General features: G+C 38.1%; 39 protein-coding genes and 1 pseudogene. All 40 read left to right on the forward strand.

The window, feature by feature from the left end:
• Positions 1-199, forward strand: a pseudogene (locus tag RCJ95_RS22730) (amino acid degradation protein); the annotation flags it as partial.
• A 171-nt stretch (positions 200-370) separates the two neighbouring features.
• A complete protein-coding gene (locus RCJ95_RS22735; protein ID WP_221683423.1) occupies positions 371-1,576 on the forward strand; it encodes a GGDEF domain-containing protein in 1,206 nt (401 codons plus the stop codon).
• Positions 1,577-1,684: 108 nt separating this feature from the next.
• Positions 1,685-2,044, forward strand: a complete 360-nt coding sequence (locus RCJ95_RS22740) for an Asp23/Gls24 family envelope stress response protein (RefSeq protein ID WP_004269431.1) — start codon at positions 1,685-1,687, stop codon at positions 2,042-2,044.
• An 18-nt stretch (positions 2,045-2,062) separates the two neighbouring features.
• Positions 2,063-3,712, forward strand: a complete 1,650-nt coding sequence (locus RCJ95_RS22745; protein ID WP_446722807.1) for a DAK2 domain-containing protein — start codon at positions 2,063-2,065, stop codon at positions 3,710-3,712.
• Positions 3,713-4,063: 351 nt separating this feature from the next.
• Positions 4,064-4,726: an L-serine ammonia-lyase, iron-sulfur-dependent subunit beta gene (gene sdaAB, locus RCJ95_RS22750; RefSeq protein WP_004269429.1), complete on the forward strand. Its 663-nt coding sequence runs from the start codon at positions 4,064-4,066 to the stop codon at positions 4,724-4,726.
• Positions 4,727-4,740: 14 nt separating this feature from the next.
• Positions 4,741-5,649, forward strand: a complete 909-nt coding sequence (gene sdaAA / locus RCJ95_RS22755) for an L-serine ammonia-lyase, iron-sulfur-dependent, subunit alpha (protein WP_202341671.1) — start codon at positions 4,741-4,743, stop codon at positions 5,647-5,649.
• Between the two features lie 162 nt (positions 5,650-5,811).
• On the forward strand, positions 5,812-6,672 hold the full coding sequence (locus tag RCJ95_RS22760; RefSeq protein ID WP_221683425.1) for a LysR family transcriptional regulator: 861 nt from the start codon (positions 5,812-5,814) through the stop codon (positions 6,670-6,672).
• A gap of 287 nt (positions 6,673-6,959) precedes the next feature.
• A complete protein-coding gene (locus tag RCJ95_RS22765) occupies positions 6,960-8,363 on the forward strand; it encodes a YfcC family protein (protein ID WP_446722808.1) in 1,404 nt (467 codons plus the stop codon).
• A 12-nt stretch (positions 8,364-8,375) separates the two neighbouring features.
• Complete coding sequence (locus tag RCJ95_RS22770; RefSeq protein WP_221683427.1) at positions 8,376-9,527, forward strand: M20 metallopeptidase family protein; 1,152 nt, start codon at positions 8,376-8,378, stop codon at positions 9,525-9,527.
• A gap of 33 nt (positions 9,528-9,560) precedes the next feature.
• Complete coding sequence (locus RCJ95_RS22775; protein ID WP_257521294.1) at positions 9,561-10,664, forward strand: mandelate racemase/muconate lactonizing enzyme family protein; 1,104 nt, start codon at positions 9,561-9,563, stop codon at positions 10,662-10,664.
• Between the two features lie 133 nt (positions 10,665-10,797).
• Positions 10,798-12,843: an ATP-dependent DNA helicase RecG gene (gene recG / locus RCJ95_RS22780; RefSeq protein ID WP_446722809.1), complete on the forward strand. Its 2,046-nt coding sequence runs from the start codon at positions 10,798-10,800 to the stop codon at positions 12,841-12,843.
• Positions 12,844-12,975: 132 nt separating this feature from the next.
• Positions 12,976-13,548: a transcription factor FapR gene (gene fapR, locus RCJ95_RS22785; protein ID WP_202341667.1), complete on the forward strand. Its 573-nt coding sequence runs from the start codon at positions 12,976-12,978 to the stop codon at positions 13,546-13,548.
• Positions 13,549-13,550: 2 nt separating this feature from the next.
• A complete protein-coding gene (gene plsX / locus RCJ95_RS22790) occupies positions 13,551-14,543 on the forward strand; it encodes a phosphate acyltransferase PlsX (protein ID WP_257521296.1) in 993 nt (330 codons plus the stop codon).
• Positions 14,544-14,561: 18 nt separating this feature from the next.
• Positions 14,562-15,515, forward strand: a complete 954-nt coding sequence (gene fabD / locus RCJ95_RS22795; RefSeq protein ID WP_221683431.1) for an ACP S-malonyltransferase — start codon at positions 14,562-14,564, stop codon at positions 15,513-15,515.
• Complete coding sequence (gene fabG / locus RCJ95_RS22800) at positions 15,508-16,254, forward strand: 3-oxoacyl-[acyl-carrier-protein] reductase (protein ID WP_221683432.1); 747 nt, start codon at positions 15,508-15,510, stop codon at positions 16,252-16,254. Before fabD ends, fabG begins: the two co-directional genes overlap by 8 nt.
• A 58-nt stretch (positions 16,255-16,312) precedes the next feature.
• Positions 16,313-16,549 (forward strand): acyl carrier protein, encoded by a 237-nt coding sequence (acpP, locus tag RCJ95_RS22805; protein WP_009371143.1) that lies wholly within the window; start codon positions 16,313-16,315, stop codon positions 16,547-16,549.
• 386 nt (positions 16,550-16,935) lie between these two features.
• Entirely contained in the window at positions 16,936-17,700 is a 765-nt protein-coding gene (gene rnc, locus RCJ95_RS22810; protein WP_012293239.1) for a ribonuclease III, read from the forward strand.
• A 3-nt stretch (positions 17,701-17,703) separates the two neighbouring features.
• Positions 17,704-21,285, forward strand: a complete 3,582-nt coding sequence (gene smc, locus RCJ95_RS22815; protein WP_313150384.1) for a chromosome segregation protein SMC — start codon at positions 17,704-17,706, stop codon at positions 21,283-21,285.
• Positions 21,282-22,550 carry a signal recognition particle-docking protein FtsY gene (gene ftsY / locus RCJ95_RS22820; protein ID WP_221683434.1) on the forward strand — a complete coding sequence of 423 codons (1,269 nt, stop codon included), beginning with the start codon at positions 21,282-21,284 and terminating at the stop codon, positions 22,548-22,550. Before smc ends, ftsY begins: the two co-directional genes overlap by 4 nt.
• A gap of 295 nt (positions 22,551-22,845) precedes the next feature.
• Positions 22,846-23,181 carry a putative DNA-binding protein gene (locus RCJ95_RS22825; RefSeq protein ID WP_054550507.1) on the forward strand — a complete coding sequence of 112 codons (336 nt, stop codon included), beginning with the start codon at positions 22,846-22,848 and terminating at the stop codon, positions 23,179-23,181.
• 12 nt (positions 23,182-23,193) lie between these two features.
• On the forward strand, positions 23,194-24,552 hold the full coding sequence (gene ffh, locus RCJ95_RS22830) for a signal recognition particle protein (protein WP_048391641.1): 1,359 nt from the start codon (positions 23,194-23,196) through the stop codon (positions 24,550-24,552).
• 94 nt (positions 24,553-24,646) lie between these two features.
• Positions 24,647-24,919: a 30S ribosomal protein S16 gene (gene rpsP, locus RCJ95_RS22835; protein ID WP_004269411.1), complete on the forward strand. Its 273-nt coding sequence runs from the start codon at positions 24,647-24,649 to the stop codon at positions 24,917-24,919.
• 15 nt (positions 24,920-24,934) lie between these two features.
• Positions 24,935-25,168, forward strand: a complete 234-nt coding sequence (locus RCJ95_RS22840; protein ID WP_134018983.1) for a KH domain-containing protein — start codon at positions 24,935-24,937, stop codon at positions 25,166-25,168.
• A 371-nt stretch (positions 25,169-25,539) separates the two neighbouring features.
• On the forward strand, positions 25,540-26,055 hold the full coding sequence (gene rimM, locus RCJ95_RS22845) for a ribosome maturation factor RimM (RefSeq protein WP_221683436.1): 516 nt from the start codon (positions 25,540-25,542) through the stop codon (positions 26,053-26,055).
• Positions 26,055-26,792: a tRNA (guanosine(37)-N1)-methyltransferase TrmD gene (gene trmD, locus RCJ95_RS22850; protein WP_221683449.1), complete on the forward strand. Its 738-nt coding sequence runs from the start codon at positions 26,055-26,057 to the stop codon at positions 26,790-26,792. The genes rimM and trmD overlap by 1 nt, the downstream gene beginning before the upstream one ends.
• 116 nt (positions 26,793-26,908) lie before the next feature.
• The gene (gene rplS / locus RCJ95_RS22855) at positions 26,909-27,253 is read left to right on the forward strand and encodes a 50S ribosomal protein L19 (protein ID WP_004269407.1); all 345 of its coding nucleotides are present in this window, start codon (positions 26,909-26,911) and stop codon (positions 27,251-27,253) included.
• Positions 27,254-27,358: 105 nt separating this feature from the next.
• A complete protein-coding gene (gene lepB / locus RCJ95_RS22860) occupies positions 27,359-27,928 on the forward strand; it encodes a signal peptidase I (protein WP_221683437.1) in 570 nt (189 codons plus the stop codon).
• A 55-nt stretch (positions 27,929-27,983) separates the two neighbouring features.
• A complete protein-coding gene (ylqF, locus tag RCJ95_RS22865; protein ID WP_004269405.1) occupies positions 27,984-28,859 on the forward strand; it encodes a ribosome biogenesis GTPase YlqF in 876 nt (291 codons plus the stop codon).
• Positions 28,860-29,023: 164 nt separating this feature from the next.
• The gene (locus RCJ95_RS22870) at positions 29,024-29,785 is read left to right on the forward strand and encodes a ribonuclease HII (protein ID WP_221683438.1); all 762 of its coding nucleotides are present in this window, start codon (positions 29,024-29,026) and stop codon (positions 29,783-29,785) included.
• 56 nt (positions 29,786-29,841) lie between these two features.
• On the forward strand, positions 29,842-31,728 hold the full coding sequence (locus RCJ95_RS22875) for a hypothetical protein (RefSeq protein WP_312130641.1): 1,887 nt from the start codon (positions 29,842-29,844) through the stop codon (positions 31,726-31,728).
• Complete coding sequence (locus RCJ95_RS22880) at positions 31,725-32,027, forward strand: EscU/YscU/HrcU family type III secretion system export apparatus switch protein (protein ID WP_048391628.1); 303 nt, start codon at positions 31,725-31,727, stop codon at positions 32,025-32,027. The genes RCJ95_RS22875 and RCJ95_RS22880 overlap by 4 nt, the downstream gene beginning before the upstream one ends.
• Before the next feature lie 162 nt (positions 32,028-32,189).
• Positions 32,190-33,350, forward strand: a complete 1,161-nt coding sequence (gene sucC, locus RCJ95_RS22885) for an ADP-forming succinate--CoA ligase subunit beta (RefSeq protein ID WP_221683440.1) — start codon at positions 32,190-32,192, stop codon at positions 33,348-33,350.
• Between the two features lie 17 nt (positions 33,351-33,367).
• Positions 33,368-34,270 carry a succinate--CoA ligase subunit alpha gene (gene sucD / locus RCJ95_RS22890; RefSeq protein WP_004229280.1) on the forward strand — a complete coding sequence of 301 codons (903 nt, stop codon included), beginning with the start codon at positions 33,368-33,370 and terminating at the stop codon, positions 34,268-34,270.
• A 198-nt stretch (positions 34,271-34,468) separates the two neighbouring features.
• Entirely contained in the window at positions 34,469-35,365 is an 897-nt protein-coding gene (gene dprA / locus RCJ95_RS22895) for a DNA-processing protein DprA (RefSeq protein WP_221683441.1), read from the forward strand.
• Positions 35,366-35,456: 91 nt separating this feature from the next.
• A complete protein-coding gene (gene topA / locus RCJ95_RS22900) occupies positions 35,457-37,535 on the forward strand; it encodes a type I DNA topoisomerase (protein ID WP_221683442.1) in 2,079 nt (692 codons plus the stop codon).
• Between the two features lie 19 nt (positions 37,536-37,554).
• Positions 37,555-38,868: an FADH(2)-oxidizing methylenetetrahydrofolate--tRNA-(uracil(54)-C(5))-methyltransferase TrmFO gene (trmFO, locus tag RCJ95_RS22905; RefSeq protein WP_221683444.1), complete on the forward strand. Its 1,314-nt coding sequence runs from the start codon at positions 37,555-37,557 to the stop codon at positions 38,866-38,868.
• Between the two features lie 287 nt (positions 38,869-39,155).
• The gene (xerC, locus tag RCJ95_RS22910; RefSeq protein ID WP_004229272.1) at positions 39,156-40,055 is read left to right on the forward strand and encodes a tyrosine recombinase XerC; all 900 of its coding nucleotides are present in this window, start codon (positions 39,156-39,158) and stop codon (positions 40,053-40,055) included.
• Between the two features lie 21 nt (positions 40,056-40,076).
• The gene (hslV, locus tag RCJ95_RS22915; protein ID WP_004229270.1) at positions 40,077-40,622 is read left to right on the forward strand and encodes an ATP-dependent protease subunit HslV; all 546 of its coding nucleotides are present in this window, start codon (positions 40,077-40,079) and stop codon (positions 40,620-40,622) included.
• Positions 40,622-42,022 carry an ATP-dependent protease ATPase subunit HslU gene (gene hslU, locus RCJ95_RS22920; RefSeq protein ID WP_221683447.1) on the forward strand — a complete coding sequence of 467 codons (1,401 nt, stop codon included), beginning with the start codon at positions 40,622-40,624 and terminating at the stop codon, positions 42,020-42,022. Before hslV ends, hslU begins: the two co-directional genes overlap by 1 nt.
• 87 nt (positions 42,023-42,109) lie before the next feature.
• Positions 42,110-42,889 (forward strand): GTP-sensing pleiotropic transcriptional regulator CodY, encoded by a 780-nt coding sequence (gene codY, locus RCJ95_RS22925; protein ID WP_004229266.1) that lies wholly within the window; start codon positions 42,110-42,112, stop codon positions 42,887-42,889.
• The last annotated feature ends 265 nt before the right edge of the window (positions 42,890-43,154 follow it).

Below are 43,154 nucleotides of genomic sequence, written 5' to 3' on the forward strand. Positions count from 1 at the left end.
AGCATTTGAGCGGAACACACCCGTATGGGGCGATACGTATCATATTCCATTCAAAGAGATGGCGGCATTACAAGGTCCTGTCTTAAATGTCGGCCCATTTGGTAAGGATGCCCATCAAAAAACAGAGAGATTGCATGTGGATAGTGCGTTTAAAGAGATGCCTGTTATGCTTGACACGCTTATTAAAAGCTTATTTTAGCCATATAAATTTTTCGATATTTAATTGAATACAATGTAAAAAGTTGATGCTATAAAGGTATCAACTTTTTTATTTATCAGAAAAATTTAGAATGACTTGTATTTTTCGTTATCATGACGATACATATAGGACATTATAATTATTTGAAAGTGGGCATGAGGAGAGAGCATGATGGAAAATCAAGAAAAATTAGCTTTTTCTATTCGCGAAGAAATGGTTCAGTCGAATTTAAAAGGGATGAGAATAGTTGCTTGGACACTCATGTATGTATCAGCCATTATTTCGTTAATACATTATGGAGAGGTATTTTTTGTGAAGGCGGAAAGAGCCATGGTTCCCGTCTATATTGCCATTCATATTGCCATGTTTTATATAAATGTTGCAGTATTATTATTTATCCGAGAAAAGCGAATTCATATTACTCCTGTTAATATACAGAAGTATGAACGGTTGGTTGTTGTTTATATTTACACAATAATGCTATTGATTACTGCGATATCGGTATTAGATGTTTACTTTTTCCGTCATGCAGCACTGTATGAGGTTATTTTAATCATTATTTGTACGGTATTCGCATTACCTTTACGAAAAATTGTCTGGATTATTTTGCTTTCTGCATCAGCCATTATTGTGAGTGCATATATGAGTGCTGGAATATCGAGTGAAAATATAAAAATTATATTACCCATGTCATTATTAATACCTATTGGTGTAATGATTCAATATCAGACCTATAAGGTTCGTAAACAAATCCATACCCAGCATATTTTATTGAATGAGGAAATGACCAAAACGAAGCGACTATCAGAATTGTTGGCTATTAAAAATAATGAATTGGCAGAGCAAGCATTAAAAGATTCTTTAACGAATCTACCTAATCGACGTGCATTTAATCAAAAATTGAATAAGATAGGACAGCAACTTTATCAAACACAACCTTTAACAGTCATAATGATTGATATTGATTGCTTTAAAAAATTTAATGATTATTATGGACATTTGCAGGGAGATGCTGCAATTGTCAAAGTCGCATCTCTATTGGAGGAAATTGCAGGGAAGTATAATGCATTTGTTGCCCGTTGGGGTGGCGAGGAATTTGTTATGATAAGCCAGCATACTCATAAGGTTGCTGAACCTGTATGTGAAGAAATTTTAGAAGAAATTCGACAACTTAATATCCCGCATTTACAATCTACTATTGCCCAACAAGTTACTGTTAGTATTGGAATGTGTCAAGCTAAAATCGCAAAATATGAGCATTTACAAACATGTTGTGAATTAGCTGACCAAGCGCTATATTTGGCAAAGCAAAACGGACGAAATAACTATTTCTGCAAAATGGCAATTTTTGATGAAGAAGCAAATGCGTCTATTTGAAGTCATAAAACGTTGCTACGAAGCCCTTCAATACCCCCTTAGGTTGCTTAAATTATAACGAAAGTGTTACAATATAGTTTAGTCAAAAAGAGCCAAGGAGGCATTTCTATGTCAATTGAATTAAACAATGAATTCGGCCAAATTGATATTTCAACAGATGTACTTGCACAAATTGCTGGTGGAGCTGCTGTAGAATGCTACGGTATTGTTGGCATGGCATCTAAACATCAAATTCGTGATGGTCTAACTGATATTTTACGTAAAGAAAACTTCGCAAAAGGTGTTGTAATTCGACAACAGGACGACGATTTACATATAGATATGTACATTATTGTTAGTTACGGAACAAAAATTTCGGAAGTGGCTTATCAAGTACAATCGAAAGTGAAATATACAGTAGATAAAACATTAGGTATGAGCGTAAAATCTGTCAATATCTTTGTACAGGGCGTTCGTGTAGCGAATTAAGAGGAGGAACTAAATCGAATGCAGTCTTTAGACGGTATAAAGTTTGCTGAAATGGTACAAATGGGGGCGCATCACCTATACCAAAATGCAAATTATGTAGATTCATTAAATGTTTTCCCTGTTCCAGATGGTGATACAGGTACAAATATGAACTTATCGATGACATCTGGTGCAAAGGAAACAGAGCATGCTGCTTCAGAGCATATTGGTAAAACAGCACAGGCATTATCAAAAGGCTTGTTAATGGGAGCGCGTGGGAATTCAGGCGTTATTCTATCTCAGTTATTCCGTGGTTTTGGGAAGTTTATTGAGAAGGAGTCAATAATTGATGCAAAGGGCTTTGCTGGAGCATTCCAAGCGGGTGTTGATACGGCATATAAAGCTGTTATGAAGCCAGTAGAAGGAACGATATTAACGGTGGCACGTGAAGCTGCGAAAAAAGGTCTAGAAGTAGCAGAAACTGAAAACGATATCATTGCCGTAATGGAAGCTTTTACAGCAGAGGCAAAGGCATCGTTGGATCGTACACCTGACCTACTGCCTGTTTTAAAAGAAGTGGGTGTGGTAGATAGTGGTGGTCAAGGCTTACTATTTGTGTATGAAGGATTTTTAGCTTCCTTGAAGGGGGAGGCTCTTCCGGAGAAAAATGATGCGACGCTAGATGATTTAATCAATGCAGAACATCATAGAGCCCAAGATTTCATGAACACTGCTGATATTGAATTTGGTTACTGTACAGAGATAATGGTACGCTTAGAAGAAGGAAAAGAACCTTTTAATGAAGAACAATTCCGTAATGAATTAAATCCTTTAGGTGATTCTTTACTTGTTATTTCAGATGAGGAAATTGCGAAGGTTCATATCCATTCCGAGCAACCAGGTTCTGTTCTATCGATTGGCCAAAAATACGGTAGTCTTATAAAAATTAAAGTTGATAATATGCGTGAGCAGCATTCAGCAATCGTGGGTGAAGAACATAAAGCGCCCACGCCTACCAAAAAAGTAGAAAAGCATCCGTATGCTATTGTCACGATTGCTATGGGTGAGGGTGTAGCAGATTTACTGCGCTCTATCGGTGCTTCCTATGTCATTGAAGGCGGTCAAACAATGAATCCTTCAACTGAAGATATCGTGAAAGCTGTACAAGAAATCGGGGCAGAAAAAGTATTAATCTTACCGAATAATAAAAATATAGTGATGGCAGCAGAGCAAGCGGTTGAACTATTAGAAATTGATGCAGCAGTTGTTCCTACTAAGACGATACCTCAAGGAATGGCAGCGATTTTAGCGTTTAACCCAGAGGCGGCTGTTGATATAAATAAAAAAACAATGTCAGAAGCATTTGCAAATGTGAAGACAGGTCAAGTTACCTATGCAGTGCGTGATACATCTATTGATGGTGTTGAAATTCGCAAAGATGATTTTATGGCATTGGCAGAAGGTAAAATTGTCCTTTCTACACCAGCACTAAAGGATGCAGCTGAAAAAGTAATTAAGGATTTAGTCGATGAAGATGCTGAGATTGTTACAGTGATCTATGGTGAAGATACAACTGAACAAGCTGCCTCTGAGTTGGTAGCTTTCATAGAAGAGAACTATCCAGATGTAGAAGTTGAATTATTTAATGGCAAACAAGGGTTATATCCATATATTATTTCAGTAGAATAATTACATGCTACTTTGCTATTCCGTAAAGAAAGCAGTGCACAAAACGTGTACTGCTTTTGTTTATGCTACAAAGAGAATGTTGGATTAAATTTATTAAAAACGTACTAAATATGAATCATTCAATGTACGTACCCACAGGATATAAAATTTGGAAATATTGGATTATCAACGCTTTCATAGTTGTGTATATATGGTGCGGACAATAAATGAGCATAAATATTTACTATAAATTATAGTAGTGGTAATTTTCTGAAAGTTGATAAATTAAATGCTTTACTTTTATAGTACCTATCAAGCATGATATAAATAAAAATAAATATTATTATACGGATAGAATAGAGGGGTGTTTGTATGAAGTTTACTTCAGTATTTGATATTATTGGACCAGTCATGATTGGGCCTTCCTCCTCTCATACGGCAGGAGCAGCTCGCATTGGGCGTGTTGCAAGGGATTTATTTGGTAGACAACCTAAATGGGCAAAAATTCATTTATATGGATCATTTGCAGAAACGTATAGAGGGCATGGTACAGATGTTGCAATTGTAGGAGGCTTATTAAATTACGATACATTTGATGATCGCATTAAAACGGCATTTGAAGATGCCAAAAAAGCAGGATTAGAATACGAATTCATTCCTGAAACAGCTAATACTGAGCATCCAAATACGGCTCGACTTGTCATTGGAGACGATGAAGGGGAAATGTCAGTAGTCGGTATTTCAATTGGTGGCGGAAAAATTGAAGTCAGTGAAGTCAATGGCTTTAAGTTACGTTTAACTGGTGGTATGCCAGCTATTCTTGTTGTTCATGATGATCGTGCTGGCTGTATTGCCAATGTAGCCAATTGTTTGGCGATGCATGAAGTCAACATTGGGCATATGGAGGTATCACGTATCGAACGTGGTTTAACTGCTTTAATGGTAATTGAAGTTGATCAAAACATTGAGGATAAGGTGCTACAGCAAATATCTTTAATTCCATATATTACAAAGGTCTCAAAAATTAATAACTAAGGAGGTGTCCCGTGATGGACGTTTTATTTCATAATGTTCGTGAACTTGTTGAACGAGCAGAGAAAGAAGATAAATTAATATCAGAAATTATGATTGAACAGGAAATATTGATAACTGGTAGAACACGTGAAGAAATCATCCAGCAAATGGATCGAAATCTAACAGTGATGGAAGAAGCAATTGAACGTGGATTACAAGGTGTGCAATCAGTAACAGGTTTAACTGGTGGGGATGCCGTATTACTTCAAAATTATATTGCACAAGGAAAGTCACTTTCAGGTGATTTATTATTAGATGCAGTAAGTAAAGCGGTTGCAACTAATGAAGTAAATGCTGCAATGGGAACAATCTGTGCAACACCAACAGCAGGTTCAGCAGGTGTAGTACCAGGAACACTGTTTGCAGTAAAAAACAAACTAAATCCAACTCGTGATCAAATGATTCGTTATCTATTTACGTCAGGAGCATTTGGATTTGTGGTAGCCAATAACGCTTCCATTTCTGGGGCTGCTGGCGGTTGTCAGGCAGAGGTTGGTTCAGCTGCAGGTATGGCTGCCGCTGCTATTGTCGAAATGGCTGGAGGTACACCACAGCAATGTTCCGAAGCGTTTGCCATTACACTAAAAAACATGCTAGGTCTTGTCTGTGACCCAGTGGCTGGCTTGGTTGAAGTCCCTTGTGTTAAACGTAATGCTATGGGAGCATCTAACTCCCTAGTAGCGGCCGATATGGCACTTGCTGGTGTAACAAGTCGTATTCCATGTGATGAAGTAATTGGTGCTATGTATCGCATTGGACAATCTATGAGTCCTAATCTTAAAGAGACGGCACGAGGCGGTCTAGCAGCAACACCAACAGGTAAGGCGATCAGTAAAGCCATTCTTGAAAATGGTGGCTTACAAAGCATTAAAGCCCTTCAATAAAAAATAAGAAACATGCTATCTAAATAGGTAGCATGTTTTTTGTGTTGATGGATAGCTTACTGGAAAGAAAAACCCTCTTACGTACATAGTCGATTTAAGTATAATTAAATTTTAATAAGGGAATGTATTTATCTTAATTATATAGCAGGGACGTGAATAGAGATGGATTTGCGTAATTTGAAAACATTTCATGTTGTTTCAACTTACCTCAACTTTACAAAAGCGGCTGAAATTTTAAATTATAGCCAGCCTACAATTAGCCAACAGATTAAAGCGTTAGAGGAAGAGTTAGGGCATATCTTAATTAATCGAATGGGCAAGAAAATGTTTCTTTCTCAAGTAGGAAAAATAGTAAAGGAACATACAGATCAATTATTTGGGATTATTGAAGAAATGGAACAGGATTTGAAGAATTTCGAAAAGCCATTTGGTCATTTGACAATCGCTGCACCAGAGTTTTATTGTGGCTATTATTTATCGCATATTATCGGCTCGTTTTTAAAACAGTACCCTCAGGTAAACCTAAAACTTCTTTGTGCCAATAGTAAAGAAACAGCCAAACTTGTGAGTTCAAATCAAGCAGATATAGGTTTTGTAGCTGGACACCCTAGTTACGCTGGTGTAGAGGGGATTTTATTGGAGGAAGAGGATTTAGTATTGGTTGGAAATCCGCTTATTATAAAGGATCGTAATGTGCAGGAAATATTCGATGATTATCCCTTTATAACCTATGGAATGGATGACTGTATTGTCAGCTGCCTGCAAGAAATTAAGTGTAAGCCACAAACAGTAGTGGAATTTGGAAGCGAGGAAGCAATTAAGAGAGCAGTATTGGAACAAGTGGGTCTAGCCTTGTTGAGTGATATTATTATACAAAAAGAGGTAACCAAAGGGAGTCTTCAAGTTCTGTACCGATTCCCTAAAAAGTTACCTACCTATTTAATTTTTCCACAAAATGCTAAAACATTTAGTAATGTAAGCACATTTATTGATTTAGTTAAAGATACTTGGAAAACAATTTAATTAGTTTGTATATCGAAAAATGAAAAGAATGTTGCAGCCTGGTGAAACCGCAGGGATGTAACGTTCTTTTTCATTTTTGGATGTATCCCGATGAATTTATATGTAAATTTATCAATAGTAACTATTTAAAATAGTAATTTTTTATTTATTTTTTTATCAATTACAATGAATAAGACGGAAATTTCAAAAAAAGGGGATGGCTTTTTATGTTGGAGAGATATGTTACGCATTGATAGTGGTCATGAAAATTTGTTTTTAATCAATGATTCAACTAAGGAGGATGGCGAATGAGTAAATTTATAGCTAATAAAGAAATAGAGCAACAAAAAGGAATTAATGTTTATGTGTTAATCTTTTGCCTTATTGTTGTATCATCCATTTTAACGTATTTTATTCCAGCTGGTTCATTTCAACGGGAAGAAGTTAATGGACGTCAAGTGATTCAACCTGGGACATTTAGTTTTACAGATATGAACCCCATTGGCTTTTTAGATATTTTTAGCAGTGTACATTCTGGCATGATGCAAGGAGCAAGTATTATTTTCTTCGTATTGATAGTAGGAGGTACCTTTGGAATACTATCAGCCACAGGAGCATTAGAATCCTTTATCGCCATGCTATCTGTAAAAATGGCTAAACGCGAAATGTTAATAATACCAGTATTAATGTTGTTTTTCGCCTGTGCTGGGTCATTAATGGGGATGTCTGATGAAACGATTGTATATGTAGGGATTCTTGCACCGCTTGCTGTTGCCCTAGGGTTTGATGCAATTACAGGTTTTGCTATTGTTATTCTTGGTGCATCTGTCGGATTTTCGGCAGCTGTTATGAATCCGTTTACAGTAGGAATAGCACAAGAGATTGCGGGCTTGCCTTTATTTTCGGGAGTTGCTTTTCGAATTGTCATTTTTATTGTCTTATACACAGTAGCAACAATATATGTTTATCGCTATGCAAAAAAAGTGAAAAACAATCCTGAACTTGGATTTTATGGAAATTCCCGCAATGATGAGGGTGATTTCGTACAGGGGAATTCGAAAATGGAAATCAGACATAAGCTTGTTATGGCTACATTTCTTTTGAATTTTATCGTATTGATGTACGGGGTTGTAAAACTAGGTTGGTACATTACTGAAATAGCTGGTTTATTTTTATTGTTTGGTATTTTAATGGGTATTATTGGCAAATTATCACCTTCGCATATTGCTAATTCATTTATGAAGGGTGCAGGGGATTTAGTTGGTGGCGCTCTTATCATTGGGTTAGCTCAGTCTATTTTAGTGATTTTCAATAACTCAGGATTGATTGATACAATTCTCTTTTACACATCTGCATTACTTGATTCAGTTCCACCTGTACTAAATGCAGTAGGGATGTTTATTTTTCAGTTATTTTTAAATTTTTTAGTACCATCAGGAAGTGGACAGGCTGCCTTAACGATGCCAATTATGGCGCCTTTATCAGATATGATTGGTGTTACAAGACAAACAGCCGTACTTGCCTATCAATTTGGAGATGGTATGTCGAATATTATTTTCCCAACAGTAGGTTTTTTAATGGCGGGATTATCAATTGCGGGTATCCCTTGGGGTAAATGGATAAAGTGGATTTTTCCGTTTATGCTTATTCAAGTAACAGTTGCGGTAATATCGCTCATCATTGCACAAGTCATACAATACGGACCTTTCTAAAGGAGTTTAACAATGGAAATAATGAATATAAAAAAATTAACAGAAAAGGCAATAGAGGATCGCCGTCATCTGCACCAATACCCAGAGCTTTCTGGGGAAGAATACGAAACAAGTGCGTTTATTCGCAAAAGACTAGAGGAGTTAGATATAGAAATTCTAGATTATGAGCCTCCAGGTGTAGTGGCATTTATAAAAGGGACAAAGGGAACAAAAACTATTGCATTACGTGCCGATATAGATGCCTTACCTATAAAAGAAGAGGGAGACAAACCGTACATTTCAGACAGGCAAGGTGTTGCTCATATGTGTGGCCATGATGGTCATACTGCGATTTTATTAGCAGTTGCAACATGGGTAAGCTTAAATAGAGAGAAAATCGAGCCGAATATCAAGCTTATATTTCAATCGGCAGAGGAAATCACCCCAAGTGGTGCTGATTTATTAATTCAAAAAGGTGTGTTGGAAGATGTAGATGCTATTTTTGGCATTCACTTATGGCAAGGTTTAGAGAAAGGAAAGATAGGTTTAACACATGGGCCGATGATGGCTTCTATTGATGATTTTGAAATTATAATTCAAGGGTATGGTGGCCATGGATCAATGCCACATGAAACAATTGATCCTATTTATATAGCCAGCCATTTAATGCAAGCTTTTCAAAGTATCATAAGTAGAAATGTCAATCCTATCGATGCGGGTGTCATTACAGTTGGTAATATACAAGCGGGAACCACTTATAATATTATTCCTGATACAGCAAAATTAACTGGAACGATCAGAGCATTGACACCGAACACTGTAAAAATCATTAAAACGAAAATGGTAAGTTTAACAGAAGGAATTTGCCGAGCATTTGGAGCAGAAGGAAAAATCGATTTTATTTTAGGAACACCTCCGCTCGTCAATGATCCAACACAATCGCGATTTATTGAATCGATTGTACGGGAACAATTTGGAGATACCGCATTTAAGGTAGTCGAACCAGTCATGGGTGGAGAAGATTTTTCTTATTATTTACAACATAAGCCTGGAGCATTTGTTTTTGTAGGTATGGGTGGTGACAAAAGCCAATATCCACACCATCATCCACGATTTGATCTAGATGAAGATGTTTTCCCTGATGCGATTCAACTATTTATAAATATTATCTTGCAACATAAATAATCAGACTATTTATACGAAAAGGAGTTTTACATCGTGATAAAAAAGATTGAAGTGTTTGCAGCACGTTTACAATTAAAGGAACCATTCGTTATTTCTTATGTTCATTTAGATGATATGCCAACTATTCTTACCAGAATAGAGACGGATGAGGGTGTAGTTGGCTGGGGCGAAGCTGTGCCTGATCAAAATGTGACGGGTGAAACTTGGGAGAGCACGTATCACGTTATTAAACATGAATTAGCACCATTATTGATTAATGAAGATCCATTTGCAGTAGATCGTATTCATAAAAAGTTTAATGAAAAAATTGATGGAGTCCCTTCAGCAAAAGCCGCATTGGACATTGCGCTCTATGATTTAATGGGGAAAATGACTGGTCAACCAGTTTATCAATTAATTGGTGGAAAAGCACATGAGGAATTACAGGTGCCAAGAGTAATTAGTATTAAGAGTCCAGAGGAAATGGCTCAAGATGCAAGTGAATTTGTAAAATCGGGTTTCCGTAATATTAAAATTAAGGTTGGTACAAATGCTGATTTAGATATTGCTCGTATTCGTGCGGTAAGAGAAGCAATAGGTGATGAGGTGCAACTGCGGGTAGATGCCAATCAAGGTTGGAATAGGATGGAGACACTAAAAGTAATTAGAGAAACTACAACTTGTCATGTAGATTGGTACGAGCAACCAGTAAAAGCACATGATTTAAGAGCGTTAAAAGAAATTAGAGCCCTTTCACCTTGTAGTATTATGGTAGACGAGGGTGTTCATACTATTTATGATTTAGTCGATGTCATAGAAATGCGTGCTGCGGATATGCTAAATATAAAATTGATGAAATCAGGTGGAATCTATCCAGCTCTAGCTCTTGCAAGTCTTGCGGAGGCTGCAGAGATGCCTTGTCAAGTAGGCTCTATGGTTGAATCAGCAATCGGAACAATGGCTGGGGCACACCTAGCCATCAGTAAGTCGATAATCCATACAAACGAGATGGTCGGACCATTAATGTTTGTAAAAGATGTGGCAAATGTTACATACTATAAAGACATCCTGCAGTTAAGCGATAAAGCTGGATTAGGAATAGAAGTTGATGAGCAATATGTGAAAGAAATTACATGTTTCTCCTGTGAAATTAAATAATCAAAAGCTTAACCCTATCAATCATTGGTAGGGTTTTTGCTTATGTGTAGGGTTAGTGAAATAATTTATGGTAAATTAGATAGAGAGAGTATAACACTACATAAACAATCAATGAAGGGAGTTGTGGGATAAGATGACTGAATTATATGGACCCGTCAATGAATTAAAAGGCGTCGGGAAAGAAACAGCAGCCCATCTTGAATCACTAGGAATCAATACAATAGCTGATTTATTATGGACGTTCCCACATCGACATGAAGATTTTCGTTTAAAAGATTTAGCACAAACACCACATAACGAACGGGTTACAGTTGAGTGTAAGGTGGAGCGGGAGCCTACGATTTTATTTTTAGGTCGCAATAAGTCAAGACTCCAAGTAACTGTTTTAGCAGGAAGACATTTAGTGAAAGTCGTATTTTTCAATCAGGGCTATTTAAAGCAAAAGCTTGTACCTGGTTCCATTATTACGGTGACTGGTAAATGGGATCGTGGTAGACAAGTAATCAATGGCACTTCAGTTACATTTGGTCCTAAAACAGATCAAGTTGACTTTGAGCCTGTCTATAGTCTGAAAGGTTTGATCCCCCAAAAAAGATTTCGAAAATATATGCGACAAGTGTTAGACGATTGTGGGGAAGTACTGCCAGAGACCATTCCATATTATTTACAAGAGTCGTATAAGCTTGTTTCAATAAGAGAGGGCTTGGAGGGTATTCATTTTCCACTGAATGCTGAACATGCTAAACAAGCAAGGAGACGCTTTGCCTATGAGGAGCTATTAAATTTCCAATTGCGTATTCAAGCTTTACGGAAAATAAGGAAGGATAGTGAACACGGTACAGTTATTCAATTTAATGTGCATAAGTTACGAGATTTTATCGCTTCCTTACCCTATGAATTAACGAATGCTCAAAAGCGCGTGGTGAATGAAATTTGTAAGGATTTGAAGGAACCACATCGAATGAATCGCTTGCTACAAGGGGATGTAGGTTCAGGTAAAACCGTCGTAGCAGCAATAGGGCTATATGCGGCCGTAACAGCAGGTTTTCAAGGCGCCTTAATGGCACCAACTGAAATATTAGCGGAACAGCACTTAGAGAATTTGAAAGAATGGTTCCAACCATTTGGCGTTCGTGTTGCACTCTTATCCGGATCCACTAAAACAAAAGAGCGACGTGCGATATTAGCTGATTTGGCAAATGGAGATCTTGATATTGTTATTGGTACACATGCACTAATCCAGCCAGATGTTATTTTTCATAAACTTGGCTTTATCATCACGGATGAACAGCATCGCTTTGGTGTGGAGCAACGACGTATTTTGCGTGATAAAGGGGAGAATCCCGATGTGCTTTTTATGACAGCTACCCCGATACCACGAACATTAGCTATTACTGCATTTGGGGAAATGGACGTATCGATGATTGATGAAATGCCAGCAGGGCGTAAGCAGATTGAAACGCATTGGATGAAGAAAGAACAATTCGGCTCCGTTTTATCTAAGCTAGAAATAGAGTTAGCGGCTGGAAGACAAGCCTATGCGATTTGTCCGCTTATTGAGGAATCTGATAAGCTTGATGTTCAGAATGCTGTGGAAATTTATGAGCAGCTAGCGACTTATTTTAAAGAACGTTATCATGTCGGTTTAATGCATGGGCGTTTATCAGCTGATGAAAAAGATGCGGTTATGCGTGCTTTTAGTGAAGGGACTATTCAAGTTTTAGTTTCTACAACCGTTGTAGAGGTAGGAGTAAATGTACCAAACGCTACCTTTATGATTGTCTATGATGCTGAACGCTTTGGCTTAGCACAGTTGCATCAGCTTCGAGGTCGCGTTGGTCGTGGTGAGCACCAATCATACTGTATCTTACTTGCAGATCCTAAGTCTGATGAGGGGAAAGAACGTATGCAATCGATGACAGAAACAAATGATGGTTTCCGTTTAGCTGAAAAAGATCTTGAATTAAGGGGGCCAGGAGACTTTTTTGGTAGAAAGCAAAGTGGTTTACCTGATTTTAAAGTAGCTGATTTAGTACATGATTATCGTATATTGGAGACCGCTAGAAAAGATGCCTCAGAAATGCTTGAAACAAAAGCGTTTTGGCAGGATGACGACTATCAATACTTGCGTAAAATGCTAGAAGATACTGGTGTTTTACAAGGAGAGCGCTTCGATTAATGTGGGAAGCTTGTTAGCAAAGAAAGAGTGTAAGTACTTGATTTCAAAACAAGTCTTGCATTCTTTTTTTATACTCTATATACTGATATTAGTACCAAGTGCTAATAACAACTCAAAAGGTGGCGAATGAAGTTGAGACGAACGAAAAAAGAGCGACAGCGACTACTATCTGAAACGATAGCTGAAAATCCATTCGTCACAGATGAACAGCTAGCAACACAGTTTCAGGTAAGTGTCCAAACAATTCGTTTAGACCGTATGGAATTATCAATACCAGAATTACGCGAGCGAATTAAAGACGTTGCTTCAAAAAGCTATGAAAATGAAGTGAAATCTCTCCCGATTGATGAGGTCATTGGGGAGATAGTAGATATTGAATTAGATCATCGAGCACTCTCGATTTTTGATGTACAAGAAGAGCATGTTTTTCAGCGTAATGGCATCGCACGTGGGCATCATTTGTTTGCGCAAGCAAATTCATTAGCGGTTGCAGTAATTGATGACGAACTAGCATTAACCGTACATTCCAATATTACGTTTGTGAAACCTGTACGAGCTGGAAATCGTGTTATTACAAAAGCGATTGTTATCGGACGAGATGAACAAACACATCGAACAAAAGTTGAGGTAACATCTACCGTTAATGGTGAAACCGTTTTTGTTGGTGAGTTTGATATGTACCGCACGAAAGGTAAAGGTGAGTAACAATGAAATTAGCGCTTGATGGAATGGGTGGAGACAATGCACCAAAATCAGTTGTTGAAGGTGCACTTTTAGCATTAGAGCAAATTCCAAACTTAGAAATTCAACTATATGGTCATCAAGATAAGCTGGAACCATTTTTAAAACAACATGATCGATTAAAGGTTATACATTGTGAGGAAGTAGTAGAAGGAACTGATGATCCTGCCCGTGCTGTTCGTAGAAAAAAAGATTCTTCAATGGCGCGTATGATGGATGCTGTTGAAGAGGGTAAAGCAGATGCTTGCCTTTCTGCAGGCAATACAGGGGCCCTGATGGCGGGTGGCCTATTTAAAGTAGGTCGCATTGAGGGAATAGCCAGACCAGCATTAGCTACAACGCTACCAACATTAGACGGTAAAGGGTTTTTAATGCTTGATTTAGGGGCGAATGCAGATGCTCGCCCAGAGCATTTAGTGCAATATGCCATTATGGGAGATATTTATGCTAAAAAGGTTGGAGGTTTACAAAAACCTCGAATTGGCTTATTAAATATCGGTACCGAGGATAAAAAAGGGAATGAATTAACAAAAGCTACCTTCGAATTATTGAAGGAAGCAGATTTTAATTTTATTGGAAATGTAGAAGCACGTGATTTACTTGAAGGAGTAGCTGATGTTGTTGTAACAGATGGCTTTACAGGAAATATGGTGTTGAAGTCTATTGAAGGGACAGCAGGTGCTTTATTTTCTATGTTAAAAGAGGCCTTTATGTCTTCAACGAAAACGAAAATTTCAGCAGCGCTCATGAAAAATAATTTACGTGACTTAAAAAATAAAATGGACTATACAGAATATGGTGGCGCAGGATTGTTTGGCTTACAAGCACCTGTTATTAAGGCACATGGATCATCAAATGCAAAAGCGATTTTCAGTGCCATTCGACAAGCCAATACGATGGTAGAGCATACGGTTATTTCGACGATTACCGAGACAGTACGCCACATAGAAATTGATTAAGCAAAGGGGATTATTCAAATGACAAAAATAGCATTTATTTTTCCAGGACAGGGTTCACAAGTAGTTGGAATGGGTCAAGAATTTGTTGAGAATGCTGCAGAAAGTAAAGCATTTTATGATCGCGCAGATCAAGCTCTTCAATTTGAATTATCTAAATTAATGTTAGAAGGTCCAGCAGAAGAGTTAACACTGACATATCATGCACAGCCAGCACTACTTACTACTGGTGTAATGGTGGCTGAAAAGTTACGCGCAGCAGGTATAAAACCACACTACGCAGCGGGCCATTCACTTGGAGAATATGGTGCATTGGTGTTAGCAGGTGTTATGTCATTTGATGATGCCGTGTCAATCGTGCATAAACGAGGTCTTTATATGAATGAAGCTGTGCCAGCAGGACAAGGCGCAATGGCGGCAATTTTAGGAATGGAACTAGAGGCATTGAACGAGGTAACAGAGCAGGTATCAGCATCAGGTGACTCTGTTCAGGTGGCTAATGTGAATTGTCCAGGACAAATTGTTATTTCGGGCACTAAAGAAGGTGTGGATAAAGCAAGCGTTGCTGCTAAAGAAGCTGGAGCAAAACGAGCAATACCTTTAGTTGTAAGTGGTCCCTTCCACTCTGATTTAATGCGTCCATCTTCAGAGAAACTGCAAGCAGCATTGGCAGAGATCTCTTTATCTGCACCTGAAATTCCTGTAATTGGCAATGTGATGGCGAAGGAATTAAAAGATGTAGCAGCAATACAACAAGAGCTAGTTGAACAGGTATACAGTGCTGTTCAATGGGAAGCTTCTATGCGTGAAATGCTTGCGCAAGGTGTTGACGTTTTTATCGAATGTGGACCTGGTAAAGTATTAAGCGGTCTCTTGAAAAAAATTGATCGCTCTGTTGCAGCTTATTGTGTGTATGATGAAGCTTCGTTAGAAGCAGTTTTAGAAGCGTCGAAGGAGTGGTCAATCAATGCGTAAATTAGAAGGAAAAGTAGCCGTTGTAACAGGAGCTTCAAGAGGGATTGGACGTGCTATTGCTTTAAAGCTTGCAGATGAAGGTGCTAAGGTTGTTGTGAACTATAGTGGCTCTCAGGCAAAAGCAGAAGAAGTAGTAGCGATGATTCAAGAAAATGGTGGCGAAGCAATTGCTGTACAAGCTAGCATCTCTCAAACAGAAGAAGTGACAGCATTAATGGATGCTGCTGTGAAAACATACGGCTCCCTTGATATTTTAGTGAATAATGCTGGTATTACAAGAGATAACTTGATCATGCGTATGAAAGAAGACGAATGGGATGATGTATTAAATACAAACCTTAAAGGTGTTTTCCTTTGTACGAAAGCGGTCACACGTCAAATGATGAAGCAACGTGCAGGTCGCATTATTAATATTTCTTCCATCGTTGGTGTAGCAGGTAATGCTGGTCAAGCGAACTATGTTGCGGCTAAAGCAGGTGTAATTGGACTAACGAAAACGACGGCAAAGGAATTAGCTTCTCGTAATATTTTAGTTAATGCTATTGCACCAGGTTTTATCGAAACAGAAATGACAGAACAATTGCCAGAGGATATCAAACAAGGTATGCTAACACAGATTCCTCTTGCGAAACTTGGTCAGCCAGAGGATATTGCAAAAGCAGTAGCTTTCTTAGCATCGGATGACGCAAATTATATGACTGGACAAACGCTTCATATTGATGGCGGTATGGTCATGTAATTTCAATTAGGCATATACGCTGATTTTTTGTATAATCATTTGAGGGGAGGTGAATCATTTGTCTACAGTATTAGAACGCGTAACAAAAGTAATCGTGGACCGTTTAGGTGTGGAAGAAAGCGAAGTAACGCTTGAAGCTTCTTTCCGTGATGATTTAGGTGCTGACTCATTAGACGTAGTTGAGCTTGTAATGGAGCTTGAAGACGAATTCGATATGGAAATTTCTGATGAAGATGCTGAAAAAATCTCAACAGTAGGTACTGCAATCTCATACATCGAAAGTAAATTAAACTAATTTCGTTTAAACTTTATTTAGTGAAAATAGATCACCTCTAATGGTGTAATGGTCATCGTAATCATACAATGGTTTTATGGTAGCTTGAATAAAGTAGAAATTACTTTTTCTGCATTCCTTGTTTGAAGGAACAGATTCAATGAATGAAGATGTATTTAAAGGGACGAAATGGATCGGTTTTCGATCTATTAACGTCCCTTTTTTATGTTAAAAATCTAATGACAGTCAGCTTCAAAATGCTCTCTAATGGGAGATGCATGCTGAATTAAGAGGGATTTTCGGAAAAATTTCCAAAACATTGTGTTTAAGCCGAAATACTTTTGCATAAACGCCCTGAAAAAGGTACACTAAAACGGTAGAAACTATTAGGAAGGCAGATTTGTTCAATGGCTATGAAAAGAAAAGGAACTATGCAGAAATCTGGCGTACTTCCTGAAAAAGTACGCAACCAATTTGAGCTGTTACAGCATGAATTAAATATCACATTTATTAATAAAAATTTATTGTACCAAGCATTCACGCATTCATCTTATGTGAATGAGCATCGCCGTAAATTATTTACGGATAATGAGCGTCTGGAATTTTTAGGAGACGCAGTACTTGAACTGTCTGTTTCTAAATATCTTTTTGAGAAATACCCAAATATGAGCGAGGGTGAGTTAACAAAGCTAAGAGCTTCCATTGTATGTGAGCCATCACTAGTGATTTTTGCTAACGAGCTAGGCTTTGGACGCTTTGTATTACTTGGAAAAGGTGAGGAATTAACAGGTGGTCGGGAACGTCCAGCGCTGCTTGCAGATGTCTTTGAGTCATTTGTAGGTGCACTCTATTTAGATCAAGATTTACAAACGGTCGTGTCATTTTTAGAACGAATCGTGTTCCCAAAAGTAGAAGTCGGTGCTTTTTCGCATGTGATGGATTTTAAAAGTCAATTGCAAGAAATGGTACAGCAAACGAATAATGGACTTCTTCATTATGAGATTATCGATGAAAAAGGCCCAGCACATAATCGTACCTTTGTATCAAGCGTATTATTAAATGGACAAGAGCTTGGTATTGGTCGTGGAAAATCAAAAAAAGAAGCCGAGCAGCAAGCTGCACAATGTGCAATGCGGATGATGCGTGAAGAAGCTGCAAAAGAGGAGGCTTAATAGATGTTCCTAAAACGACTAGAAGTGATTGGCTTTAAATCTTTTGCGGAACGCATTGGAATTGATTTTGTACCTGGTGTTACAGCCGTTGTTGGACCAAATGGCAGTGGAAAAAGTAATGTCACAGATGCGATTCGTTGGGTACTTGGGGAGCAATCGGCAAAGTCGTTACGTGGAGCAAAGATGGAAGATGTTATTTTCGCTGGGAGTGACTCTCGTAAGCCACTCAACTTTGCAGAGGTAACACTTATTTTAGATAATACTGACGAGCAACTTGCTTTTTCTTATACAGAAGTCAGTGTAACAAGACGCGTATACCGTTCAGGTGATAGTGAATATTTATTAAATAACCAACAGTGTCGCCTGAAGGATATTACGGACTTGTTTATGGATTCAGGACTTGGGAAAGAGGCATTTTCAATTATATCTCAAGGTCGTGTTGATGAGATTTTAAATAGTCGACCTGATGACCGACGTTCTATTTTTGAAGAGGCTGCTGGCGTTTTAAAGTATAAAATAAGAAAGAAAAAAGCGGAGCATAAGCTTGTTGAGACAGATGAAAATTTGTATCGTGTATTAGACATTCTCCATGAATTAGACAACCGATTAGAGCCGCTTGAAATGCAGGCATCTAGTGCAAGAGATTATGTACAAATGTCTTCTGAGCTAAAGGATTTTGATATTGCCATTCTTGTGCATGATTTTAAAAATTGTGCACAATCTTTGCATGCGCTTAAAGAGGAATTTTCGAAGCTTTCTGCAACAGAGTTAGAACAAGCTCAAAGTATTTCAATGATTGATCAAAAGACCGCCAACATACGTAAGCTATTAAAAGATCTAGATGATTATTTGGATGTGTCGCAGGCTGAGCTTGTCAATGCCACTATGGAGGTAGAGCGTTGGGATGGTCGTAAGGCATTGATGGCTGAAAAACGCCAAAATGCATCGAATCAACTATTACAACTGAATACAACATTACAAGAGGCTAAGGCGGAAGTAGAATTACTCCTGGTTCAAGAACAGGAGAAAAAAGAAGTGTTTTCCGAGAAGCAACAAGCCGTATCAGTGTTAAAGCAGAGCATCAAGCAGTTAGAACAATCATTAAATCGGTCTGTGACAGAAATCGAGGAAGAAATAGAAAACTATAAAAATCGATATATTGATTCATTAAATGAAGAAGCAACAGTGAAGAATGAATTGAAAAATATCGATCAGCAATTAGCTCAACAAAAGGCAATGGCGGCAAAAATGTCCGATCAAACAGATGAAATTGGACAAGAGCTTATGCAAATCATTGCTGAAAAAGAAAAGTTAGTGGTGGAACATGCCTCGACAACCAATGATTTACAGAAAAAATTAGAGCAATATGAAACCTTACAAATACAGTTGAAAAATGTCAATATTTCTTTTAGCGAAAAACAGGATATGTTGTACAAAGCGTATCAACACCAACAACAACTAAAGGCTAGAAAAGATACATTAGCTGAACTCGAAGCTGATTTTTCTGGGTTCTTCCAAGGTGTTAAAGAGGTCTTGCTTGCTCGAGATAAAGGTGATTTACAAGGTATTGAGGGTGCTGTAGCAGAGTTAATCCAAGTTGAAGGAAAGTATTCACAAGCGATTGAAACAGCTTTAGGTGCTGCCTCTCAACATATTGTCACAACCAATGAGCGCCATGCGCAACAGGCTATTCACTGGTTAAAACAAAAACGGGCTGGACGTGCTACTTTTTTACCGAAAACAGTCATGAAATCACGCAAAATTAATCCAGGAACTATTCAGCTAGCAACTGAACATCCTGCCTTTGTTCAAATGGCAGATGCACTTGTCACTTTTAATGAAGACAATCGAACAATTGTTGAAAATCTATTAGGGAATGTGATCGTGGCATCAAATTTAGAAGGTGCAAGTCAAATTGCCCGATTATGTGGTTTCCGATACCGAGTTGTCACACTTGAAGGAGATATTGTTAATGCAGGGGGTTCCTTAACAGGTGGTGCACTGAAACAGCAATCCTCACTCTTTACAAGAAAAGCAGAGTTAGATGATTTAATCATTAAGCTAGAATCGTTACAGGCTTCCATTTATAGTGCTGAACAGGCTGTTGCAGCCGAAAAAGAGAAGCTTGCAGTACTGCGAGATCAAGTAGAGCAATTAAAGCTTGAAGGAGAGCAATTACGAAAAGATGAGATGCAACAGTCAAGTCGTATTCGTGAGCTAGAAGTCGTAGAAAAAAGCTTATCGGCTAGAGTAACCTTTGCTTCAACTGAAACAAAAGATGTAAAAACACGTGAGGAAGCATTGTTAACACAAAAGCAAGCAGCAGAGGAGCGCTTAAATACCCTTGCTGTAGAACTTGTCGAAATCAATGAAACTGTCGAACAATTAAGTAAGGTAAAGTTACAGGGGGAGACAGAGAAAGATGTCTTACGAGAACAGCTTGCCGAAAAACGTTCACAGCTAGCGGTTATGCAAGAACAAATGTCACAAGTTCAAATTACGACTGCTGAACTGGCACTGCAATTAAACAAAGCACAACAAAAAGTTAAAAATATTTCTCAGGAAATAATGTGGCTTCAATCTGATGAATCGACAAATCATTTAAGTGATGAAGAGGTCGAGGAACAGGTTGTGACATGGAAAGCAAGAAGAGATGCCTTACAAGAGACTATTTCTGAAAAGAAAGAACAGAAAATAGGACAACAACAAGAACTCTCTACATTAGAAGAACAACTCAAGGAACTACAGCGTATTCATAAAGGATACCTTGAAGCAATTCGTGCCAATGAGTTAAAACGTAATCGTGTAGAATTTGAAATGGATAATTTTATCGAACAACTCGAAGAAAATTATCAGTTAACATTCGAAGAGGCTGAGAAAGAAGCTCTGGCAATAGAAGATGAAGAGTTTGTGCGAAGACGTGTTAAATTGTTAAAAAGATCCATTGAAGAGCTAGGACCTGTTAATTTAAGTGCGATTGAGGAATATGATAGAGTACTAGAACGTCATACTTTCTTAACTGAACAACGAGAGGACTTGCTTGCTGCACAGGAAACATTACATGAAGCAATCAAAGAAATGGATGAAGAAATGACGTTGCGCTTTAGTGAAACGTTTTACGCTATTAGAGAGCAATTTAAACGTGTTTTCCGTGAATTGTTTGGCGGGGGGCAAGCTGATTTGGTTTTAATTGACCCACAAAATTTATTGGAAACAGGCATTGAAATTGTAGCACAGCCTCCAGGGAAAAAATTACAGAATTTAAGTTTACTTTCTGGTGGGGAGCGTGCACTTACGGCCATTGCTTTACTATTCTCCATCTTAAATATTCGACCTGTACCATTTTGTATTCTGGATGAGGTAGAGGCGGCTTTAGATGAGGCGAACGTTGTGCGTTATAGCCAATATTTGAAAAAGTTTAGTCTCGACACACAATTCATTGTAATTACTCATCGTAAAGGAACAATGGAGGGAGCTGATGTCTTGTATGGTATAACAATGCAAGAATCAGGTGTGTCGAAACTTGTATCAGTAAAACTAGAAGATGAACCCGTACTTGCGGAGCAAAGGAGCGAACAAGCATGAGTTTTTTTAAACGTTTAAAAGATAAATTAATGGGTAATCCAGCAGAGGAAGAGAGGCTAGACCCAACAGACAAAGAACAGGAATCCGACCATTTGGAGCCGGAGCTTGAAGAATCAAACGCCATTGAGACCGTTGATCTAAAAGTGTCTGAACAAGATGAAGCATCACCTGAAATGGCGATTGTGAAAGAAGCCGAAGTGGAAGCTGAGCCCTCACCTGAAATAGAAGAAGCACAGCTAGATGTTCAAGAGCTAGCAGTAGTAGAGGATGAACCACTGGAAGAGAAAAAGCCTTCTGCTTGGTCAATAACACAAAAATTCAAGGCTGGTCTTGAAAAAACACGTAATTCCTTTACATCAAAAGTGAATGACCTTGTTGCACGCTATCGTAAAGTGGATGAGGATTTCTTTGAAGAATTAGAGGACTTACTATTACAGGCTGATGTTGGATTTGAAACTGTCATGGAACTCATGGATAAACTGCGTTATGAGGTGCAACGTAAAAATATTAAAGATACAAATGGCATCCAAGCAGTGATTTCTGAGAAGCTTGTAGAAATTTATGAGCAAGGTGAAGAAGATTTAATTGAACTAACTATGCAGCCAGATGGTGAACTAACTGTTATTCTATTTGTTGGCGTAAATGGTGTTGGGAAAACAACAACGATAGGTAAGCTAGCGCACCGTTTAAAATCTCAAGGGAAAACGGTTGTATTAGCTGCGGGTGATACGTTCCGTGCAGGTGCTATAGATCAATTGCAAGTATGGGGAGATCGTGTTGGTTGTGAGGTTATTAAACAATCAGAGGGCTCTGACCCAGCGGCAGTCATGTATGATGCGATTCGTGCAGCAAAAAACAGAAAAGCGGATGTGTTGATTTGTGATACAGCTGGACGCTTGCAGAACAAAGTGAACCTAATGAATGAGCTTGAAAAAGTTCATCGTGTTATTTCACGTGAAATTCCAAATGCTCCACATGAAGTATTATTAGCATTAGATGCTACAACTGGCCAAAATGCGCTTGTTCAAGCACAAACATTTAAAGAGGCAACGAATGTGACAGGAATTGTTTTAACAAAGCTAGACGGTACTGCTAAAGGGGGTATTGTTCTTGCTATTCGTAACAAGCTGCACATTCCTGTGAAATTTGTGGGTCTTGGTGAGAAAATGGATGATTTACAGCCATTTGATGCCGAACGATATGTCTATGGACTATTTGCTGATGGTTTGGATAAGGAACTACAAAATAATGATGAGAACAGCTAACAGTGGCTGAATAGTTTTATATTGATTGCCATTTATTTCTTCTCTATTGAGAAAGCTGGATGCTTAGTTTGCTTCAGTTTTTGAACAAAATTGGATAAAGTGACACTGACACGTAATAGATAAAGACGCTCGATTGTGTAGAGGTGAATTGACTTGTTTAAAAGAGTAATACTAGCCAAAGGCAAAAAACGCCTGAAAGCTGCAATTTAGGCTTTTAGACAAGGAGATTACCTTGACACAGACGGGCGCTTTTCGTTATGATACAAATGACTAATAGCGGGAGGAGAAACATTCGATGCTACTTGAAAAAACAACACGCATGAACTTTCTCTTCGACTTTTATCAAGCATTATTAACAGATAAGCAAAGAAGTTATATGGAGCTATACTATTTGGATGATAACTCTCTAGGAGAAATCGCTGAATCGTATGGTGTTTCACGCCAAGCTGTTTATGATAACATTCGTCGAACTGAAGCGATGCTTGAGGAATATGAAGAAAAATTATGTTTACTTGAAAAATTTCAACAACGTACCCAAATGCTGTTACAGCTAACACAGGGGATTACAGAAAAAAGTATGACAGCTGAAGAGCAGCTAGCACTTATTGAGCAGCTGAAAGAATGGGATTAGGAGGCGAAAGCAATGGCTTTTGAAGGATTAGCGGAACGACTCCAAGGAACGATCCAAAAGATTAAAGGCAAAGGAAAAGTATCTGAGCAAGACGTTAAAGAAATGATGCGAGAAGTCCGATTTGCTTTAATCGAGGCGGATGTTAACTTAAAAGTAGTCAAAGAATTCGTGAAAAAGGTAAGTGAACGTGCTGTTGGTGTTGATGTTATGCAAAGTTTAACACCAGGTCAGCAAGTTATTAAAATTGTACAGGATGAACTAACAGAATTAATGGGGGGCGAACAAAGTCCCATTAAGTTTAATACGAAGCCACCCACTGTCATTATGATGGTTGGTCTACAAGGTGCGGGTAAAACGACCACTACAGGTAAATTGGCAAATGTTCTACGAAAAAAATATAATCGTAAACCATTATTAGTTGCCGCTGACGTTTATCGTCCAGCAGCTGTCCAACAATTACAGACATTAGGAAAACAGTTATCACTACCTGTTTTTGCGTTAGGTACTGAGGTATCTCCTGTAGAAATTGCACGTCAGGCAATTGAATTGGCAAAGGAAGAGCATCATGATGTAGTGATTATCGATACAGCTGGTCGACTTCATATCGATGAAGACCTAATGCAAGAGTTAAAGGATATTCGTGCATTAAAAGAGCCAGATGAGGTTTTCCTAGTTGTTGATGCCATGACGGGTCAAGATGCAGTCAATGTAGCAGAAAGCTTTAATGAAGCAATCGGTATTACTGGGGTTGTTTTAACAAAACTTGACGGTGATACGCGTGGTGGTGCTGCATTATCTATCCGTTCTGTGACGCAAAAACCAATTAAATTTGTCGGGATGGGCGAAAAAATGGATGCGCTTGAACCATTCCATCCAGAGCGTATGGCATCTCGTATATTAGGTATGGGCGATGTTCTGTCACTTATCGAGAAGGCTCAGGCAAATGTAGATGAAGCCAAGGCAAAAGAATTAGAAGAAAAGTTTAAATCTCAAACATTCACTTTTGATGATTTTGTTGAGCAATTACAGCAAGTCAAGAAAATGGGCCCTCTTGATGAAATTTTAAAAATGCTACCAGGTGCTAACAAAATCAAAGGCTTAGATAATGTAAAAGTTGATGATAAGCAAATGGGGCGTGTAGAGGCCATTATTTACTCGATGACGCCTGCTGAAAAGACCAACCCAGAAATCATTAATGGTAGCCGTAAAAAGCGTATTGCGAAAGGCTCTGGGACATCTATTCAAGAGGTGAATCGTCTCATTAAACAATTCGATGAAATGAAAAAAATGATGAAGCAAATGACTGGAATGGCAAGTGGTAAAGGGAAGAAAAAAATGAAATTACCAGGCTTTGATTCATTGTTTAAATAATAATTTTTAGGTGTTAAGAAAAAACACTTTACAAACAACCTAAACATTGATAATATACTATCTTGTGTGAAACTTATTCGGAGGTGCTATTAAAATGGCAGTTAAAATTCGCTTAAAACGTATGGGAGCTAAAAAATCTCCTTTCTATCGTATCGTAGTTGCAGACGCTCGTTCACCACGTGACGGTCGTCAAATCGAAACAGTTGGTACTTACAACCCACTAACTCAACCAGCTACTGTAAACATTGATGAAGAGAAAGCTCTTAAATGGTTAGCTGACGGTGCAAAACCATCAGATACAGTACGTAACCTGTTCTCAGAACAAGGTATCATGGAAAAATTCCATAACCAAAAATTCAGTAAATAATCGGGGGCGACGTCTTTGAAGCAGCTGATTGAAGCAATCGTTTTACCGTTAGTCGATTATCCAAAAGAAGTTCGTATTGAGACGGATGAAAATGCAAATCGAATTGTTTATAAACTTTTTGTTCATCCAGAGGATAGAGGGAAAGTCATAGGCAAGCAAGGGCGAGTAGCAAAAGCGATTCGTACAATTGTTTATTCAGCGGCAGGTAGTCACCATCAAAAGAAGACCTACGTCGATATATTGGATTAATAGAAAAGATTTTCACGCTCTTGCAACAAGTACTAGTGAGTCCTGATAGGTGTGTTTACATGTCGCTTAGGAGTTCGAAGTGGCCTTTAGTATAAAGCGTAAAATCTGGACGAAAAAGGAGGGAGCTTGTAGGTTCCTTCCTTTTTTTATCTTTTTTTAACATCAGCATATCGCTATGATTTCTGTTTAAGTGGAAATTAAAGCTTAAAGAAGGAGTATAGCTAAAGGATATTGCTTATATTATTGTTGACAAGACAAATGAGTCTTAGCTAAAACTACATTCTTCCAAATCACATCTGCAAGAACGGAACCTTTTTTGGATGAGCCAGATGCATTGTGAAGATAAGCATGTTTTTACGAGGTGAAATAGAATGGAATGGTTTAATGTAGGTCGAATTGTCAATACGCACGGTATTCGTGGTGAGGTACGTGTATTATCGACAACAGACTTTGAAGAAGAACGTTTTGCGGTAGGAAATAAGCTTGCTGCCTTTAAAAAAGACGATAAGAAGCCAACCTGGGTAACGATTGACTCTATGCGTCGTCATAAAAACTTTATTTTATTAACTTTTGAAGGCATGAACAATATCAACTTGGTTGAGCCATTTAAAGAAGGCATGCTGAAAGTGACAAAAGATCAAATGACTAATGATCTTCTTGAAGAAAATGAGTTCTTTTTCCATGAAATAATAGGCTGTACAGTTATTTCTGAAGAGGGCGAAACAATCGGTGTTGTAGCAGATATCCTGCAAACAGGGGCAAACGATGTATGGGTAGTGAAAGGGACTAAGAAAGAACACTATATCCCTTATATAGAAGATATCGTGAAAGATATTGATGTTATGGACAAAAAAATAGTCATTCATGTTATGGAAGGCTTATTATGATGAATATTCATGTATTGAGCCTGTTCCCTGATATGTTTTCAGGCGTTTTTGGTGCATCTATTTTAAAGAAGGCCCAAGAAAAGGGAGCTGTAAATTTAGAGGTAACGGATATTCGTACTTTTTCAGGGAACAAGCATAATCAAGTTGACGACTATCCATATGGTGGTGGTGCAGGTATGGTATTAAAGCCTGAACCAATGTTTAGTGCAGTAGAGGCTATTACTGCAGGTAAACAGCCACGTATCATATTAATGTGTCCCCAGGGTGAACGATTTACGCAGAAAAAAGCAGAGGAGCTAGCGCAGGAAACAGAGTTAGTGTTCTTATGTGGTCATTATGAAGGCTATGATGAGCGTATACGTCAGCATCTCGTGACAGACGAGATTTCCATTGGCGATTTTGTCTTAACAGGTGGGGAATTAGGCGCTATGACTGTTATTGATAGCGTAGTTAGATTGTTACCTGGAGTCTTAGGACAAGAGGATTCTCATATCCAGGATTCTTTTTCAACGGGTCTCCTTGAGCATCCACATTATACACGTCCTGCGGAGTTCCGTGGCATGAAGGTACCTGATGTTTTATTATCGGGGAATCATGCTAAAATCGAGCAATGGCGAGAGGAACAGTCGCTGAAAAGAACTTTTGAGCGCCGTCCTGACTTACTTGAGCAATACCCATTAACAGACAAGCAAAAATTGTATCTAGAAAAACTAAAAAACAATCGTCAAGATGCTTGATTGCTAAATCTATTTATGATAACATCTAATCTGTACTTCTATGTGGAGTACTGAATTACGGTGTTCCGCTGTGGCATAGATTGCGTGCAAGAGCATCTGTCTAAGGAGAGAAAACAATGTCAAACATTATTGCAGAAATTACAAAATCTCAGCTTCGCTCTGATCTACCAACTTTCCGTCCTGGTGATACTGTTAAGGTACACGTGAAAGTAGTAGAGGGTACTCGTGAACGTATCCAAATTTTCGAAGGTGTAGTAATTAAACGTCGTGGTGGCGGAATTAGCGAAACTTTCACAGTTCGTAAAATTTCTTACGGTGTAGGTGTTGAGCGTACATTCCCTGTACACACACCAAAAATCGCTAACTTAGAAGTTGTACGTCGTGGTAAAGTACGTCGTGCTAAACTTTACTACCTACGTAACCTACGTGGTAAAGCTGCTCGTATTAAAGAAATTCGATAATTATGACTTAAAAGTGAGGGGCTTGTGTTCAAGCCTCTTTTCTTTTTGCTTGTCATCTTTATTCACTATCATCTAAAATGGTGTTAGACAAGGGGGCAATTCTCAATGGAAAAACAAGTGAAAGAAAAAAATGAATTATGGGAATGGACAAAAGCACTATTAATTGCATTTGCGATTGCTGCAGTTATTCGATATTTTTTATTTACACCCATTGCAGTTGATGGAGAGTCCATGATGCCAACCCTTGAAGATGGCGACCGAATGATTGTGAATAAAATTGGTTATAAAATAGGTGAGCCTAAACGTTTTGATATCGTTGTATTTCATGCACCTGAACAAAAAAATTACATAAAGCGTGTAATTGGATTGCCAGGAGATACACTAGAGTATAAGGATGATCAATTGTATATAAATGGTGAGCCAATTGATGAACCCTATTTAGATGCCTATAAAGCACAAATCACAGAGGGAACTTTAACAGAAGATTTCACCTTAAATGATATTGATCTTTCCTTGGATAGCAATACTATTCCTGAGGGGTATATCTTTGTTATGGGAGATAATCGTCGATATAGTAAAGACAGTCGACATATTGGCCTTGTGAACCAAAAAGAAATTATTGGTAATACCAGTCTGATTTTCTGGCCATTTAGTGACATAAAAATTGTAAAGTAATGTATGAAAGGGAGAGCAAATTACTCCCTTTTCTTTTAGTTTAGGAGGTATAGCTGTGACGATACAATGGTTTCCAGGGCATATGGCTAAAGCCCGACGTGAAGTAACTGAAAAATTAAAGCTTGTCGATATTATCTTTGAATTAATAGATGCACGTTTACCGCTATCCTCACGTAATCCGATGATTGACGAAGTCATTAACCAAAAACCTCGTCTTTTGATCTTAAATAAAGCGGATATGGCAGATGAACAAGAAACACGGAAATGGGTAGAGTATTTTGCAAAGCGTGGCCATAAAGCAGTAGCCATTAACTCACTTGAGGGCAAGGGCTTACAGCAAGTCACAAAAGCGGCACAAGAGATTTTAAAAGAAAAATTTGATCGCATGAAAGCAAGAGGAATGAAGCCTAGAGCTATTCGTGCCATGATTGTGGGTATTCCAAACGTGGGAAAATCCACATTGATTAATCGATTAGCGAAAAAAAATATCGCTAAAACGGGCAATACACCAGGTGTGACAAAGGCACAGCAATGGATCAAAGTTGGTAAAGAGCTTGAACTATTGGATACACCAGGTATTTTATGGCCAAAGTTTGAGGATCAAGAAGTAGGCTTTAAATTAGCTTTAACTGGAGCTATTAAGGATACTATTACAAATATGGAAGACCTAGCTGTCTATGGGTTGCGATTCTTATCTAATCATTATCCAAAGCGTATGGATGAGCGTTACGGTCTCGAGTTTATCCATGAGGAGTTAGTGGATACTTTTGACCATATTGGTAAGCTACGTCGTGTATTTGGTCCTGGTGGAGAAATAGATTATGACCAAGTAGCTCAACTAATTGTTCGAGATATCCGAGGATTACAATTAGGTAAACTTACCTTTGATTTTGTGGATGAGCAGTTAGAAAAAGAAACTGAACAATTATAAGTATTTAAAACTGTCACACGTTCTTTTGTGACAGTTTTTCTTTTAGGAATACATTTTTTAACCGATAATGACTATAGAGAGGAAAATAGTTTTCGAGTTAAAGAGACTACATAAGAACTGAACATGCTATAGTTTGAATGAATAGAAGCAAGAAGGAGTACACAATGAAAACCATTAAGGAAATTACAACTGCATTGAAAGCTGCTGAGGAATGGCAAGATTGGATGAAAGAAATTACAGCGGATGAAAGAGCAGGTGTACAAAAGGCATGGCTAACTTGGCAAAAGAGACAAGATAAAAAACATCAATTACTGCAAGAGCATCAAAAAAAAGTTGCATTCGATTTAAGCTATGGGAAAACAGATACATTTATTGCAGGTGTAGATGAAGCAGGACGGGGACCGCTAGCAGGGCCAGTCGTAACGGCAGCAGTAATTTTACCGACAAATTGTGAGGCACTTGTTGGTCTGAACGACTCAAAGCAATTATCGAAGGACAAACGAAATGGCTTTGCAACATTAGTTAAAGAGCATGCCGTAAGCTATTTTATTCATTTTCAATCTGCCCAACAAATTGATGAACTGAATATATATGAAGCAACAAAACAATCTATGAAGGTAAGTGTTGAATCATTGTCGACAAAGCCTGATGTTGTTTTAGTAGATGCTATGACATTACCTATTACAATTCCTCAAGATTCGATTATAAAAGGAGATGCTAAGAGCTTAGCGATAGCAGCTGCATCCATTTTAGCTAAAACAGCACGGGATGAGTATATGGAGCAATTAGACGAGGAATTTCCAATGTATGGATTTGGGCAACATGCGGGGTATGGGACAAAGCAACATTTAAAAGCGTTAGAGGAATTTGGACCGACTATTCACCATCGTAAATCATTTGAACCAATAAAATCTATGTTTTCATAAAGCTAAAAAACGGTAGACAATTACACGAAGGAGTAATTGATGAAAGGAGTATGTATATGACAGCCACATCATTTAATCCAATTCAACTGCAGCAAAATGCAATGACTTCGACAAATCAACCACTTGCTTTAAAACAAGGACAAGTATTTCACGGAACAATTAAGCAATTATATCCAGATCAAATGGCAGAAATCCAAGTAGGTAATCAAAAATTTATAGCTAAACTCGAAGTGCCGTTAAAAGCTGGGGATGCCCATTTCTTTCAGGTAACAGGGACAAATCCACAAACGGAATTGAAAATAGTGACTGGACCGATGGCGCAGGCATCCACACCAAATCAGCAAATTAATCAGTTATTAGAATCCATGAATTTGCCTAAATCACCAGAAATGCAGCAATTATTAGGGCATTTTATGAAAGCACAGCTACCCATTTCTAAAGAACAAATGCTGCAAGCTGAAATGTGGTTAAAGGCATTACCAGAGGGTATATCAAAAGTAGATGCTCTACAAACCATTCAAAAAATGATAGAGCTAAAAATGCCTATGATAAACGATGTGTTTCAAGCATTGATGAGTGGTCAAAAGACATCTGGTATGACTGCTATCATGGATAACTTTGCTCAACTTTTAGCGAAGGATACAACCCTATCTGAGTCATTGAGGCAAAATTTATTGCAACAAGTACAAGCGATTGCCAAGCCCTTTGAAGTAGAAACGGGTAGTGCAGTGCTTGCAAGGCTTTTACAAAGTTTAACGAATAGTGCTGCGACAGTGAATGAAAAAATGCAAGCTTTATCAATGCTAAAAGAGTCGGGGATTCTTCCTCAGCAGGCTACATTGCAAAACTGGTCAAAAATTGAAGCAAAAGCCTTTCAGCCAATACAGCAAGCTGGTCAAGTTATTCAAACCATTCTTGCTACAAAGTCAGAAAATGCTAGTCAACTGGTGGCACAGCTTAAATCATGGACCGAAAGTCAAAATTTATTAACGAATGAGCAAAAACAGCATATCAATCAGCTGGTGGATCGTTTTAATCAGTTACCAGTATCAAAACAAACGCTAGAGGTTTTTGCTAAACAAATGCAGGATCAGTTATTAAAAGCATTTACTCAAAATACAGCTGATCGTTTATTTACACAGGATGCCCATGCACTTTCAGTGAAAGATCATTTGTTATCCCTATTTAAGCAAGAGGCCAATTCGCCTTCACAGAATGAGGCACTCATGCGCAATCTGGTGAAAAATAGTATTAATTCTTCGCAACCATTTATACAGCAAGTTGTGACACAAGCAGATGCACAAGTACAAAATTCAATGGATAGTAAGGCGATGGAGCATGCACTTAAAACGGTGTTGAAAAATTTAGGAATTAGCTATGAGGCAACATTAGGAAACAAGTCGGCTGATTTACAAATGATTGCGCATCAGCTAAAGCCACAACTCCATACATTATTGCAGGAAACTAATATACCACCTCAAATGAAGGAAGCGGCAGAGATGCTTATGACGCGTATGAATGGAATGCAGCTATCTTCAGGAGAAAACGGTCATCAACATCAGCTTATCATGCAAGTTCCACTTGAATTTTTTGGAAAGAAGATGGATGCAACCTTACAATGGAATGGTCGCATGAAAGATAATGGCAAAATTGATGCTAACTATGCACGCGTATTATTTTATTTACAAATGGCATCTATGCAAGAAACAGTGATTGATATGCAGGTTCAAAATAGAGTTGTCACAGTAACGGTCTTTAATGAAAATTCGGAAATTCAATCACTTGCTGAGCCGTTGAAGGCTGCTTTAAAAATTGGGCTGGCTGAAAAAAATTATCAACTTTCAGGTGTGTTTATTAAACAATTTGATAAAGGGCAAACGGAAAAAGTAGGTCCTGTAGTAGAACAGCGAGAGGAGCAGAGTGGGGTGGATATCCGCGTATGAGCGAAGAAAAACTTACTCGGAAAGAGGCAATTGCGCTTACGTATAAGCTTGGTCAATTTGATAGTCCCACTGTTGTAGCAAAGGGAAAAGGGAAAATTGCCGAGAACATTTTGGCAAGAGCAAATGAGCATAATGTGCCGATTTATGAGGATCCTAACCTTGTGCAGTTGCTTGGTCAATTAGATTTAAACGAGTCTATTCCTGAAGAATTATATCAGGCAGTAGCAGAAGTTTTCGCATTTATTTATCGTTTGGATCAGCAACATGCGCAAAAATATAGAAAAAATGAATTATTCTGACTATTTTTACAAGCTGTTTTAGTACACAAAATAGAAAAAAGTGTCATAATAAGAGAGAAAATTCGAACTAAAGACAAAGTGTAGACTTTATCAGAATCTTTCGTTAGAATAGTCTATGTTAGTAAAACAATTCTATGCAAATGTTTGATGGGAGGATGTATTATGAATATCCATGAATATCAAGGGAAAGAGATTCTGAGAAAATATGGTGTAGCTGTACCAAACGGAAAAGTTGCTTTTTCCCCTGATGAAGCAGTAAAAGTAGCGAAGGAACTTGGCTCAAACGTAACAGTAGTCAAGGCGCAAATCCATGCAGGTGGACGCGGTAAAGCAGGCGGTGTCAAAATCGCTAAAAACCTTGACGAAGTGCGCACATACGCAAAAGAGTTATTAGGAAAAATTTTAGTGACTCATCAAACAGGTCCAGAAGGAAAAGAAGTAAAACGTTTGTATATTGAAGAGGGTTCTGATATCCAAAAAGAATACTATTTAAGTCTAGTATTAGACCGTGCTACATCTCGTGTAACAATGATGGGATCTGAAGAAGGCGGTATGGATATTGAAGAAGTAGCAGAAACAAATCCGGAAAAAATCTTCAAAGAAGTAGTAGATCCTGTAGTTGGATTAACAAGCTTCCAAGCACGTCGTATGGCGTTTAATATGAACATTCCAGCAAACCTTGTAGGGAAAGCTGTTAAATTAATGTTAGGCTTATATCAAGCATTTATCGACAAAGATGCATCGATTGTAGAAATTAATCCACTTGTTGTAACTGGACAAGGTGAAGTAGTAGCATTAGATGCTAAATTCAATTTTGATGCCAATGCATTATATCGACATAAGGATATTGTCGAATTACGCGATTTTGACGAAGAAGATGCAAAAGAGATCGAAGCTTCAAAATATGACCTAAGCTATATTTCATTAGATGGAAATATTGGCTGTATGGTTAACGGTGCTGGTCTTGCCATGGCAACGATGGATACAATTAGTTATTATGGCGGAAGCCCTGCTAACTTCCTAGATGTAGGGGGCGGTGCAACAGCTGAAAAAGTAACAGAGGCTTTCAAAATTATCCTTTCTGATTCAAACGTAAAAGGCATTTTCGTCAACATCTTTGGTGGAATTATGAAGTGTAACATTATTGCTGAGGGTGTTGTAACGGCTGCTAAAGAGATTGGTTTAGCTGTGCCATTAGTTGTACGTTTAGAAGGTACAAATGTTGAACTTGGAAAAGAAATTTTAAATGCATCTGGTTTAAACATCGTTGCAGCGGATTCAATGGCTGACGGTGCACAAAAAATTGTGGGACTAGTAGGCTAAGGAAGGCAGGGAGAACAATGGCTGTATTTATTAACAAAGATACGAAGGTAATTGTACAAGGGATTACGGGCGAAACAGCTCTATTCCATACGAAGCAAATGCTTGAGTATGGTACTAAAATCGTAGCAGGTGTAACACCAGGTAAAGGTGGACTTGAAATCGAGGGAGTTCCTGTTTTCAATACAGTAGCAGAAGCTGTAGCTGCAACAGGTGCTACAACTTCAGTTATCTATGTACCTGCACCATTTGCGGCAGATGCAATTTTAGAAGCTGTTGATGCTGAATTAGAATTAACAATCTGTATCACAGAGCATATTCCTGTCCTTGATATGGTTAAGGTTAAACGTTATATGGAAGGCAAAAACACTCGCCTAGTAGGTCCAAACTGTCCAGGTGTTATTACAGCTGATGAATGTAAAATTGGTATCATGCCTGGTTATATTCATACAAAAGGCCATGTAGGAGTTGTTTCTCGTTCTGGTACATTAACATATGAAGCAGTACATCAATTAACACAAGCTGGAATTGGTCAAACAACTGCAGTAGGTATTGGTGGAGACCCTGTCAATGGTACAAACTTCATTGATGTACTTGAAGCCTTTAATAACGATCCAGAAACTTACGCAGTTGTTATGATTGGTGAAATCGGTGGTACAGCTGAGGAAGAAGCAGCTGCATGGATTAAAGCAAATATGACAAAACCTGTTGTAGGCTTTATTGGTGGACAAACTGCACCTCCTGGCAAACGTATGGGTCACGCTGGAGCTATCATTTCTGGTGGTAAAGGAACAGCAGCAGAGAAAATTAAAGCAATGAACGAAGCTGGTATTGAAGTTGCAGAAACACCTTCTGTAATTGGTGAAACATTGATTAAAGTAATTAAAGAAAAAGGGCTATACGAAAAGTGTAAAACCCATTAAAATGGAAGATGTAGCCATTACGGCTACATCTTTTTCATTATTTATACACTGTTTATCATACTTCATTCAACAATTACCTACTTACTTATGAAGAAATCAACAATTTTGTGGCAGATTTTATAAATAATAATGCAATGTTGTGTTGAAAATTATCATGCGGTCATTTAATTTCTTCTATTATAAAAGGAGGTTTATTGAATGATTCTCGCAGTAGATACGCAGAGATTACTAGCCTTACATTATGTATACCCATTACCACTTCAGAAACTTCAGCAATTGTTGTCCCCTGTGAATATTTTAAGCTCTTTTGAAGACATTCATTATGACGACATCGCAAAAGTTTTACAAATATCAGCACATAAAGCACATCAACTTTCTCAGCGCTTTCGACAAATTATGACAACGCCACTTGAAGAGGCCTATGCACGGGCTAATATTTTCCCCATCCCGTTTTATCATCCCTATTTCCCGGCGCAATTATTTGAAATATCAAGTCCACCTACTGTATTGTATGTGAAAGGTCAATATTCCCTGTTAACAAATAAAAAACAGATAGCTATTATAGGCTCTAGGAAGGCGACAGCGTATTCAAAAAGAGCGATAGACTTAATTGTCCCGCCACTTATTCAACGTGATTATACGGTTGTTAGTGGGCTTGCAAGAGGTGCAGATACAATGGCACATAGGGCGACTATCGATATGGGCGGTCATACAATAGCGGTGCTTGGACATGGTTTTAATTATCTCTATCCATCAGAAAACCGCATTCTTGCTACACAAATGGCAGAGCACCAGTTATTAATGACAGAATATCCCCCTTATATGAAGCCTGAAAAATGGCATTTCCCAATGCGTAACCGGATCATTAGTGGTTTATCTCGAGCATTAGTTGTGACAGAAGCGGCATTAAAAAGTGGCACGCTTATTACAACAGAGCTTGCATTAGAGCAAGGAAAAGATGTATTTGTGGTACCAGGACCTATAGACGCAACTCAATCAAAAGGGACAAATCAATTGCTTTTTGAAGGAGCAATTCCCATAGTGAATGGTCATCAAATCATTGAAACATTAGACCTCTTTTCTAACAAAAATTGAAAAAAAGTTGCATTATCTTAAAATCTGTTATACATTTTGCAACAGGTAACTTAAAAAATTAGTAATAGACCTCGCTAAGGGGGAGACATAGATGGCGGATTATTTAGTGATTGTAGAATCACCAGCAAAAGCAAAAACAATTGAACGTTATTTAGGAAAGAAATATAAGGTGAAAGCGTCGGTTGGACACGTACGGGATCTTCCACGTAGTCAGATGGGCGTTAGCGCGGAAAATAATTTCGAGCCTAAATATATTACGATACGTGGTAAAGGACCTGTGTTACAGGAATTAAAGTCTGCAGCTAAAAAAGTAAAGAAAGTTTATCTAGCGGCCGATCCAGACCGCGAGGGAGAAGCAATTGCTTGGCACCTTGCGACTGCATTAAATATTGATATTCACTCAGATTGTCGTGTTGTATTTAATGAAATTACAAAAGATGCAATTATAGAGTCTTTTAAAAATCCACGTCCAATTAACATGGACTTAGTAGATGCGCAGCAAACAAGACGTATATTGGATCGACTTGTTGGCTATAACATTAGCCCAATTCTATGGAAAAAGGTGAAAAAAGGTTTATCAGCAGGTCGGGTACAATCTGTAGCACTACGTATGATCATTGATCGTGAAAATGAAATTAAAAACTTCCAACCTGAAGAATATTGGACAATTGAAGGAACGTTTGAAAAAGGAAAAAAATCATTTGATGCCCTTTACTATGGGAATGGTAAAGACAAAATAAAATTAACAAATGAAGCACAAGTAAAGGCAATCTTAAAAGATGTTAAAGGAACAAACTTTGATGTTGTCAATGTAACGAAAAAGGAACGTAAGCGTAATGCTGCACCAGCCTTTACAACATCATCTTTACAGCAAGAAGCAGCACGAAAATTAAATTTCCGTGCTAAAAAGACCATGATGCTAGCTCAGCAATTATACGAAGGTATAGATATTGGAAAAAAAGAGGGGACAGTCGGGCTAATTACTTATATGCGTACTGATTCCACACGTATTTCTGATACGGCAAAAGCAGAAGCGGTTACGTACATTGAGGGCAAATATGGAAAAGAATACATTGCAACAGATATAAAACAAACAAAGAAAGCTTCAAATGCACAGGATGCGCACGAAGCAATACGTCCAACAAGTACAATGCGGACACCGGATGAATTAAAGACGGTACTTAGCCGTGATCAGCTACGCTTATATCGCTTAATTTGGGAGCGCTTTATTGCGAGTCAAATGGCACCAGCAGTACTTGATACTGTAGCTGTAGATCTTCAAAATGGTGATGTTTTATTCCGTGCAAATGGCTCACAAGTTAAATTCGCAGGCTTTATGAAACTATATATTGAAGGTACTGATGATCAAACTGAAGAGACGACAAAACTTTTACCTGAGATGGAAATTGGTGATCAAGTAAAATCGCTTGAAATCGAGCCTAAACAACATTTTACACAGCCACCACCACGTTATTCTGAGGCGCGACTTGTTAAAACAATGGAAGAACTAGGAATTGGGCGCCCGTCCACATATGCACCGACCCTCGATACAATTCAGCGCCGTGGCTATGTTGTATTAGATGCTAAACGCTTTATGCCAACAGAGCTAGGAGAGATCGTACACCAACTCGTACTAGAATTTTTCCCAGATATCATAAACATCGAATTCACCGCACAAATGGAACAAGATTTAGATGATATTGAAGAAGGCAATCGACAATGGAAAAAAGTTGTGGAAGAATTTTACAAGGACTTTGAAGTCCATGTAAAACATGCGGATGAAGCTATGGAAAAGGTTGTCATTAAAGATGAGCCTGCAGGGGAAGACTGTGAGCTTTGTGGATCTCCAATGGTCTTTAAGCTTGGACGATATGGCAAATTTATGGCTTGTTCTAATTTCCCGGATTGTCGAAATACAAAAGCGATTATGAAGCCTATTGGTGTGAAATGCCCTTCCTGTGAAACGGGCGAGATTGTGGAGCGAAAAAGTAAAACAAAGCGTCTATTCTATGGTTGCAATCAGTATCCTGAATGTGAATTTGTCTCATGGGACAAGCCAATTAATAGACCATGTCCAAAATGTAGTGCATTATTAGTAGAGAAAAAGATAAAAAAAGGTGTGCAAATTCAATGTACGAAGTGTGACTATGAAGAAGCACCTACTCAATGATAGGAAGATGGTAAGAAACATGACTGAACAAGTAGTAAATGTAATTGGAGCTGGACTGGCAGGTAGTGAGGCAGCTTGGCAAATTGCTAAGCGGGGTATAAAAGTTAAACTTTATGAAATGCGTCCAGTAAAGCAGACTCCCGCGCACCATACTGATAAATTTGCAGAACTTGTTTGTTCTAACTCATTGCGGGCAAACGGTTTAACAAATGCTGTAGGCGTTATCAAAGAAGAAATGCGTATGTTAGATTCTGTTATCTTAAAGGCAGCAGACCAATGTTCAGTACCAGCTGGAGGGGCCTTAGCAGTAGATCGTCACGAATTTGCAGGGTATGTAACTGATACTGTGAAAAACCATCCACTTGTGGAGGTTATTCATGAAGAAGTCACAGAAATTCCAGAAGGTATTACAGTTATTGCAACAGGACCTTTAACTTCAAAAGCTTTAGCTGAAAAAATTCAAGGTTTAACTGGTTTAGATTATTTATACTTTTACGATGCAGCAGCACCTATTATCGAAAAAGATAGTATTGATATGAATAAAGTTTATTTAAAATCTCGTTATGATAAAGGGGAAGCGGCTTATTTAAACTGTCCTATGACAAAGGAAGAATTCGATCGTTTCCGCCAAGCATTAATCGAAGCTGAAGTTGTACCATTGAAGGAATTTGAAAAAGAAATTTACTTTGAAGGTTGTATGCCAATTGAAGTCATGGCAGCTCGTGGAGAGAAAACTATGTTATTTGGTCCGATGAAGCCAGTAGGTCTTGAGGATCCAAAAACAGGAAAACGTCCATATGCAGTTGTTCAACTTCGTCAAGACGATGCAGCAGGCACGCTTTACAACATTGTAGGCTTCCAAACGCATTTAAAATGGGGGCCACAAAAGGAAGTGCTACAGCTCATTCCTGGGTTAGAGAATGTAGAAATTGTTCGCTATGGCGTCATGCACAGAAACACCTTCATTAATTCACCGAAAGTTTTAGAAAAAACATATCAACTTCGTGAGCAAAAGAATATTTTCTTTGCAGGTCAGATGACTGGTGTAGAAGGCTATGTTGAATCAGCAGGTAGTGGATTAATTGCAGGAATAAATGCAGCTCGTTTAGCATTAGGACAAGAGCCCATTATTTTCCCATTCGAAACGGCATTAGGAAGCATGGCGCGTTATATAACAGAAGCACAGTCTAAAAACTTCCAGCCTATGAATGTAAACTTCGGCATCTTCCCTGACTTACCGCCTGGTCGTCGTTCTAAACCAGAGCGTGCGGAAATGCATGCAACACGCGCAATAAGCACAATTCGAAATTTTGTGAATTCACAAACAATTTAATTGCCAAAAGCCTCTAAAAGTTGTTATACTCTTAGAGGCTTTTTCTTTTTGTAGACAAAATGCTTAATTAGACGTATTTTATTATTTTGTATGGAGTTTTTCTCAAAATATAACTATTTACACTTGCTATATTATGAAGATAGGTTTAGTGTCAATATGTATGTTTATTAATGATAAGAAAAACGATACAAACTTGTAAGAGATGACAAAGAATTGTATATCCGTTATATTACAAGTGTCAGTCATTTAAGAAAATTATTAATAAATTATTGGTGGTGAATCTTTCTGTGTTAGTTTCGTCCCAAGATGCACTCGAACAGTTCATGCTTTACATCCAAGTTGAAAAGAACTTCTCTGTTCATACAGTGCGAGAATATGAATCAGACCTGCTAGATTTTTTAACCTTTTTACAAACGGAGGGAATCGATGATTTAGCAAGTGTTGAATATATACATGCACGTCTTTATGTAACAAAGTTGTACGATGAGAAAAGGGCAAGGGCTTCTATTTCAAGGAAAATTTCTTCGATACGCTCCTTTTTTCGCTTTCTAAATAGACAGTACGGATTAGATGACGGAGCATTTCGTTCGCTTTATCATCCGAAAAAAGAATCACGTTTACCTAATTTTTTCTACGAAGAGGAATTGAAACAGTTATTTGATGCGAATACTGGTGATGATTTGAAATCATTAAGAAATATAGCTATATTAGAGCTGTTATATGCAACAGGTATTCGTGTGAGTGAACTGACTTCAATTCAAGTAGAGGATGTAGATTTTCATTATTCGATTATACGAGTAATGGGCAAAGGTCGAAAAGAACGAATCATTCCATTTGGTCAATTTGCGAGTTTAGCAATGCAGGACTACATAGAGCAAGCTCGTCCACGATTGATGAAAAAAACGAATCATCTGCAGTTGTTTGTTAATATGCGTGGTGGGGAACTTACTCCTAGAGGGGTACGTCATATTTTAAACGAAATGATTGACAAGGCCTCACTCCATACAAAAATTTACCCACACATGCTTCGCCATACTTTTGCTACTCATTTATTGAATAATGGCGCAGATTTGCGGACGGTGCAGGAGTTATTAGGTCACTCACATTTATCTTCTACACAAGTTTACACACATGTAACAAAAGAGCATCTTCGTCAAACATATATGAATGCTCATCCAAGGGCATAATAGAGCTAAGGAGGAAGGCAGATGGGACAAATTCATGCAACAACGATATTTGCGGTTCATCATAACGGAGGCTGTGCCATGGCTGGTGATGGTCAAGTAACATTGGGAAATGCAGTTGTGATGAAGGGTACAGCAAGGAAGGTCAGACGTCTGTTTAATGGGCAGGTCCTCGCTGGTTTTGCAGGTTCAGTTGCTGATGCCTTTACACTTTTTGAAATGTTTGAAGGCAAATTAAATGAGTATAACGGTAATTTACAACGCGCAGCCGTTGAGGTAGCGAAGCAATGGCGTGGTGATAAAATGCTGCGTCAGCTAGAAGCGATGCTACTAGTAATGGATAAAACGACTTTATTACTCGTTTCGGGTACAGGAGAAGTGATTGAACCTGATGATGGCATTTTGGCCATTGGCTCTGGGGGCAATTATGCATTGTCTGCAGGTAGAGCATTAAAAAAATATGCAGGTGAAACAATGACTGCTCGTGAAATTGCTGAAGCGGCATTAGAAACAGCTGCTGAAATCTGTGTATTTACAAATCATAATATTATCGTGGAGGCGCTGAACTAATGACACAAAAAAATTTAACGCCAAGACAAATTACTGAGCATTTAGATCGTTACATTGTTGGGCAGAATGAAGCTAAGCGAGCAGTAGCTATTGCGTTACGAAACCGCTATCGTCGTTCGTTGTTAAATGAAGATATGAAGGCTGAAGTTATTCCGAAAAATATTTTGATGATTGGGCCAACTGGTGTCGGTAAAACAGAAATAGCCAGAAGGATTGCAAAGCTTACCAATGCCCCTTTTGTAAAAGTTGAAGCGACAAAGTTTACCGAAGTAGGCTATGTGGGTAGAGATGTTGAATCAATGGTCCGTGACTTGGTAGAAGCTTCTCACCGTCTAGTTAAAGAAGAAATGATGGAGTCTGTCAAGGAACAAGCAGAACAATTAGCAAATGAAGCAATCGTGAAACTTTTGGTGCCTTCTTTACGTAAAAAACAGGCGATGCAAAATCCGTTTGAAATGCTATTTGGTGGGAAAGAACAACCAACAAATGATGATTCATCAGCAGATGATGGAGAAGTTCGCTCGAAGCGTGCTCAAATTGCAATTGATCTACGCAATGGTAAGTTAGAAAATGAGTGGGTTACTGTAGAGGTAACAGAACAAAATCCATCCATTTTTGATGCGTTACAAGGAACAGGAATGGATATGTCTGCGAATAGTGGTATGCAGGATATGCTATCTAGTTTAATGCCTAAAAAACAGAAAAAACGCCGTGTGCAAGTAAAAGACGCGCGTCGTATTTTAACAATAGAAGAAGCAAATAAGCTGATAGATGCTGATGAAGTAGCACAGGAAGCCATTAATAGAGCTGAGCAAACGGGCATCATTTTTATTGACGAAATCGATAAAATTGCTAGTAAAGAAGGAAATACTTCGGCGAATGTCTCCCGCGAAGGAGTTCAACGTGACATTTTACCAATTGTAGAAGGTTCTACTGTCACTACGAAGTATGGTGCAGTGAAAACAGATTATATGCTGTTTGTTGCTGCTGGGGCATTTCATATGTCAAAACCATCAGACCTAATTCCCGAGTTACAAGGCCGTTTTCCAATTCGGGTAGAGCTTGAAAAATTAACAAAACAGGATTTTGTCCGTATTTTACAAGAACCAGATCAATCATTAATTCTGCAATATAAAGCGCTTTTAGAGACAGAAGGCGTAGAAATTCATTTCACGACAGATGCTATTGAACGAATTGCTGAGATAGCAACTGAAGTGAATCAGGAAACAGACAATATTGGAGCTCGTCGTTTACACACAATATTAGAACGTTTACTGGAAGAACTATCGTTTGAGGCATCTGAGATTGCGCCAGCGAGTATTCCAATCAATGCGGCGTATGTGGATCAAAAACTTGCGGGAATTGTAAAAAACAAAGATTTGTCACAGTTTATACTGTAAGATAAAGCTGATTAGTATCATTCAATAGTAAAAACCTTTAGAATATTTAGTAAATACTCTTCGGATTATTTATAGGAGGAACATATAATGAATTTATTAGAAAAAACACGTAAAATTAACTCGATGCTTCAAGCTTCTGCTGGTAAGCCTGTAAACTTTAAGGAAATGGCAGATACACTAGGAGATATTATTGATAGTAATGTCTATATTTTAAGCCGTAAAGGTAAATTATTAGGTATTTCAATTCACCAACAAATTGAAAATGAACGTATGAAAAAAATGTTTGAAGAGAGACAATTCCCAGAGGAATACACACATAGCTTATTTACGATCTCTGAAACATCTTCAAATTTAGATATTAATAATGAACATACTGCTTTCCCAGTAGAAAATAAAGATTTATTCCAAAATGCTTTAACAACAATTGTACCAATCGTTGGCGGTGGTGAGCGTTTAGGCACTCTAATTCTTGCTCGTTTATCTTCACAATTTGAAGATGATGATCTAATTTTAGCTGAGTATGGTGCAACAGTAGTTGGGATGGAAATTTTACGTGAAAAGTCTGAAGAAATTGAAGAAGAAGCTCGTAGCAAAGCTGTCGTGCAAATGGCTATTAATTCACTTTCGTACAGTGAGTTAGAGGCAATTGAACACATTTTCGAAGAACTTGATGGTAATGAAGGTTTACTAGTTGCTTCTAAAATTGCTGATCGAGTGGGTATTACACGCTCAGTGATCGTAAACGCATTACGTAAACTTGAATCAGCTGGTGTCATTGAATCTCGCTCTTTAGGCATGAAAGGTACTTATATTAAAGTGCTAAACGATAAATTCTTAAATGCTTTAGCAGAAATTAAAATGAAATAAATACTTTTTTTAAGAAGCTAATGAAAGCGTCTATGGTAAACATAGACGCTTCAGACTGTAGACAAAAGCCCTCGAGAAGTTCACTCTCGAGGGCTTTTATCATTTTTCTTCCTATGTCGTCTTGATATTTGGTAATATATTACCAAATCCAACATACTCTTCGAGCATAGTTGCTCTCTTAAGCTACTTGCCACGTCCAAGTAGCCAGTTTCTTTAAATTCATGGCAGCAAAAGTAAGCATCGCCTGCATGGACAATTTTTTTAG

The organism is Lysinibacillus sp. BSL11 (assembly GCF_052928325.1).

Bases quoted from the DNA above. Each gene is read 5' to 3' on its own strand.
- RCJ95_RS22735 (WP_221683423.1), top strand. From the start codon at position 371: ATGGAAAATCAAGAAAAATTAGCTTTTTCTATTCGCGAAGAAATGGTT.
- RCJ95_RS22740 (WP_004269431.1), top strand. From the start codon at position 1,685: ATGTCAATTGAATTAAACAATGAATTCGGCCAAATTGATATTTCAACA.
- RCJ95_RS22745 (WP_446722807.1), top strand. From the start codon at position 2,063: ATGCAGTCTTTAGACGGTATAAAGTTTGCTGAAATGGTACAAATGGGG.
- sdaAB (WP_004269429.1), top strand. From the start codon at position 4,064: ATGAAGTTTACTTCAGTATTTGATATTATTGGACCAGTCATGATTGGG.
- sdaAA (WP_202341671.1), top strand. From the start codon at position 4,741: ATGGACGTTTTATTTCATAATGTTCGTGAACTTGTTGAACGAGCAGAG.
- RCJ95_RS22760 (WP_221683425.1), top strand. From the start codon at position 5,812: ATGGATTTGCGTAATTTGAAAACATTTCATGTTGTTTCAACTTACCTC.
- RCJ95_RS22765 (WP_446722808.1), top strand. From the start codon at position 6,960: ATGAGTAAATTTATAGCTAATAAAGAAATAGAGCAACAAAAAGGAATT.
- RCJ95_RS22770 (WP_221683427.1), top strand. From the start codon at position 8,376: ATGGAAATAATGAATATAAAAAAATTAACAGAAAAGGCAATAGAGGAT.
- recG (WP_446722809.1), top strand. From the start codon at position 10,798: ATGACTGAATTATATGGACCCGTCAATGAATTAAAAGGCGTCGGGAAA.
- plsX (WP_257521296.1), top strand. From the start codon at position 13,551: ATGAAATTAGCGCTTGATGGAATGGGTGGAGACAATGCACCAAAATCA.
- fabD (WP_221683431.1), top strand. From the start codon at position 14,562: ATGACAAAAATAGCATTTATTTTTCCAGGACAGGGTTCACAAGTAGTT.
- fabG (WP_221683432.1), top strand. From the start codon at position 15,508: ATGCGTAAATTAGAAGGAAAAGTAGCCGTTGTAACAGGAGCTTCAAGA.
- rnc (WP_012293239.1), top strand. From the start codon at position 16,936: ATGGCTATGAAAAGAAAAGGAACTATGCAGAAATCTGGCGTACTTCCT.
- smc (WP_313150384.1), top strand. From the start codon at position 17,704: ATGTTCCTAAAACGACTAGAAGTGATTGGCTTTAAATCTTTTGCGGAA.
- ftsY (WP_221683434.1), top strand. From the start codon at position 21,282: ATGAGTTTTTTTAAACGTTTAAAAGATAAATTAATGGGTAATCCAGCA.
- RCJ95_RS22825 (WP_054550507.1), top strand. From the start codon at position 22,846: ATGCTACTTGAAAAAACAACACGCATGAACTTTCTCTTCGACTTTTAT.
- ffh (WP_048391641.1), top strand. From the start codon at position 23,194: ATGGCTTTTGAAGGATTAGCGGAACGACTCCAAGGAACGATCCAAAAG.
- rpsP (WP_004269411.1), top strand. From the start codon at position 24,647: ATGGCAGTTAAAATTCGCTTAAAACGTATGGGAGCTAAAAAATCTCCT.
- rimM (WP_221683436.1), top strand. From the start codon at position 25,540: ATGGAATGGTTTAATGTAGGTCGAATTGTCAATACGCACGGTATTCGT.
- trmD (WP_221683449.1), top strand. From the start codon at position 26,055: ATGAATATTCATGTATTGAGCCTGTTCCCTGATATGTTTTCAGGCGTT.
- rplS (WP_004269407.1), top strand. From the start codon at position 26,909: ATGTCAAACATTATTGCAGAAATTACAAAATCTCAGCTTCGCTCTGAT.
- lepB (WP_221683437.1), top strand. From the start codon at position 27,359: ATGGAAAAACAAGTGAAAGAAAAAAATGAATTATGGGAATGGACAAAA.
- RCJ95_RS22870 (WP_221683438.1), top strand. From the start codon at position 29,024: ATGAAAACCATTAAGGAAATTACAACTGCATTGAAAGCTGCTGAGGAA.
- RCJ95_RS22875 (WP_312130641.1), top strand. From the start codon at position 29,842: ATGACAGCCACATCATTTAATCCAATTCAACTGCAGCAAAATGCAATG.
- RCJ95_RS22880 (WP_048391628.1), top strand. From the start codon at position 31,725: ATGAGCGAAGAAAAACTTACTCGGAAAGAGGCAATTGCGCTTACGTAT.
- sucC (WP_221683440.1), top strand. From the start codon at position 32,190: ATGAATATCCATGAATATCAAGGGAAAGAGATTCTGAGAAAATATGGT.
- sucD (WP_004229280.1), top strand. From the start codon at position 33,368: ATGGCTGTATTTATTAACAAAGATACGAAGGTAATTGTACAAGGGATT.
- dprA (WP_221683441.1), top strand. From the start codon at position 34,469: ATGATTCTCGCAGTAGATACGCAGAGATTACTAGCCTTACATTATGTA.
- topA (WP_221683442.1), top strand. From the start codon at position 35,457: ATGGCGGATTATTTAGTGATTGTAGAATCACCAGCAAAAGCAAAAACA.
- trmFO (WP_221683444.1), top strand. From the start codon at position 37,555: ATGACTGAACAAGTAGTAAATGTAATTGGAGCTGGACTGGCAGGTAGT.
- hslV (WP_004229270.1), top strand. From the start codon at position 40,077: ATGGGACAAATTCATGCAACAACGATATTTGCGGTTCATCATAACGGA.
- hslU (WP_221683447.1), top strand. From the start codon at position 40,622: ATGACACAAAAAAATTTAACGCCAAGACAAATTACTGAGCATTTAGAT.
- codY (WP_004229266.1), top strand. From the start codon at position 42,110: ATGAATTTATTAGAAAAAACACGTAAAATTAACTCGATGCTTCAAGCT.